At 68.3% G+C, this 57,395-nt stretch carries 52 protein-coding genes and 1 pseudogene (1 of these 53 cut by a window edge); 23 read left to right on the forward strand and 30 right to left on the reverse strand.

Annotated features, from left to right (window positions below; translation table 11 throughout):
- The 8 genes and pseudogenes from AB0411_RS16065 to AB0411_RS16100 all read right to left on the reverse strand — a co-directional run.
- Positions 1–825, reverse strand: the 5' portion of a protein-coding gene (locus tag AB0411_RS16065; protein ID WP_366417910.1) for an acyl-CoA dehydrogenase family protein. Its footprint begins 327 nt before the window's first position; 825 of the gene's 1,152 nt are visible here — the first part of the coding sequence; its start codon is at positions 823–825; its stop codon lies off the left edge, out of view.
- Positions 822–1,295, reverse strand: coding sequence for a YbaK/EbsC family protein (locus tag AB0411_RS16070; RefSeq protein WP_366417911.1), 474 nt, complete (start codon positions 1,293–1,295; stop codon positions 822–824). The genes AB0411_RS16065 and AB0411_RS16070 overlap by 4 nt, the downstream gene beginning before the upstream one ends.
- A complete protein-coding gene (locus tag AB0411_RS16075) occupies positions 1,292–2,881 on the reverse strand; it encodes an amino acid adenylation domain-containing protein (protein ID WP_366417912.1) in 1,590 nt (529 codons plus the stop codon). The genes AB0411_RS16070 and AB0411_RS16075 overlap by 4 nt, the downstream gene beginning before the upstream one ends.
- On the reverse strand, positions 2,862–3,632 hold the full coding sequence (locus tag AB0411_RS16080) for a thioesterase II family protein (RefSeq protein ID WP_366417913.1): 771 nt from the start codon (positions 3,630–3,632) through the stop codon (positions 2,862–2,864). The genes AB0411_RS16075 and AB0411_RS16080 overlap by 20 nt, the downstream gene beginning before the upstream one ends.
- Before the next feature lie 7 nt (positions 3,633–3,639).
- Positions 3,640–3,906, reverse strand: coding sequence for a phosphopantetheine-binding protein (locus AB0411_RS16085; RefSeq protein WP_366417914.1), 267 nt, complete (start codon positions 3,904–3,906; stop codon positions 3,640–3,642).
- Positions 3,907–3,917: 11 nt separating this feature from the next.
- The gene (locus tag AB0411_RS16090) at positions 3,918–4,865 is read right to left on the reverse strand and encodes a chlorinating enzyme (RefSeq protein ID WP_366417915.1); all 948 of its coding nucleotides are present in this window, start codon (positions 4,863–4,865) and stop codon (positions 3,918–3,920) included.
- A gap of 310 nt (positions 4,866–5,175) precedes the next feature.
- Positions 5,176–5,529, reverse strand: a complete 354-nt coding sequence (locus AB0411_RS16095; protein ID WP_366418233.1) for an Lrp/AsnC family transcriptional regulator — start codon at positions 5,527–5,529, stop codon at positions 5,176–5,178.
- A gap of 3 nt (positions 5,530–5,532) precedes the next feature.
- A pseudogene (locus AB0411_RS16100) lies at positions 5,533–5,682 on the reverse strand (AsnC family transcriptional regulator); the annotation flags it as partial.
- A 788-nt stretch (positions 5,683–6,470) separates the two neighbouring features.
- On the opposite strand from AB0411_RS16100, the gene AB0411_RS16105 reads away from it, so the two are divergent.
- The 11 genes from AB0411_RS16105 to AB0411_RS16155 all read left to right on the forward strand — a co-directional run bounded on the left by AB0411_RS16105 (position 6,471) and on the right by AB0411_RS16155 (position 23,033).
- Positions 6,471–7,391, forward strand: coding sequence for a ParB/RepB/Spo0J family partition protein (locus AB0411_RS16105; RefSeq protein WP_366417916.1), 921 nt, complete (start codon positions 6,471–6,473; stop codon positions 7,389–7,391).
- Positions 7,392–7,878: 487 nt separating this feature from the next.
- Positions 7,879–9,717: a carbamoyltransferase family protein gene (locus AB0411_RS16110; protein ID WP_366417917.1), complete on the forward strand. Its 1,839-nt coding sequence runs from the start codon at positions 7,879–7,881 to the stop codon at positions 9,715–9,717.
- Positions 9,718–9,973: 256 nt separating this feature from the next.
- The gene (locus AB0411_RS16115) at positions 9,974–11,512 is read left to right on the forward strand and encodes an NAD(P)-binding domain-containing protein (RefSeq protein WP_437042396.1); all 1,539 of its coding nucleotides are present in this window, start codon (positions 9,974–9,976) and stop codon (positions 11,510–11,512) included.
- A 49-nt stretch (positions 11,513–11,561) separates the two neighbouring features.
- Positions 11,562–12,842, forward strand: a complete 1,281-nt coding sequence (locus tag AB0411_RS16120; protein ID WP_366417918.1) for a cation:proton antiporter — start codon at positions 11,562–11,564, stop codon at positions 12,840–12,842.
- A gap of 120 nt (positions 12,843–12,962) precedes the next feature.
- A complete protein-coding gene (locus AB0411_RS16125) occupies positions 12,963–14,576 on the forward strand; it encodes a hypothetical protein (protein WP_366417919.1) in 1,614 nt (537 codons plus the stop codon).
- Between the two features lie 29 nt (positions 14,577–14,605).
- Positions 14,606–15,841, forward strand: coding sequence for an ATP-grasp domain-containing protein (locus tag AB0411_RS16130; protein WP_366417920.1), 1,236 nt, complete (start codon positions 14,606–14,608; stop codon positions 15,839–15,841).
- Complete coding sequence (locus tag AB0411_RS16135) at positions 15,838–17,022, forward strand: cytochrome P450 (protein WP_366417921.1); 1,185 nt, start codon at positions 15,838–15,840, stop codon at positions 17,020–17,022. Before AB0411_RS16130 ends, AB0411_RS16135 begins: the two co-directional genes overlap by 4 nt.
- A gap of 420 nt (positions 17,023–17,442) precedes the next feature.
- Complete coding sequence (locus tag AB0411_RS16140) at positions 17,443–18,684, forward strand: MFS transporter (protein ID WP_366417922.1); 1,242 nt, start codon at positions 17,443–17,445, stop codon at positions 18,682–18,684.
- Positions 18,685–18,901: 217 nt separating this feature from the next.
- Positions 18,902–19,570, forward strand: coding sequence for a pyroglutamyl-peptidase I (gene pcp / locus AB0411_RS16145; RefSeq protein WP_366418235.1), 669 nt, complete (start codon positions 18,902–18,904; stop codon positions 19,568–19,570).
- A 68-nt stretch (positions 19,571–19,638) separates the two neighbouring features.
- A complete protein-coding gene (locus AB0411_RS16150; protein ID WP_366417923.1) occupies positions 19,639–21,621 on the forward strand; it encodes a GDSL-type esterase/lipase family protein in 1,983 nt (660 codons plus the stop codon).
- Positions 21,622–21,701: 80 nt separating this feature from the next.
- Positions 21,702–23,033: an LLM class flavin-dependent oxidoreductase gene (locus AB0411_RS16155; RefSeq protein WP_366418236.1), complete on the forward strand. Its 1,332-nt coding sequence runs from the start codon at positions 21,702–21,704 to the stop codon at positions 23,031–23,033.
- Positions 23,034–23,075: 42 nt separating this feature from the next.
- Here AB0411_RS16155 and AB0411_RS38120 read toward each other — a convergent pair whose 3' ends face one another.
- The gene (locus AB0411_RS38120) at positions 23,076–23,285 is read right to left on the reverse strand and encodes a hypothetical protein (protein ID WP_437042229.1); all 210 of its coding nucleotides are present in this window, start codon (positions 23,283–23,285) and stop codon (positions 23,076–23,078) included.
- Between the two features lie 545 nt (positions 23,286–23,830).
- On the opposite strand from AB0411_RS38120, the gene AB0411_RS16165 reads away from it, so the two are divergent.
- Together AB0411_RS16165 and AB0411_RS16170 are read left to right on the forward strand one after the other, a co-directional pair.
- On the forward strand, positions 23,831–24,028 hold the full coding sequence (locus AB0411_RS16165) for a hypothetical protein (protein ID WP_366417924.1): 198 nt from the start codon (positions 23,831–23,833) through the stop codon (positions 24,026–24,028).
- A gap of 56 nt (positions 24,029–24,084) precedes the next feature.
- Positions 24,085–24,702, forward strand: coding sequence for a flavin reductase family protein (locus AB0411_RS16170; RefSeq protein WP_366418237.1), 618 nt, complete (start codon positions 24,085–24,087; stop codon positions 24,700–24,702).
- Positions 24,703–24,919: 217 nt separating this feature from the next.
- On the opposite strand, the gene AB0411_RS16175 is transcribed toward AB0411_RS16170, so the two are convergent.
- From AB0411_RS16175 to AB0411_RS16205, 7 genes are all read right to left on the reverse strand, one after another.
- The gene (locus AB0411_RS16175; protein WP_366417925.1) at positions 24,920–25,153 is read right to left on the reverse strand and encodes a DUF2277 domain-containing protein; all 234 of its coding nucleotides are present in this window, start codon (positions 25,151–25,153) and stop codon (positions 24,920–24,922) included.
- Between the two features lie 28 nt (positions 25,154–25,181).
- Positions 25,182–25,931 carry an alpha-ketoglutarate-dependent dioxygenase AlkB family protein gene (locus AB0411_RS16180; protein ID WP_366417926.1) on the reverse strand — a complete coding sequence of 250 codons (750 nt, stop codon included), beginning with the start codon at positions 25,929–25,931 and terminating at the stop codon, positions 25,182–25,184.
- A 30-nt stretch (positions 25,932–25,961) separates the two neighbouring features.
- On the reverse strand, positions 25,962–26,522 hold the full coding sequence (locus AB0411_RS16185; RefSeq protein WP_366417927.1) for a hypothetical protein: 561 nt from the start codon (positions 26,520–26,522) through the stop codon (positions 25,962–25,964).
- Between the two features lie 70 nt (positions 26,523–26,592).
- Entirely contained in the window at positions 26,593–27,129 is a 537-nt protein-coding gene (locus tag AB0411_RS16190; RefSeq protein WP_366417928.1) for a methylated-DNA--[protein]-cysteine S-methyltransferase, read from the reverse strand.
- A gap of 256 nt (positions 27,130–27,385) precedes the next feature.
- On the reverse strand, positions 27,386–28,438 hold the full coding sequence (locus AB0411_RS16195; protein WP_366417929.1) for a PQQ-dependent sugar dehydrogenase: 1,053 nt from the start codon (positions 28,436–28,438) through the stop codon (positions 27,386–27,388).
- Positions 28,439–28,923: 485 nt separating this feature from the next.
- A complete protein-coding gene (locus AB0411_RS16200) occupies positions 28,924–29,670 on the reverse strand; it encodes a hypothetical protein (protein WP_366417930.1) in 747 nt (248 codons plus the stop codon).
- A gap of 666 nt (positions 29,671–30,336) precedes the next feature.
- Complete coding sequence (locus tag AB0411_RS16205) at positions 30,337–30,714, reverse strand: VOC family protein (RefSeq protein WP_366417931.1); 378 nt, start codon at positions 30,712–30,714, stop codon at positions 30,337–30,339.
- Between the two features lie 555 nt (positions 30,715–31,269).
- Between AB0411_RS16205 and AB0411_RS16210 the strand changes: the two genes are divergently transcribed.
- Entirely contained in the window at positions 31,270–31,509 is a 240-nt protein-coding gene (locus tag AB0411_RS16210; RefSeq protein WP_366417932.1) for a DUF6296 family protein, read from the forward strand.
- Between the two features lie 289 nt (positions 31,510–31,798).
- Here AB0411_RS16210 and AB0411_RS16215 read toward each other — a convergent pair whose 3' ends face one another.
- Entirely contained in the window at positions 31,799–32,095 is a 297-nt protein-coding gene (locus tag AB0411_RS16215; protein WP_366417933.1) for a hypothetical protein, read from the reverse strand.
- Positions 32,096–32,658: 563 nt separating this feature from the next.
- On the opposite strand from AB0411_RS16215, the gene AB0411_RS16220 reads away from it, so the two are divergent.
- Positions 32,659–33,420, forward strand: coding sequence for a chitinase (locus AB0411_RS16220; protein ID WP_366417934.1), 762 nt, complete (start codon positions 32,659–32,661; stop codon positions 33,418–33,420).
- Positions 33,421–33,621: 201 nt separating this feature from the next.
- On the opposite strand, the gene AB0411_RS16225 is transcribed toward AB0411_RS16220, so the two are convergent.
- Positions 33,622–34,911, reverse strand: a complete 1,290-nt coding sequence (locus tag AB0411_RS16225) for an ATP-binding protein (protein WP_366417935.1) — start codon at positions 34,909–34,911, stop codon at positions 33,622–33,624.
- A gap of 304 nt (positions 34,912–35,215) precedes the next feature.
- On the opposite strand from AB0411_RS16225, the gene AB0411_RS16230 reads away from it, so the two are divergent.
- The 3 genes from AB0411_RS16230 to AB0411_RS16240 all read left to right on the forward strand — a co-directional run bounded on the left by AB0411_RS16230 (position 35,216) and on the right by AB0411_RS16240 (position 38,576).
- Entirely contained in the window at positions 35,216–35,944 is a 729-nt protein-coding gene (locus tag AB0411_RS16230) for a Mut7-C RNAse domain-containing protein (RefSeq protein WP_366417936.1), read from the forward strand.
- A 940-nt stretch (positions 35,945–36,884) separates the two neighbouring features.
- On the forward strand, positions 36,885–37,751 hold the full coding sequence (locus tag AB0411_RS16235) for a hypothetical protein (RefSeq protein ID WP_366417937.1): 867 nt from the start codon (positions 36,885–36,887) through the stop codon (positions 37,749–37,751).
- 126 nt (positions 37,752–37,877) lie between these two features.
- Positions 37,878–38,576 (forward strand): class F sortase, encoded by a 699-nt coding sequence (locus AB0411_RS16240; protein WP_366417938.1) that lies wholly within the window; start codon positions 37,878–37,880, stop codon positions 38,574–38,576.
- A 215-nt stretch (positions 38,577–38,791) separates the two neighbouring features.
- Here AB0411_RS16240 and AB0411_RS16245 read toward each other — a convergent pair whose 3' ends face one another.
- A complete protein-coding gene (locus tag AB0411_RS16245; RefSeq protein WP_366417939.1) occupies positions 38,792–39,448 on the reverse strand; it encodes a hypothetical protein in 657 nt (218 codons plus the stop codon).
- A gap of 92 nt (positions 39,449–39,540) precedes the next feature.
- Between AB0411_RS16245 and hemC the strand changes: the two genes are divergently transcribed.
- Positions 39,541–40,476 carry a hydroxymethylbilane synthase gene (gene hemC, locus AB0411_RS16250; RefSeq protein WP_366417940.1) on the forward strand — a complete coding sequence of 312 codons (936 nt, stop codon included), beginning with the start codon at positions 39,541–39,543 and terminating at the stop codon, positions 40,474–40,476.
- Between the two features lie 167 nt (positions 40,477–40,643).
- On the opposite strand, the gene AB0411_RS16255 is transcribed toward hemC, so the two are convergent.
- From AB0411_RS16255 to AB0411_RS16275, 5 genes are all read right to left on the reverse strand, one after another.
- Positions 40,644–41,819, reverse strand: a complete 1,176-nt coding sequence (locus AB0411_RS16255) for a hypothetical protein (protein ID WP_366417941.1) — start codon at positions 41,817–41,819, stop codon at positions 40,644–40,646.
- A 66-nt stretch (positions 41,820–41,885) separates the two neighbouring features.
- Entirely contained in the window at positions 41,886–42,644 is a 759-nt protein-coding gene (locus tag AB0411_RS16260) for a dioxygenase (protein WP_366417942.1), read from the reverse strand.
- A gap of 501 nt (positions 42,645–43,145) precedes the next feature.
- On the reverse strand, positions 43,146–45,674 hold the full coding sequence (locus AB0411_RS16265; RefSeq protein WP_366417943.1) for an ATP-binding protein: 2,529 nt from the start codon (positions 45,672–45,674) through the stop codon (positions 43,146–43,148).
- A gap of 364 nt (positions 45,675–46,038) precedes the next feature.
- Positions 46,039–46,434 (reverse strand): nitroreductase/quinone reductase family protein, encoded by a 396-nt coding sequence (locus AB0411_RS16270; RefSeq protein ID WP_366417944.1) that lies wholly within the window; start codon positions 46,432–46,434, stop codon positions 46,039–46,041.
- 60 nt (positions 46,435–46,494) lie between these two features.
- A complete protein-coding gene (locus AB0411_RS16275) occupies positions 46,495–46,908 on the reverse strand; it encodes a hypothetical protein (protein WP_366417945.1) in 414 nt (137 codons plus the stop codon).
- A 388-nt stretch (positions 46,909–47,296) separates the two neighbouring features.
- Here AB0411_RS16275 and AB0411_RS16280 point away from each other — a divergent pair, with 388 nt between their 5' ends.
- On the forward strand, positions 47,297–47,455 hold the full coding sequence (locus AB0411_RS16280) for a hypothetical protein (RefSeq protein WP_260640458.1): 159 nt from the start codon (positions 47,297–47,299) through the stop codon (positions 47,453–47,455).
- A gap of 145 nt (positions 47,456–47,600) precedes the next feature.
- On the opposite strand, the gene AB0411_RS16285 is transcribed toward AB0411_RS16280, so the two are convergent.
- The 5 genes from AB0411_RS16285 to AB0411_RS16305 all read right to left on the reverse strand — a co-directional run bounded on the left by AB0411_RS16285 (position 47,601) and on the right by AB0411_RS16305 (position 51,113).
- Positions 47,601–47,939 (reverse strand): MmcQ/YjbR family DNA-binding protein, encoded by a 339-nt coding sequence (locus tag AB0411_RS16285; RefSeq protein WP_086719002.1) that lies wholly within the window; start codon positions 47,937–47,939, stop codon positions 47,601–47,603.
- Between the two features lie 166 nt (positions 47,940–48,105).
- Positions 48,106–48,603 carry a potassium channel family protein gene (locus AB0411_RS16290; RefSeq protein WP_366417946.1) on the reverse strand — a complete coding sequence of 166 codons (498 nt, stop codon included), beginning with the start codon at positions 48,601–48,603 and terminating at the stop codon, positions 48,106–48,108.
- A gap of 165 nt (positions 48,604–48,768) precedes the next feature.
- A complete protein-coding gene (locus AB0411_RS16295; RefSeq protein WP_366417947.1) occupies positions 48,769–49,737 on the reverse strand; it encodes a trypsin-like serine peptidase in 969 nt (322 codons plus the stop codon).
- A 229-nt stretch (positions 49,738–49,966) separates the two neighbouring features.
- A complete protein-coding gene (locus AB0411_RS16300) occupies positions 49,967–50,386 on the reverse strand; it encodes a RidA family protein (protein WP_366417948.1) in 420 nt (139 codons plus the stop codon).
- Positions 50,387–50,426: 40 nt separating this feature from the next.
- Positions 50,427–51,113: an HD domain-containing protein gene (locus AB0411_RS16305; protein WP_366417949.1), complete on the reverse strand. Its 687-nt coding sequence runs from the start codon at positions 51,111–51,113 to the stop codon at positions 50,427–50,429.
- A 71-nt stretch (positions 51,114–51,184) separates the two neighbouring features.
- On the opposite strand from AB0411_RS16305, the gene AB0411_RS16310 reads away from it, so the two are divergent.
- A complete protein-coding gene (locus AB0411_RS16310; RefSeq protein ID WP_366417950.1) occupies positions 51,185–52,117 on the forward strand; it encodes a GlxA family transcriptional regulator in 933 nt (310 codons plus the stop codon).
- Positions 52,118–52,285: 168 nt separating this feature from the next.
- Here AB0411_RS16310 and AB0411_RS16315 read toward each other — a convergent pair whose 3' ends face one another.
- Entirely contained in the window at positions 52,286–53,020 is a 735-nt protein-coding gene (locus AB0411_RS16315) for an HAD family hydrolase (RefSeq protein ID WP_366417951.1), read from the reverse strand.
- Positions 53,021–53,354: 334 nt separating this feature from the next.
- Here AB0411_RS16315 and AB0411_RS16320 point away from each other — a divergent pair, with 334 nt between their 5' ends.
- Both AB0411_RS16320 and AB0411_RS16325 read left to right on the forward strand, forming a co-directional pair.
- Positions 53,355–55,190, forward strand: coding sequence for a glycoside hydrolase family 15 protein (locus tag AB0411_RS16320; protein ID WP_366417952.1), 1,836 nt, complete (start codon positions 53,355–53,357; stop codon positions 55,188–55,190).
- 318 nt (positions 55,191–55,508) lie between these two features.
- Positions 55,509–57,311, forward strand: coding sequence for a coagulation factor 5/8 type domain-containing protein (locus AB0411_RS16325; protein WP_366417953.1), 1,803 nt, complete (start codon positions 55,509–55,511; stop codon positions 57,309–57,311).
- Positions 57,312–57,395: the final 84 nt, after the last annotated feature.

Here is a 57,395-nt window from a genome sequence, read left to right on the forward strand (position 1 = left end):
CTGGTGTTCGCGTACGAAGTTCTTGAGCAGATCGAGGCAGTGGTGGACTCCACCGACAGCGAGCAGCCCGGCCACCAGCCGTTCGAAGTCCAGAGCGCGGACGAGATGCAGCAGGGCCTTGTCACGTCGGCCCACGAGCTGCTTCGCGGGCACCGCGACATCCGTGAACCGCACCCGGCAGATGTCTGCGCTGTGCCACCCCAGCATCGGCTCTGGTGTGCTGCTGACGCCGGAAGCATGCGCGTCGACCGCCAGCAGGCTCGCTCCTGCCAAGCCCCCGTTGTCCTGCATTTCGCGGGTCGTGGCCAGCGTGATGATGAAGTCGGCCTGGGAGCCGTTGGCGACGTACAGTTTTTCGCCGGTGAGGTGGTAGCCGCCGGCCACGGGGGTCGCACGGGTGCTCAGTCGGCGTAGGTCGGAACCCGCAGTGTCCTCGGTGAGAGCGAGGGCTGCGATCAGTCGTCCATGGCGTGCTGCAGGCAGGTATCTTTCCTGCTGTTCCTGGGTGCCGAACAAGTGTAGGTAGGACACCGCCATATAGGCGTGGACTGCGACGGAGGCGCGTATTCCGCCGTATCCGAGCCTTCCGAGTTCCTCCAGGAATATGGCGCTGCGCAGGAAGTCGGTGCCGTTGTGTTCCAGCGACAGCAGGCCCGATTCGCCCAGTGCCAGCCAGCCGTCCCGCGGAATGCGGTGAGCGCTCTCCCACTCATCGGCGTGCGGGGACACCACGTCATCCAGTAGGCCCCGGACATGTTTGCGGAACCCGGCGTGGTCAGCGGCGAGATAGGCGTCGGGGCCGGGTCCGGGCCGGTTGGTCCTCACTTGACCGAGATCACGGTATGCGGCGGCAGGATGTCGGTGATCTTCATCGGGATCCTGAAGACGGCGCGCGGTGTGCCGGCCGCGGCCCACGTTTCCCCGAATCGCAGGAGGTCTTCGTCGACGAAGAGTGCGAGTTCCTCCTTGTGCCCCATCGGCGGCACCCCGCCGATGGTGTAGCCGGTCACGGTCTTGACGAAGTCGGCGTCGGCTTTGGCGATGTCGGTTCCCAGCGCCGCGGCCACGGCCTTCTCGTTGACCCTGTTGGGACCGCTGGCCAGGACGAGTACCGGCTCCTCCGTGGCCACGGCACGGAACACCAGCGACTTGACGATCTGGGCCTTCTCGCACTGCAGCGCCCGCGCCGCGTCGTCGGCCGTGTGCGTCGACTCCGGGAGTTCGACGACGGTCAGGTCGAGGCCGTGCTGGTGGAGCCACTCCTGGTACTGACGGGCTCGCTTGCTCAGGCTCATGGCGATGACGCTCCGGGAGGGTGATGAAGGGTCAAAAGGGCGGCGCGATCGACCTTGCCGGTTTCCGTGAGAGGCAGCGACCTGCACACGTGCACGGCGGAAGGAATCATGTACTCGGGCAGCCGTGAGGTGAGCGTTTCACGGATCGCCGAAGGCGTGCAATGTGCCGTTGCCGGCACGACGAATGCCACCAGGATCCTTCCGCCGGCCGCGGTCTCAGTCACCGCGACATAACTCTGCTTGACGGTCGGATCCTGGTCGAGGTGGTGGGAGATTTCGCCGAGCTCGATGCGGAAGCCGTTGACCTTCACCTGGTGGTCGAGCCGTCCTTGGAAAACCACATTGCCGTTTTCCAGCAGATGACCACGGTCGCCCGTACGGTAGAGCCGCTCGCGAGTGCCGTCGATGTCGCACACGAGGAACCGGTCCCGCACCGATTCGGGTTGGCCGAGATATCCGGGGGAGAGGCCGGGGCCGGCCAGCCACACTTCGCCGACCTCACCGGGCGCGCACAGCCGCCCGTTGTCGACGACGTACAAGCGGGTGTTCTGAATGGGCAGTCCAATGGGCAATGCCGAACCGGCCGGAGGCAGCTCACGCACCGGGTAGAAAGTGGCGAAGGTGGTGCACTCCGTAGGGCCGTAGACGCTGACGAGCCGGTCGGTACCGTAATGCTCCAGTGCCTTGGCGATATGGGTCACGGAGTGCGCTTCCCCGCCGGTGAGGATGGTCCGGACAGGGGACAGCGTGTCCGGGGCCTCGTCGACCACGGTGTTGAACAAAGCCGTGGTCAGGAAGACCGTCGTGACGTCGTGCTCGGCCAGGACCCTCCGCAGCTCGGAAAGACGTACGAAGGGGGAGGGGTAGAGCACGCAGGTACCTCCGTGCAGCAGCGGTCCCCAGATCTCGAAGGTCGCTGCGTCGAAGGAGATGGGAGCCGCGTGCAGCACCACGCTGTGCTCGTCCAGTCGGGCGTAGCGGGCGCCGAAGACCAGGCGGGCGACACTGCGGTGGCGGATCGGCACGCCTTTGGGGCGACCGGTCGTACCCGATGTGAAGTTGATGTAGGCGAGGTCGTCCGGGCCGGGGTGCGTAGCGGGGTTGCCGTGGATGCCGGTGGAGCTTGTCTCCCCGATGTCCGTCGGAACGACCTGCCGGCCCGGGAACCGGCGTGCGAGCTGCCCGGCCTGGTCAGTGATGATCAGCCGACATCCGGCATCACGGAAGACGGCGCTCAGCCGTTCGTGGGGCCAGGAGGCGTCGACGGGCAGATAAGCGGCCCCGCACTTCAGCACCGCCAGGAGCGCGGCGATCAACTCCGGGGAGCGACCGATGCACACGCCGATGGTGTCACGGGGGCTGGCACCTTCCGCGAGCAAACGTGCGGCCATCGCGTTGGCGAGCCGGTTCAACGACCGGTAGGTGAGCTGCCGGTCGCGGTGAATGAGGGCTACGGCGTCGGCATGGCGTGCGGCGCAGTGTTCGAAGAGGTCTTTGAGACTCCTGTCGCTCGGATACGGCTCGGTCGTTCGATTGATCTTGCGATGAAGTGAGAGCGCCTTCTCATCACAGCTCAGCTGGTCCACCGGACGCTCCCAGTCGTGAGTTGAGGGTGTCGAGCAGCTGCGGGCGATGCGTGAGAGGGAAGAAGTGCCCACCCGCCAGCTCGATCAGCTCGAAGCCGCGGCGGCTGAACCCTCGCCAGCCGTCCATGCTCAGCTCGTCGTCGATCGGGTCCGCACGTCCGTACATCGCCGTGATGGGTACGTCCACCCCGGTGCCGTGCCGGTCGCCCCACAGCTCGGCGAGCCTGATCTCGCTCCGTATTGCGGGCAGGAGCAGCCGCATGAGCCTGTCGTCGTTGAGCAGCTCGGGAGGGGTGCCCCCCATGTGCAGCAATACGTCACGGAAGACGTCGTCCGGCAGATCATGCATATAAGGACGAGCCTGCGGAGCTTCTGGGCTGCGGCATCCGGAGACGAAGAGGCGTCGTGTCCGGCCGGGGTGTTCGGCGCCGGCGTGGTGAGCCACTTCGTACGCCAGCCGGCCGCCGAAGCTGTGACCGTACAGGGCATGAGGGCGCTCAAGGTAGGGAGACAACACAGCGATGATGTCCGTGAGCAGGGGGCCCCAACTTGCGTAGACCACTTCCTTGATACGGGGCCCGCGCCCGGGCAGTCTCACGGCGATCACCTCGACGCTGTCGTGCAGGCCCTCCGCCCAACTCCGGAACACCTCCGGGCTGCCACCCGCGTACGGGAAGCAGATCAGCGTGATGCTCGGGGAGCGGGACGCCTGCTTGCACCTCAGGATCCAGCGGTCGTGGTCAGACTGCACAGCGGGCCTACGAGCCGGCCGGCGCCGGCCGGGACTGGTTGCGTTGGATGACCGAGGCGACGGCGCGGATGCTGCTCTCGGCAAACAGGTCGTCGGGCGGCAGTGCGTCTTCCCCGAAGACCTCCTCGACCCGGTCGATCAGCTTCACCGCGCTCAGTGAAGTGCCTCCGGCCGCGAAGAAGTCGTCCTCGGCCGTGGTCACCTTCAGCCCGAGTTCCTGGCACACACCGATCAGCCAGGTCTCCACCCGCTGGTCGTTCGCGATCTCAGACATGGGCTCTCCTCCTAACGGACCGGGAAGCGGAATCCGTTGACCGTGTGTTCCACGAACGTGTTGTGCCGGTACCTGTCCTTGCCGGAGACCATGACGGTGCCGTACTTGTCGAGACTGGCCGCGCCGCCGAACTCCTGCAGCGCATCGGAATGCGGATACACCTGCACCTGCGTGGGCAGGTAGCGGGCCGCGAAACCAAGGCGCATACGGTCGGTCAGGCCGCTGTGCGGGTGGGAGGCATGCATCAGCGTCGACCAGAAGATGATGAACTGCCCTTGCCGCATGACTTGGGGAACGGCCTTGGATTCGTCAGGGGACCAATTGGGGTCCTTCTGCAGCTGTCGGTAGTCGTATCCGAAGAAGCCCCGCCTGATCCCGTCCTTCTCGACCTTGTTGATGGAATCCGGGTCGTACGTCATGACCTTGGACTCGTCATAGTGCATCGTCCTGTGTGACCCGGGCACGAATTGCAGGCATCCGGTTTCGACACTGGCCTCGGTGAAGGCCGTCCACACCGTGATGGTGCCGCCGAATTCCGAGTCCTCCGGCCACACGATCTGTGGATGCTTGGAGCCGGCCACGTTCGAGAAGTTGTCCGCCTGGTGCCAGTCCGTCCCCTCGTCCCCCGGGTACTTGGGGAAGAACTCGGTGCGCCAGCAGAGCACGTCCGGGCCGAGCAGGCTCGAGACCCGGTCGACGATCTCCGGCCTGGTGATGTGCTCGGCGAGGAAGTCGACGTCCAGGTGCCGGTCGTAGTTGGCCAGGTTGGTGCTGCCTGAGACGGCCTGCTTCTGGCTGTAGACGGAGGTCTTGGTGTTAATCAGCTTGGGCCTGAGCCGCTGCAGGTTCTGTTCCATTTCGCCCTGGTCGTAGAGGTCGAACGGACCGATGTACCCGTTGCGGTGAAACTGCTCGATTTCCGTGGAGTCGAGGGCGAAATCGACGGACTGCTGAGTCATGTGTCTCCTTCTTTTCTGCACCTGCTGCCCACACGTGGGCCCTTGGGAGGGCACGACAGGGCATAGAAGATGCCGGGGAAAGAGGGGTGAGGGGTGAGGGAGAGGGGGGAGGAGTGGGGGAGAGTGCGACGCAGCGCCAGAACGCTCCGCAGCCCTTTCAGGGCCACCGTTTAGGCGAAGACAGAGGTTTCCCCTATGGAGATCTCAGCGGGAAACGATCTCAATGGAACAGCGGCTCCGGCTTTCCGTCAAGCGCCTCCGGTGCTGACCGGAGCGTGCAGGTACCCGTGCGTGGTTGGTATTCCGTGCCTTACGACGGTCCGCTGTTACGGGGAGGGGTGACCGGCCGTGTGGCCTCGATGGCTCTCCTGGTGAGGTGCTCGTAAATGATGTGGGTCCGCACCTCCATCACCTCTTTGTGCCGGGTCAGACGGTCGGCGACGAACGAGTAGAGCTCGTCGGTGCTCGACACCGCCACATGGAGCAGGAAGTCGTCGCTGCCGGTGGTGATGAAGATCCCCATGACTTCGGGGACGGTGTGCACCCAGTCCCGGAACGGCTGAAGGACGGCGCGGGAGGGTGGGTACACGTGGACCGCCACGAGCGCCTGGACGGGGCGGCCCAGCGCGGTCAGATCGAGCTCGGCGGTGAATCGGCGAATCACGCCTCTGCGCCGCAGAGCCCGGAGCCGTTGAAGTGATGTCGAGGGGGCCACCCCGACGGCCGCGGCGAGATCCCGGTTGGTGCGTCGGGCGTCCAACTGCAGGGCCCGAAGAAGTGCGTGATCGAGATCGTCCAATTCCAAGGCACTCTCCATCGCAGTCGCCCGATGGGCCGGCCTCGTGCTCGGGTCGTACGCCGGCGCCGTGTCCTTGATCCTGAGTCACCGCCACTCTTCGGGCAACTGCGTTCTCGCCGGGGCGCCGTGCCAGTGGATTCGGCGGCCCCATGCAGGTGGAGCGTGGCGGGCCTGCGGAAGGTGGAGCGAGAGGTCTCGCCGCGAGCGGACGGCGCCCGCATGCAAATGTTCGGCGGAGCCCGTCGTACGGGGTCGCGCACCGAACCAGTGACGGCGAATATCGACCGTCGCGAAATGCCGTGCCACGGCAGTGGCCGAGGTGCTGGGTGGCCCGTATGTTGCAGGAGCTCGTACCCGGTTGACCCCTCGCGTGCCAGCCGCAACCGCGGCCAAGAAGGGATCGGCACGTGGAGAATGCCGACGGCTGCTGTCGTGCGTTTTGCCGAACCCGATTGTCGTCCCCACCCACCTCGTGATCACCGAGCCGGTAACCCCTTCTCCCATCACCTGTATTCGACCCATGCGTCCGATATAGCCAGCAAATCTTCAGCCTCACGTGTCGTCGACCGGGCACGGTGAGAGTGTGCATTTACCTACGCGAAGGTCGGTTCTTTACTTGTCGTAGATCAACTGATGGTCGGCGAATGACTCGCGGTCGTCGGGTGATTGGTTAGTTTCGAACCATGACCGTGCATGCCAGTGGGACCTGACGCGCACGGCTTTGCAGGTCAGGAAGCATCCGATGTGCTCCGTCCGGCAGCACGGAGCGTGAGCGGCCGGCACGGACCGTTGATGAAGGGGGACTCTTGGACCGCTGGAATCACGACGCATGCGACAGAGATTCAGCTTCATCGGCACAGGACGGCGTACAGGAGAATGTGCAGTCCGTGCCGGTGAGCTCGTTAAAAATCGGCAACTCACTGAGGCAGGGCGGGATAAACGCCGACCATGCCCGGGCGTTGGCCGAATCCGTGGACAGTCTCCCGCCGATTCTGGTGCACCGTCACACCATGCGGGTGATCGACGGACTCCACCGGCTCATGGCGACCGAATTCCTGGGGCGCCAACAGATCGAGGTCCGGTTCTTCGACGGAGACGAGGACGAGGCGTTCGTGGAGGCGGTTCAGGCGAACGTCGCGCACGGTCTGCCGCTGACTCTCGCTGAGCGCACGGCCGCGGCCGCACGGGTCGTGCGGACCCACGCGGAGTGGTCGGACCGCAGGATTGCCGCCGTCGTCGGCCTGTCGCCCAAGACGGTTGGTGCGGTGCGAGCGCGGTCAAGTGAGGAAATTCCTCAGACCATGGCCAGGGTCGGTCGTGATGGCCGGGTCAGGCGGCTGCCGGAGCGGAAGCGCAGGTCCAGCGCGACGGTCGCTGCTGATGGTTGCGGGGCGGCCAACAGTAGTTCGGCCGAGCTTCCCGGTCGGCCCGTGTCGTCCTCGCATCCCGCCCGCCAGCGTGGCGTCACGGTGGGGGATTACCTGGCGAGGTATCAGACCTTGCGTCAAGACCCCTCCTTCCGGTTGACCGAGACGGGCCGCTTCCTGCTCAGGCTGCTCGAGCTCCACTTCGTCCGCGAGCGAGAGTGGGACCGCTTGATCGCCAACGTGCCGCCGCACCAGGCCGACTCGGTTGCCGACTTGGCGAGGGAGTGCGCCAAGGCATGGCTTCACTTCGCCGACAGAGCCGAGCAACAAGGTGCTGCGATGGTCCATCGCGCGGTATGAATCCGTGAAGGCGGCCGGGAGAACGGCGGCAGCCACATGCCGGCAACCGGTCGCCTCCGGAAGATGACGCATCGCTGCGGAGCGGGCAAATCCCGTGATGCATCGTCATGCGAACCACAAATGCCTACGACGGACGATGCTTGACGAGCCCAAACCGCTCTGAGTAGCGTCCGTGTGCAGCAAATGATCAGGCATTACAGATCCCGTTGAACTGGTTCTGACGCCTTCGAGATACGCGTAGTGCGGTAAATGACCGCACCACTCGTATATTCCCAGCTTGGTGACTCGACCACCGAAGCGGGCTCCTCAGCAAACGCATGGGAAGGCTGGTCATGCCAAAGGTCCTCCATAAGATTCCGATCATCGGCAGCCTTCTGAAGAGGCTGTCGATGCGCAAGAAGAAGAAGGACGGCGGCGACGCCACGATGTATCCGCTGTATTGAAGTACCTCGGCCACCATCTCGCCGCATGTAAAGGAATCGGTCAGATGCCCCACTTGGCACTCGGTATTTCCTCCTACTACCACGACAGTGCAGCGGCTCTGGTCGAGGACGGGAAAGTCATCGCGGCCGCTCAGGAGGAGCGATTCAGCCGGCGTCGGCACGACCCGTCGTTTCCTGCTCAGGCCGTGAAGTACTGCCTCCAGGAGAGCGGGGCGAAGCTCGGCGATGTTTCGACGGTCGCCTATTACGAGAACCCGCGGCTGAAGTTCCGCCGGGTTCTGGCGACGTTCGCCACGGCCGTTCCGTATGGCTTCGCTGCCTTCTCAGAGGCGCTGCCGGACTGGCTCTCCTGGAAACGGCGGGCGGATGACAAGGTGCGGCAAGAGCTTGCGGGGCTAGGCCTCGGCCCGGTTCCCGCCCTCTCCTGCCACCGGCATCACGAGTCGCATGCCGCGTCGGCGTTCTTCCCCAGTCCGTACGACTCCGCTGCGGTCCTGTGTGTCGACGGGGTAGGGGAGTGGGCGACCACGACGCTGTGGCACGGGAGGGACCGCAAACTGCGACAGCTCGCCGAGATACGCTTCCCGCACTCGCTGGGTCTGCTGTACTCCGCCTTCACCTACTTCTGTGGGTTCAAGGTGGACTCGGGCGAGTACAAGCTGATGGGTCTGGCGCCGTACGGCAAGCCGCGCTTCGCCGACGTGATCCGGAAGGAACTCATCGACATCAAGCCGGACGGATCCTTCCGGCTGAACATGCGGTACTTCGCGTACCTGCACGGCCAGGTGATGACCGGCCGCCGTTTCGAAGAGCTCTTTCACGGCCCCCGGCGCGGCCCCGAAGGACCGCTCACGGAGCGGGAGTTCGACCTGGCGGCTTCGATCCAGCAGGTCACGGAAGAGGTCGTCGGCCGGCTGGCTCGGACGGTGCGCAGGCTGACCGGGGAGCGTCGGCTGTGCCTCGCGGGTGGCGTTGCCCTGAACTGCGTCGCCAACGGGAAGCTCGCCGAAGAGAAGGTGTTCGACGAGATCTGGGTGCAGCCGGCCGCGGGCGACGCGGGCGGTGCGCTCGGCGCAGCCCTGTCAGCCGCGATGGGACATGGGGCCTCCCGGGCCCACCTCGGTTCGGGACACGACGGGATGTCCGGTGCCCGGCTCGGGCCCGAATATGAGGACGAGGAGATCCGCGGCTACCTCGACGCGAAGGAGCTTCGGTACTCCCGGCCGGAGCCTGACGCACTGGTCCAGGAAGTCGTCGCCGCGCTCGATGGCGGAAAGGTCGTCGGGTGGTTCCAGGGGCGCATGGAGTTCGGGCCGCGGGCCCTGGGCAACCGGTCGATCCTGGGCGATCCGCGGGACCCGGACATGCAGACCAAGATGAACCTCAAGATCAAGTTTCGTGAATCGTTTCGTCCGTTCGCCCCCTCGGTCCTGGCGTCGGATGCCCGAGACTACTTCCGGCTCACACAGGACAGCCCCTACATGCTGTTGGTGGCGGACATCGAGCACAGCAAGCAGGTGGCCAGCAGTCCGTCGGCCGCGCAAACCACCGGCCTCGACCTGCTCCGCATCCAGCGCTCTGTCCTGCCGGCCGTCACGCACGTCGACATGTCGGCACGAGTCCAGACGGTGGCCGAGGAGGACAACCCCGCCTACCACCGCCTGCTGTCCGCCTTCAAAGAACGCACCGGATGCCCGGTGCTGGTCAACACGTCCTTCAACGTCCGGGGCGAACCGATCGTGAACACGCCGGCCGACGCCGTCACCTGCTTCATGCGCACCGACATCGACATGCTCGCGATCGGTGGGTTCCTCCTGCGCAAGGAGGAACAGCCGGCCTGGCACGAGAACGGCGACTGGCGTACCGAAATTCCTCTCGACTGACGGCAGCGAACATCACTGAGGCCTGGGGGTGCGCATATGCGCAGAGGCATCCTGTTCCTTTTCTACTTCCTCGTGCTGACGCCGGTCGGACTCCTGTACCGAATGCTGCAGGATCCACTGCGTCGTGAATTTCGGCCCGATGCGCAAAGTTATCTTATTCGCGTGCGGCACCACTGACCCGTTCATGCGGACGGAAGAGCACGAAGCTATCCACTACTGCATTCCCCGGTGAATGCTCTGATGGTTCGGAGAAGAGATCACGGGACATCTCACGACCGAATACCTCGTAATAGGCGCCGGCCCCGCCGGGCTCCAGATGGCTCATCACCTGCAGCGTGGCGGGCAGGAGTACTTGGTACTCGATGAGGGGTCGGCACCCGGCGGGTTCTTCAGCAGGTACCCCCGGCACCGGCAGATGATCTCCAACAACAAGCGGTACAGCGGAAGTTCCGACCCGGAGTTCAACCTCCGGGTGGACTGGAACTCCTTGCTCAGCGATGACCCCGACCTGCTGTTCACGCGATACAGCGAAAGCTACTTCCCGCAGGCGGACGACTTCGTGCGCTACCTGGCCGACTTTGCGACCAAGCTCCGGCTTCGACTGAAGTCCGGCCGTCGGGTCACGCGCGTCTCCCGCGACCAGGACGGGTTCTCCGTAACCGACGACCACGGTGACACCTACTTGGCGCAACGGGTGATCGTGGCGACCGGGGTGAGCCTTCCGAACGTACCCGACATCCCCGGGATCGAACTCGCCGACCAGTACGCGACGGTGTCGGTCGATCCCGACGACTTCACCGACCAGCGCGTCCTGATCATCGGCAAGGGAAATGCGGCTCTGGAGACGGCCGACAACCTGATCGCGTCCGCGGCGGTCATCCACGTCGCGGGACCGAATCCCCTCAGGCTGGCCTGGCACAGCCATTTCGTCGGGCACCTCCGTGCGGTCAACAACAACTTCCTGGACACCTACCTGCTCAAGGCCCAGAACGCGGTGCTCAACGTAGGAATCGAACGGATCGCAAAGACGGAGGCGGGTTACGAGGTGGACTTCCGGTTCACCCGTGGTGTTCGCCCCATCGCGTACGACCGCGTGATCGCCTGCACCGGATTCCGCTTCGACGCAGGGCCCTTCGATGAAAGCTGCCGCCCGGCTCTCGCGATCAATGACCGCTTCCCGGAGCTGACCGGAGCCTACGAATCGGCCAACGTGGAAGGACTGTATTTCGCCGGAACGCTGACGCAGCAGCTCGACTACCGCAATTCCACCAACGGTTTCATCCACGGATTCCGGTACGGCGTACGGGCCTTGCACCGGACCCTCCAGGAGCGTCATCACGGCGTGCCGTGGCCCCAACAAGAAGTCGTGCCACGCACGGAAGACCTGGCCGCTGCCATTCTCGACAGGATCAACCGATCCTCCGGCCTGTGGCAGCAGTTCGGAATCCTCGCCGACGTCTTGGTCGTTACGGGCTCGGGCCCGGCCCGCTACTACGAGGAGGTACCCGTCCGCCAACTGGGCACCCGGGGATTCGCCGACACGGATGACGTTTTCGCGGTGACGCTGGAGTACGGCCCGACACCGGAGAACAAGGTGCCGTTCGACGGCACCATCCTCCATGCGAGCGAGGGGGCTGACTTCCACCCGGTGATCCGCCACTACCGTGCGGGCGATCTCGTCGCCACCTGCCACCTCGCGAGCGATCTCGAGAACGACTGGCGCAGGCCCGACGCTCATGTCGTTCCGCTCGAAGACTTCCTCAAGAGTTCGGTGGCCGAGCATGCCACGCGATGAGGGTCTGCATGACGACGACCGCGACCACCGACACGGAGGGAGGTAGGTCATGAGTGCGTCCGAAGCCGGACCGGCGTTCTTCCTGGCCGTCGTGGTGATCCTTGCGGCCTGCAGACTCGTCTGCTGGGCGGCGGTGAAGATCGGTCAGCCACCGGTCGTCGGAGAGATGATCGCCGGTGTGCTGCTCGGGCCCTCGCTGCTGGGACTGCTCTGGCCGGGGCTGCAGGGCGCACTGTTTCCCGACGCCATCAGACCGTTGCTCTACGTCGGCGGCCAGATCGGCCTCGTGATCTACATGTTCGGCGCGGGGCACGAGTTCAGCCTGCGCAATGTGCGCGGATCAACCAAAGCGGTCGGCGCGATCTCGCTGGCCGGGAACCTGGTGCCCCTCGGTCTCGGAGTGGGTGTGAGCCTGCTGGGCAACAGCTGGGCCGGCATCCTCAAGCCGGGGGTCTCCCCGTGGGTTTCGACCGCGTTCATCGGCGTCGCCCTGGCGATCACCGCCTTTCCCATGATGGCCAGGATCATCACCGAACGCAGGCTGGCCGGCACGAGGTTCGGGTCACTTGCTCTCGCTTGTGGGGCCCTGGACGACGTTCTCGCATGGATCCTCCTGGCGATCGTCGTGGGCATGAATGCTGGTTCGGCCACTCCTGTGACCCTTGCGGTCGTCGGCGGTGTGCTGTTCGCCCTGCTGCTGTGGCTGGCCGGGAGGCGCTTGTTGGCAAGGGCGCTCGCCACCCCACGGATCGACGAGGACCAGCGGGTGCTGATCACGGGGATGGCGTTGTTCGCCGCGGCGTGGTTCACCGACCGCATCGGAATCTACGCGGTGTTCGGTGCTTTCTGCCTCGGGATGGTCTATCCGCGGAACGAGGCAGCCGACGCGGTGCTCGCGAAGATCATGCCGCTCGGACGCATCGTCTTCCTGCCGCTGTTCTTCGTCTACTCCGGGCTGAACACCCGCTTCGGGTTGCTCGCTGACTGGCGACTGGCCGCCTTCACGTTGGTGTGCGTGGTGGCGTCGGTGGTCGGCAAGTGGGGGGCGTGCTGGGGCACGGCACGGCTGATGGGTGAGAAACAGCCGATCGCGGCACGGATCGGCGTGCTGATCAACGCTCGAGGGCTGATGCAACTCATCGCCCTGAACGTCGGGTTGCAGGCGGGCATTGTCTCGCCCGCCCTGTTCACGGTGCTGGTCATCGTTGCGCTGGTCACCACGACCATGACGGCACCGCTGCTCGCCTGGTTGGACCGCAGGGACAGTCGACGGCAAGCCGGAGAGTTCGCCGATATGGACCTGCCCGTGGACCAGGCGGTCCGCAGCTGAAACCTGCGTAAGCGGGAGCGATCCGCACACGCATGTACCACCTACAGGAAGGCAGATGCGCAATGCCTCATGTGAGACGACCGGACGAAGACGCCGGCCGACCCGGACCTATGGATCGCGATGCCGCTGTCTGACCCTGAGCGGACCGCTGTTGAACTCGCCCTGACCCTCGCCCTGTACCGCTGGCTCATCTCCCCGCTGATCGGCTGGTGTGCCGTGCGGCTGGGCGCTGGGCGCTATCCCGCGGTAGCTCTCAACGGTGCGTATCCGGAGGCACCTCCACGGGCTGCGGAGTCGCTTCAGGCGGGCGCCGTGGTCGCTCTTCTCAGCGTGATGGGGTTCACCGTCGGTTCCGAGCCGACCGGCGATCTGGCGCTGGTGCCGGCCGTCGCGTTGGCCCTCGTCCTGTGGAAGTACCTCACTTTGGACTACGACGCGGCCCGGAGCCTCGATTGGCAACGTGCGGACAGGCTGGCGGTGCTCCTCGCCGGTGTGGCGGCGCTGCGCTGGCCGAGCCTGGCCGTCCTCGCCGTGGTGCTGGTGTGCGGGCGACTGGGTGGGTGGACGCACCACTCGAACGTCTGCCTCCGGATGGTGAAGGCCACCTTCTGCTACTCGCTCGCCGCGGGTGTGATGCCCTGGCTCGGCGTCACACTTCCTGCGACGTCGAATACGACGCTGGCGGTGCTCCTGGGCAGCGTGTACCTCAGCCACTACGTCACGGCTGCCTGGAGCAAAGCGAGATTGGGACCCTTCCCCTGGTCCTGGATGCTGGAGAACCGGACCGATCTTTTGGTGGCCAGTGCGTACTCCTGGGGGTGGGCGCGCTTCGTTCCGGCGTGCAGAGTCGCCCGCATCATCGGCGTTCTGCGTCGCGTCACCGTGCTGCTGAACTCCGGGACCATGCTGGTCGAGCTCGCTGGGCTGCTGGCGTTCGTGAATCTGAAGTTCTTCGTCTTCGCCGTTGCCGGCGCCCTCACGTTCAACTGTGTCGTCGCGTGGACGTCGGGTCTGTTGTTCTGGGAGAACATCGTGATCGGAGCGGTGCTGATAGCCGCGACCTGTTCCGTATCCCAGTCCAGCGATCCGATCCATTTCGGGGTATGGCCGTGGGCTTTCAGTGTGGCTCTCATGGCCCTGGTGCTGGCAGGATGGGCCTGGCGCCCCAACATTCTGGGGTGGTGGGACACACCGCTCTCTGCGAAAGTCCTGTGGACGGTCGAAACCAGCGACGGTGAGGTCTACGGGCTGTACAACGACTTCATGAGCCCGCACGACCGCGAGTACGCTCGGGCCGCCGGAAACGCTTTGGTGCGGGAGCCACTCGTCACCTTTCCGCTCGGCGGCGTCGAGGACGTAGCCATACGCGACCACCTCATCCAGGCCCGACCGGGTGGTGACGATATTGAGCGGACGAAGAGCCTGTACGGCGCGACGCAATGGAATGACGAGCGGGCGGCTAGGCACGTGACGTACATGCGGGACTTGATGACAGCCGTAAACTCCGGTAGACCTAAAAGTCCGTTGCCCAGGTTCCTGCGTTGGCTCAAAGCGCCGGGGGGACATCTCTATTACTGGGGTGATCTCCCCAGGTACAGGAAGTCAAAAGGTAGCGTTTCGAAGGTCACCGCTTGGTACCGTGAAGAAATGTATTCGAGTGAAGAGCGCGAATGGATTCGACTACGCAATCAAGTGCTCTTCGCCGTGGAGATTCCCGTCGCCGGTCGGAACTGAGCCGAGCTCATGCACATCGGAGGAGATCTATGCATGTCGTACTCGTGGGACCGCGGGCAGAGATCGTCCGCGGGCTGCGTGCCGACGGGCACGAGATAACCCTGCTGTACGAGCCGGGGCACCGCGACCGGGCGGTCGGTCTGGCGGACCAGGTGGAGCGCATGTGCGCGGTGGACTCCTATCGCAAGGTGGAGTCGTTGTGGTCGGCCCTTCACCACCTCGAACCGATGGATCCGGTCGGCGCGGTGGTCACCACGACGGAGTGGGCGGTCGTGGCCACAGCGGTACTGGGCCAGCTGATTGGCGCCCGGTCCCTCACCCCCGCCCAGGCGCTCGCATGCCGCGACAAGGGAGTGCAGAAGAAGAAGTGGAATGACGCGGGAGTCCCGACGGCCGCCTGGCACGTGCTCTGCAACGGTCTCGCCTCCGCAGCAGAAGCGGAAACCTGCCTCACGCAGACCGGATTGCAGTTCCCGCTCGTGGTGAAGCCGCTTGCCGAAGGGGCGAGCAAGTCGGTGAAGGTGGTGCGGGACATCGACGAGTTCGTGGCGGCAGCCGGCTCCATCGACGGCGGCCGGGCCATGGTCGAGCAGTTCGTCGAGGGCCGCGAGTGGCATTTCGACGGCGTCATCGACGGCGGAGAGCTGTCCGCCTTCATGGTCTCCAGGTACAGCGAGCCTCTGCTGTGCACGAAATACGGCAAACCCATTCGCTCGATCGCTCTGACACCCGCCTTCAATCGGGAGATCTACGAGGCAGCGGCTGACCTGGCATTACGGGCAGTGCACGCGTTGGGTCTGACGACCGCCGTCTTCCACCTCGAAGCATTCGGTGAGCCCGGGCAGTTCGTGGCCAGCGAACTCGCCTGTCGCCCCGGTGGCGGGATCGTCGGCGTGATGACCGAACGCGTCATAGGAATGGATATCTATGAGGCCAGTGCACGTGTCATAACTGGGGACCCGATACCGCGGTGGGGCGAAGAGACTGAATACACCCACGGGTGGACCATACTTCCTACCGCGCCGGGCAAACTGAATGCGGTTGACCCTCAAGAAATAATGAAATTGCCGGGTGTGGACAGTGTCATCATGCGCCTGGAGAAGGGGAGCCCTATGCGCGATATGGCGGACGCCTCGACCACGGGCGTTGGCTGCGCGGCCGTGAAAGGCATGTCGACACTCGAATGCCAGGGATACATCGACGAAGTGGTGGCCGCCGTGGAAAAGATCCATGAAAGTGCCCCTTTCGAGGCGGTGGAGTCATGAATTCCCCCCTGCACGTCCCGACGACCCGTACGGTTCGCTACGACCCTCTCGACCCCGACACGCTGACATCCCCCTACGCTCTCTATGCCCACCTTCGGGAGACCACCCCCGTCTTCTGGCACGAGCAGATGGAGTCGTGGGTGTTGACCCGCTACCGCGACTGCCGTGAAGTGCTGCGGGACTACCGCCTGTTCGCCCGCGACCGGCGCCGCGTGGGCGAGGATGTGCCGGAGTTCCGCCAGAGCATCCAGTCACTGGATCCGCCGGCCCAGACCTCGCTGCGCGGCCTCTTCATCAACTCGTTGCGGGCACAGGACTTCGACGCCATCGGGCGGCGTTCGCAACACCAGATCGCGGACATCTTCCACCGCCTGTCGGGCCGCGCGGAGTTCAACTGGATGACCGAGGTCGCCGCCCCGGTCTCGCTGACCATCACGGCCGAACTCCTCGGCGTCGACGAGCCCGAACTGGGGCCGTACGTGCAGATCTCGGACGCGCTCGCCCGCCGGATGGATTCCGGCCTGCTGCCCAGTACGGTCGAGGTCGGGGACCAGGCCCGCAAGGACTTCAACGCTCTGGTCGATTCCTGGTTCGAGACCAACGACCGTCCGGGCACCCTGCACGACGTCAGGGAAAACGCAGCCAAGGCGAAGGTCCCCGAGCATTACATCCGCAACACGACCAGCGTGACGTTCAACGCGAGCTTCGGAACCGTGTATGCGACCGCCGGCAACGTGGCGCTCACGCTCCTGCAGCACCCCGAGGCGCTGGAGCAGCTGCGCGACGAAAGCCTGCTGGACACCGGCGTGGACGAGCTGATTCGCTTCGACGGCCCCGCCCAGGGCACGAGCCGGGTGGCGACCAGGCGCACCACGTTCGGCGACACGGTGATCGAACCGGGCCAGACGGTGCTCACGCTCATGGCAGCTGCTAACCGGGACCCCGAGCAGTTCCCGCGGCCGGATGAACTCGTGCTCGACCGCTCTCCCAACCAGCACCTGGGATTCGGCTGGGGCCCGCACGCCTGCCTCGGCACCATGTTCGGCCAGCTGGCCGTGAAGCAACTGGTGATCGGGCTGCTGAACGTGCCCGCACCGCTGAAGCTGGCCGGCACACCCGTACGGCGGCGGACGGCGACGGTACGCAGCCTGGACGTTTTGCCCGTCACGTTCCGTCAATAGCCTACGGCCACCCAAACTTCACGGGCGCGGGATGTGCAGCTGGTGACAGCATGCGAGTTGTCGCCTCCTGGGAACTCCTACGAGTTCCAGGAGATGCGCGGCGTCCGTGAGCAACCGCCGACCGACAAAGAAGGAGGTGCCCCATGAGCTACGACCACTAAGTGAGAAGAATTGGACGGGCCCGGCACCTGCCGGGCCCGATCCATATCTGGAACCATCGGTCGGTTTTTGCTGCCCTACCAGTCAAGCCGGTATTGACGACGGCATACGGTCTGGAAGTTTTCAAGCGGAAGGCACCGCATCCTCCTCGTCAAATGCAGCCCATGTAACGGTCAATACCGTTGTCACACGTGTGAGTTGGCACTGTAGGCTCTTTCGTCTCTCCACCGTGTGTCCGTCCGTATCGAGCAGGATGAGGGAATGATCCTGAAAACCGAAACCACAGCTGAAGAGCCGGCCGAGGCAGTCGGAAGTCCATTCGGGTTGCCGGCGTTCAGGTGGTTCTTCACCGGTCGGCTTGTCTCGCTGCTGGGTAGCGCGATGACTCCCGTGGCGCTGTCCCTCGCGGTGCTCAACGCCTCGAACAGTGCCGGTGACATGGGTGCCGTTCTCACCGCCAACACGATCCCGCTCATCGTCTTCACGTTGGCCGGCGGTGTGGTCGGTGACCGGTTCTCGCGGCGTCTGGTACTCCTCCTCTCGAACCTGGGTGCCGCCCTGACGCAGGCGATCGTCGGGTTCCTGCTGATCTCGGGAAACTACGACCTTGGTTCGCTCATCGTGCTGGAAGCCCTCAACGGCACAATGGCGGCCTTCACGAATCCCGCGCTCCGCGGCATCGTTCCGGATATCGTTCCCAAGCCGCAGATCCAGCGGGCGAATTCCGTACTGGGGTCGGCGAAGAACGCCGCGAAGGTACTGGGGCCGACAGCCGCGGCCACGATCGTGGCCACCGCGGGCGGTGGCTGGGCCATCTCCTTCGATGCCGCCACCTACTTCATCGCGGCGATCTGCATGGCTCGGTTGAAGGTGACCGGTAACACGCCGCCCCGCAAGGCCAGTGTCTTCGTGTCCCTGCGAGAGGGTTGGACCGAATTCAGGTCGCGGACCTGGGTGTGGACGATCGTCGCTTCGTTCGGCGTGGCGAATTACGTGCAGGTCGGTATCTGGACCGTGCTGGGACCGCTGATCGCCAAGGAGCGGATCGGCGAGACCTCCTGGGGGCTCGTGCTCAGCGTCAAGGCGGTCGGCGTGCTGCTCATGGCCGTGCTGATGTACCGCATTACCCTCAAACGCCTGTTGCCCGTGGCGCAGACCTGCGCGGCACTGGTGGGCCTTCCCCTGATCGCACTCGGGCTCGTTGCGAACGTGTACTGGCTTGCCGCGTCCGCTTTCATCGCGGGCCTGAGCCTCGGTTTCTACAGCATCGCCTGGGAGACCACGCTGCAGGAGCAGATCCCGAAGAACATGATTTCGCGCATCTCCTCCTACGACAATCTCGGTTCCTTCATTGCCATCCCGGCGGGACAACTCTCCGCCGCTCCGCTGGCGAGTGTCTTCGGGGCTTCCCGTGTGGCGCTGGTCGGTGGATTCCTGTGGATCCTTCTGACGCTCTGCCCCCTTATGGTCCCCTCGGTACGTGGATTGCGGCACGACGTCTGACGCCGCCGCCCAGTGTGTGTCTCATACACGACTGCTCGCGCCGTACTGCCGCCGAGTTTGCCGAGCCGTATTGATGCGTTCCCCGCATGCCCTGTGGCAGCATGCGGGGAACGCTGTTTCCGCTGTTGCGCGATGTCACACCCTTGTTTCCTCTCCGGATCGGTCGATAAAATCTGACACACTTTCCCCCTAGCCATCGGAGGCTACCGTTTCCCGCATTCTGCTGACCGCAGTCGAACCCTTCGGCCGAAATTCGCTGAATTCCGCATGGGAGGCTTGCCGGCTGGTTGCCGAAGACCCTCCGTCGGGGCTGGAACTAGAAGTCGTCCAACTGCCCTGTGTTTTCGGTGATTCCATAGCAGCCTTGCGCAAGGAAATCCTTCGCACTGACCCTGAACTGGTCGTTGCCACCGGTCAGGGAGGCAGTCGGCCGGACATCACCATCGAACGCGTGGCGATCAACCTCGACGACGCACAGGGGCCGGACAACAAAGGCAACCAGCCCATCGACAGTCCCATCGCCCCTGACGGCCCCGCGGCCTACTTCTCCTCCTTGCCGGTGAAGACTTGCACCACGGCCGTCCTTGAGGCCGGAATACCTGCCTCGCTCTCGCATACGGCCGGCACCTTCCTGTGCAACCACATCGCGTACGGCCTCGCCCACCTCATTGCCACCGAATTTCCGCACCTCCGTGGTGGATTCGTACACGTGCCCTTCACTCCGGCCCAGGCCGCGGACAGAGAAAGAAGGCCGTCGATGGCAAGCGCCACCGCGGCAGAGGCGTTACGAGTCGTGTTGATCACCGCGAGCACCACCGATCGGGACGAAGACGCGGTGACGGGGCGTAGCGGACCCAAATCCTGGCTGTCCCGGCTGCGGAAGTAGCTCCGGCCCGCACATCCAGGAGGGCATGGTCCCGCACACACTCCACTGCGAGCGGAGGGAGACAAGCCGTGCGAATTCTCGTTCTCGGCGATTCATGCAGTGCGGGGATCGGGGCTCCGCAGGCTGTTTACCCGTACGTACTGCACACGCTGCTGGGCACAGCACATCGCATCGAGAACCACGCCGTCCCCGGCTTTACGAGCGCGGATGCGGCCCGGTACTTCCGGCGGACGCTCGCGCGTCGGCGCTGGGACGTGGTGATCCTCTATCTGGGCAACACCGACGGTGCCCAGTCACGTTACAAGGGTGCCTACAGAGCCTGGAAGGACCTCGACCGGTGGGTGCCCGGCCGGCACCGGGCCCGCCCGGTCGTCCGCATCCGGCAGAGGAGCTCAGGTGAGTTCGACGAGAAGGACGAACGCCACTCCTACGCCACCACACCGGAGGATTTCCGGAAGAACCTTGAGACGGTCGCCCGGCTGGCCCGTCGTCGCGGGACGCGCGTCGTCGTGATCAATCCCATCGCTAACACCCGGTTCCCGGCCGCCATGATGGCGAGCAACGCGGCGTTCTACAAAATCGTGGGTTTCGAAGCACGGATGGCCGACCGCCTCACCGGACCGACAGAGCTGTCGCGCCTGCTGATCGAGGCCATACGCGACCACGAAGACGGGCGCTTCGCAGCAGCAGCCGAAAAGTACCGGGAGCTGGCCCGAGGGCAAGACCGTGTCGCACCGATCGCACTGAACAACCTCGCTGTCCTGCTCGACCAGCAAGGAGCCGAGGACGAACCGGCCGCCATACTCACGAAGTTGGCCGAGAACCAGGGCGCGTCCGGTGCCGTCGCCTCCTACAACCTGAGCCATGTGCTGACCCGTAAGAATCAAGAGGAACTCGCGCGCAGCTATGCGCTCCGTGCCGTGGAAGGCGACAGCAACCTCTATCGCATCAAAAGTGAGTACAGGCGAAAGATCACTGCTCTTGCTGCACAGCTCGACATCGAGGTGATCGACCTGGCGGAGCTGTTGTCCCCGGCCGATTTCTTCGACTACTGCCACCCGACCGCAGAAGCACACGAAACCATCGCGGCGGCCCTCGCTGCACGACTGACCTCTGCCGGGGACGGCGGGGCAGAGGAGAGCGACGCCGGATACGTCTGTGCCTACCCCAGTCCGGACGCGTACTTCGACGTGACGCCGACACTGGCCGACCACTTCTCCCTCGACTTCGACGTGCCACCGTCGGAGGTACGGGAAGAGGCACGCAAACTACTGACGAGCGCCCGTGAGCGAGGGCCGGAGGACTTCCTCACCGGAGAACCGCAGTGGCCTGAACCCGCATCGGACCTTCAAGCCAACATCATCAACACGTTCCGCTACGCAGCAGGCCATCCCCTGGTCACCTCGCTGGACGACCTTGAACAATGGCTGCCCGAATACGGCTGGGAGGTCGGAAGATTCCCCGAGTACTACCTCAATCGCATCCTGCACGACTACGCCGTGGCCGCCGAAACACAGCGCGCCACCGGCGGACCAGTAGATGCAGCCATCTGCCGACACCTCAGTTCCGCGGTGCAACGACAGCGGGTGCTTCCCGGCATCCCGTCGGACGTGAAAAGCAGACTGAGGTTCGACACGCCATATGCGAGACGTGTCCTGGAAAAGGCCCACCGCCACCTCTCGTGCAGTGCCTCGCTTTTCGAGGATGGCCGCGCGCTGCGCATCGTCACCGTCCGGAGCTGGTACCTGCGTGAAGCATTCCGCTTCGGGGCGCACTCCCGCTACGGTATGTACTACCCGGCCTGGGACCTGGAGACGCTGATCGAGGGCGCCTGTGTCTCTCACATCATCTCCCGCCACCAGGAAGACGTGGAGACTGCCGGGCTATCGGAATCGCTGCTGGAAAATCTGGTGCGACTGCGTGAAGTGCACGAGAAGTACGCCAAACAGTATGTGCAGGGCGGGGAAATCACCGGGTGCGAGGAGTATCGCTCGGAACTCTCCGGCCTACGGCTCTTGTTCGAGCTTCCGTACCGGACCGAAGTTCGATAAGGACTTCCAGCGGGCACTCTCACATGCCGGGCCTGGACTGTGCCGTCATCATTCGTTGTGAAATTCTCAAGGGGGAGACGGTGACCCGAAAACTGCACCTCAATGCCTTTTTGAGCAGCGTCGGCCATCACGAGTCGGCCTGGCGGTTGCCGGAGAGCGATCCGGTGGCGGACACCGATATCGAGTACTACAAGCACCTGGCCAGAGCGGCCGAGCGGGGCAAGCTCGATTCCTTGTTCCTCGCCGACCATCCCGGCCTGTGGGGCGACATCAGCCGCCGGCCGTCAGCCGCTCTGGAGCCGACGCTGCTGTTGACCGTCATGGCTGGAGTCACCGAGCACATCGGCTTGGTCGCCACCGCTTCGACCACCTACAACGAGCCCTACAACCTGGCCCGCCGATTCGCCTCGCTCGACCACATCAGCGGTGGGCGGGCCGGTTGGAACATCGTGACGACGGCCACCCTCCACGCAGCGCGTAACTTCGGCCTGGACGATCTTCCCCAGCATCGGGATCGATACGCCCGTGCCGACGAGTTCGTGGAAGTGTCCCGGAAGCTCTGGGACAGTTGGCAGGACGACGCAATCCTGGGAGACAAGGAAGCGGGGGTCTGGGGGGACAACAACCGACTCCATCCGCCGGCACACGAAGGCAAGTACTACAAGGTTGCCGGAGCACTGAACGTTCCCCGCAGCCCGCAGGGCCACCCGCTGCTGGTGCAGGCAGGGTCCTCCGAAGACGGGAGGGACTTCGCGGCACGGCACGCGGATGCCGTCTTCACGGTGCAACAGACTCTCGATGAGGCCCAGGCGTTCTACGCCGACCTGAAGAAGCGCGCTGCCCGTTTCGGTCGAGACCCTGAGACCGTCAAGATCTTGCCCGGCATTGTGCCCTCGATCGGCGCGACGCAGGCCGAGGCCGAAGAGCTCGATGCCCGACTGGAACGTTTGATCAAGCCGGAACACGCGATCCGGCAGCTGGCCAACATTCTCCAGGTGCCCCCCGAGGAGCTGTCACTCGACGAGGAACTGCCCGCCGCCCTCACCACCGAACGGCACATCGAGGGCGGGCAGGGGCGCTATGCACTCGTCGTCGGCATGGCCCGCCGAGAGGGCCTGACGGTACGCCAGCTCATCGGGCGACTGGGCGCCGGCCGCGGTCACCGCAGCTTCGCCGGCACTCCGGACCAGGTGGCCGACGCGATCCAACACTGGTTCGAGAACGATGCCGCGGATGGCTTCAACATCATGCCGCCGGTACTCCCCTCCGGACTGACGTCCTTCGTCGAGCACGTGGTGCCGATCCTGCAGGAGCGCGGTCTGTTCCGCACCGAGTACACCGGGCGGACGTTGCGCGACCACTACGGGGTCGCGCGACCTGCGAACCCGTGCGACGGAGGTGAAGTCGGGTGATGTCGGATGGTCGATTTCCTGACGTCCAACTCCCACCGCGCGTCATTCGTCGTGGCCATGGACGTGTGTGAGACGAAGTGCGGCGATGGTGAAAGCCTGAATCGAGTGCCGGCAGGGCAGGCAGGTGCCGGCCCTGATCGGGAACGCGGTGCATACGGCGTTGAGGGTGAACGCCTCTTCGCGCTGCGGGATGTCGGTCTGGAGGACGAGTAGTCCGTAGACGACGGAGGCGAAACCTTTCGGCCGAACCAAGTTGCGTCAGCTTCTCCCGGAGTGTGGAACTGGTGCCGATGATGGACAGCAGTAGCGAGGCTGGGCGGATCAGGACGATCGCGAGGACCACTGCCATGTAGCCGGCCAGCGACAGGCCGCCGAAGAGTGCGGGAACTCCCACACAGTGAGGTGCCTGCCTCGGTGAGGGCGATCGTGTTGTGGAGCTTGCGCTCGATCGCCACGTCGGCGATGAGCCCCTGCCCGGTGAGAGGGCCGTAAAGCGCCCCCTCCACTGATCAGGCCGGTGCACCTGGCCGCTGGCTCGATCTGCGATCCCCATGGCGACCACACCCGCCGGACAGCACGTCGAAGGCGCGTCGGGGATGGACGATATGACGATCGAGGTCCCTTACCCGAGTCAACCACGCCCGCTGGGCAGGGCACAGTCAGCGATTCTCAGTCGAAGATCGCATACAGGTCTCTCATCAGGGTGGCGGGTCCGTCCCGCAGGTCCATCGGCGCCTCCGGGGTGAACCGTGGGGCGGAGCCGACGCGTCCGCACGGAAGCAGAGTGCCTGCTCCGCATGTGTGGCGCGTATGCCCCCGCACTCCTCGACGCGCAGGCGCACACCGCCGAGGAGCTGCCCTGGATCGCCGCCAGCTGCATTCACCGCCGTACGGACGACCCGACGTCCGCCCCCGCGCCCAACCTGCGAGCCATCCTCAACGAACACTGTGGAGCGGTCCCGGAAGACCTCTTCCTGCGGATCGGCAGGGGTTAGGTGGTGCCGTGGATCCGCTGTACGATCCGCGGCCGCCTGTGTGGATACTGATCACCATGCGCATTGACTTCGATCCTGCTGAGATGTCCCGCAACGAGTTCTACAAGCTGCTGACCGCGACGGTCGTGCCGCGGCCGATTGCCTGGGTGTCCACGGTCTCGGCGGGCGGGGTTCAGAACCTCGCACCCCACTCCTTCTTCACGATCGCGAGTGTCGCGCCGCCCGTGGTGCAGTTCAGCTCCGTCGGCCGCAAGGACACCCTGCGCAATGTCGAGGCGACCGGGCAGTTCGTGGTCAACCTTGCGCCGGAGGGGCTCTTCGGGCAGATCAATGACACGGGCACCGACTTTCCGCACGGGGTGAGCGAGTTCGAGGCGGCCGGGATCGACACCGAGCCGAGTCTGCGCGTCAAGCCTCCGCGGGTGGCGGCGTCGCCGGTGGCGCTGGAGTGCGAGGTGCACAGCACGCTGGGCATCGGCGATTCCACCGTCGTGTTCGGGCGCGTGGTGCATGCGGTGGTCGCGCAGGACGTACTGGTCGACGGGCATCCCGAGATCTCCAGGCTGAAGCCCCTGTCGCGGCTGGGGAAGGACGAATGGGGCACGGTTGGTGAGGTGCGGGAGATCTCCCGTATTCGCCACGCGGACTGGCGGGGGCCGGCGGGCGATCGCTAGGAGGCGGAGCGGAGCGCCCGGCGGGAGAGGGTTTTCGCGCACCGTCGGTGCCCGTTTTCGTGCGCGGTCATCGGCCGTGCGAGCACCTAGCTACCGGCTACGGAGAGTGACGTGCGGGGGCCGTCGGTGTCGTCCTGCCCGGGGCCCGGCCGCTGATTCGGCCGGCGGTTCAGCTGGTGGGTGCGGCTGATGGTCCGGCCGATGAAGGAGCGGTGGTTCAGGGGTGGGCGCGCCGGCGGCCGGCGGAGCCGCGGATCTGGAGGCCGTCGAGGAGTTCCTGGGTCGCCGCCGCCACGGCGTCGACGGCCTGGTCGAAGACCTCGCGGTTGTGGGCGGCCGGGGCGCGGAAGCCGGAGACCTTGCGGACGTACTGCAAGGCAGCGGCCCGGATGTCCTCGTCGGTGACCTCGGGGGTGGTGGGCGGACGGAGCGTCTTGATGCTGCGGCACATGAGTCCAGTCTGCCTCGGGACGCGGCGGTTATCCGTCGAGTCCGGTGACCCGCATGGTGATGTTGAGGCGCCCGCCGGCCAGGCCGGACGCGGGGTCGCCGGTGCCCGGTCTGACCTTGGGCACTCCGTGGTACGCGAAGCGGGACGGTCCGCCGAAGACGAAGAGATCACCGGAGGCCAGCTCCACGTCGGTGTACGGCTTGGTGCGCGTCTCCGTATTGCCGAACCGGAAGACGCAGGTGTCCCCGATGCTGAGGGAGATCACCGGCGCGTCGGAACGCTCCTCCTTGTCCTGGTGCATGCCGAGCTTCGCCTGGCCGTCGTAGAAATTGATCAGCGCGGTGTCCGGCGTGTAGTCGTCGCCCGCGGTGGCGTCCTGATACGCCTCGACCAGCGCCCGGCGCCCCAACTCGACCATCCAGTCTGGGAATTCGGCCACCCGGGCGCCGTTCACATCATCGGCCGTGCGGGTGTACGCGTACGGCTGCCAATGCCAGCCGATGCACACGGTCTGCACCGACATCACACCGCCGCGCGGAAGCTTGGTGTGCCGGATCGGGGCCGGGCCGCGCGCCCAGCCGCGGCAGGCGGTGACGAGCTCGCGCTGCTGGGCCGTGCTCAGCCAGCCGGGGACGTGGACGGCTCCGGGGGCGACCTCCCGGCGGCCCGCTCGACGGCCTGTGGGGCTGTGGCTCCGGTCGGCCGAGGTGGGAGGACGGAGGGGCCCGGGATCCATGGGGTCCCCGATGCCCTCGAAGCCGGGGAGTGGCGTGCTCATGTGCTCCTGCCTTGCCTCATCGCTCGCTGATTACAGCGTGCCACGGGGACGAGCCGTCGGACCAAGGGCCGGTAGGGGGTGAGTGACCCAGCCGCGGTCGATGGTCCAGGTGCTGCCGTCCGCTGTGACGCCGCGCATGCCCTGCAGGGTTGCGGCCCCGGCCAGGGCGGGCACGCGGGAGTCGCCGAGAGCCGCGAAACCGTAGGTGCGCCCCGGATCCCATTCGGTGCTGTGCCGCAGCCGGCGGCTCATCTGGGCCCAGCCGAGAGGCGCGGCGGCCACCACCCAGGCGTCGGGCTCGTCGGCTGTGAAGCGGCGGGCCGCCCGGAGCCAGGACGCGGCGGACTCCGGCCAGTCGATCACGGCGAGCACCGGCGGCCGTCCGAGGCCACGCCAGGAATCGATGAAGGCTGCCGCCGCCGAGCGCGATGCGGCGTCCCGGCTGTGGCCGACGACCACCGAGGCGATATGTGTGCCGGGCGCGGTCAACAGGTCCAGCAGGGCGGTGAGTTCGGCTTCGGAGTGCGGGGTGGGGGAGGGGAGGTCGCCGTACGCGGCAGCCTCCTCCGGGGGAATGAGGGGAGAGGGCATGGGGGGAAGACGGCGAGGGGCAGGTCGTGAGGGAGAGGCCATGGGGAGGGGTTCCAGGGGAGCAGGGGCTTCAGATGAGCGTGGGCTGGAGGGCGCCCTCGTGCGTGAGCAGCTCCACCTTGCGGACGACGCCCGCCGCGTAGCCGCGCATCGAGCCGTCCGCGCCGATCACGCGATGGCAAGGGCGCACGATCAGCAGGGGATTCGCGCCGATCGCGGCGCCCAGGGCCCGTACGTCGCTCCGGGGCACGCCCAGGGTCTCGGCGAGTCGCCCGTAGGTGGTCGTGGTGCCGTACGGGACGGCGTCCAGGGCCCGCCAGACGCGCTCCTGGAATTCCGTGCCGGTGGTGCGGAACTCCAGCTCGAAGCAGGAGAGCTCGCCGGCGAAGTAGGCGCGGAGCTGCCGGACGGCCTCGGCGAAGGGGCGGGGGTCGCGACGCCAGTGCGGCTGCACGGTGCCGGCGCCCCGCTGCGGGGGGATGGAGAGGGAGGTCAGGGCAGTGCCACCGGGCGCGGTGGACGATTCTTCGCCGACGAGCAGCAGCTCGCCCAGGGGGCTGTCCAGGGTGGTGTAGCTGGTGGTGGCGGCCGCCGTGGTGGAGGTCATGGTGATGGCACTTCCTCGGTTGTCTGCGCTGCTTTCACTTCCCGAGTCTGCGGGGTCGGCCCCGCCATGGCTGGCGGAAATCGGACGTCGCGGCGGCCGGCGACCTGATCATTCACGGGCCGGCCCGGCCCGGCCCCCAGCCGTGGGACGCCTGACGCCTCCCTCCCGCCCGCCACCGGCGTGTCGCCCCGCCGCGCAGGCAGCGGCCGACACGCCGACCGGGGGTCCTCCAGGACCTACGCCAGGTCGCTGGGAACTACCGCAGGTCGATCTGGAACACCTTGTCGGAGCCTGCTTCACCCTCGCCGTTGTTGTCCGCATTGGTGGTGGTCAGCCACAGGGACCTGGTGCCGGGGACGGATTCGACCGTGCGCAGCCGCCCGTAGTCGTGGGTGTAGTACGCCTTCGGGGTGCCCGTGCTCGTGCCGTCGACCGGGATGCGCCACAGGCGCTCGCCGCGCAGGGCCGCCATGTAGATCGCTCCGTCGGCGTAGGCGACCGCGCTGGGCGAGGCCTCCGCGACGGGCCACTGACGCTTGGGGTTCGTCATCCCGGAGGTCGAGCAGCCCCCTTCGCACCGGGGCCAGCCGTAGTTCTTGCCCGGTTCGACGAGGTTCAGCTCGTCGAACTTGCTGTCACCCAACTCGCCTTCCCACAGGCGGCCTTGGTCGTCCCAGGTGAGGCCCTGCGGGTTGCGGTGGCCGTAGGAGTAGACCAGCGAGTGGAAGGGATTGCCGGGGGCCGGCTTCCCCTCGGGGGTCATCCGCAGGATCTTGCCGTTGAGCGAAGTCCTGTCTTGGGCGAGATCGGGGGTCTGGGCGTCGCCCGTGGTGGCGTAGAGATAGCCGTCGGGGCCGAACTTGATACGCCCACCGTTGTGGTACGTGTTCTTCTTGATGCCGTCGACCACCACTGTGTAGTCGCTGAGGGTGCTGCCGTCGAAGGTCATCCGCGCGATGCGGTTGCCTTCGTCGGCGGTGTGCATCACGTACACGTGATGATCCGTCTTCCAGGACGGCGATACGGCGATGCTCAGCAGGCCGCCCTCGCCGCCCGTGGTGACGACGTTCGGGACCTCGCCGACCTCCCGCTTCGTGCCGCTCCGGGTGAGTGCGGAGACCTTGAACGCATCGCGCTCGGTGAGCAGGGCCGAACCGTCCGGCAGCCAGCTCAGACCCCAGGGAACGGTCCAGCCCGTCGAGATGGTCGCGGGCGGGCCGGGCTCGGACGCCGGATGAACCGGGTTGCCGGCCAGGTGATGCGTACGGGCCGGGCGGCCCATATCCGTCAGCCGACCCGTACGGGTCACGGGACTCGCTCCGGCGGCGTGCGCTGCTCCGGCGACGCGCCCTGCTTCGGCGGCGTGCCCTGCTCCGGTGATGTGAGGGGCCGCGGCGGCGTGCCGGGTTCCGGTGCCATGACTCGTCGGGCCGTGACGCGTGGCGCCATGGCCCGTGCCGGGTGTCGAGGCGAGAAGCCCGACCGCCAGGGCAGCAGCGAGAGCCATGGTCCCCACGGTGCGGTGTGCGGCTCTGGTGCTCATGCGCATGGGTCCTCCAGCGAGGAAGAGGCGACGCGCACTCCCTCCGGCTCCTAGGTGGGCGTGGGGCGTCGCCGAGCTGAGAGGCAAGCTTCCTGCCGTTCGGCCCCGGAAGCCACCGCGCCGAGGTGAGGGCCCGACGAGCTGCCGCCGCCGTGGACGGGGGAGGTCCACGGCGGCGGGCTGTTCGGAGGTCCCGGTCTCGGGGATGAACGGCCCGGCTGGTGGGAGCAATCGGCCGCACCCCCCGACGCTCAGGGGTGGTAGTGCTCGGCGATCGTCGTCGCCACGCCGTCCTCGACGGTGACCCGGACATTGACGGCGTTCGTCCTGGCGGCGTCGTCCAACTGCGATTCGGTGCACGGTGAGGTGCCGTAACCGTTCTCGTCCATGGTGACGTTGCCGTCCGGCGCACCGCATATGGCAGCGGCCCCCAGGGCCTTGGTCTGCGGGCCGATGGAGAAGCGCTGCTCGGCGCCGGAGTCCGGCGCCACGATCATCCTGCCGGGGGTCAGGTACTTGAGGACGCCGTCCCAGGTGCCGCTCACGTCGTCGGTGTCGGGTACCGACCCGGAACCGGCCGTCGCGCCGGCGCTTGCGCCGCCACTGCTCGTGCTGCCGTCGCCCGTCTTGGCGCTGCCGCCGCTCTTCCCGCTGTCGCGACCTGTTGTGCCGTCACCTGTCTTGGCGCTGCCGCCGCCGCTCTTCTGGGATGCCGTCCGGCTCGGCGCCGGCGTGCCCTTGGTGCTCGGTTCGTCCGCTACGTCGCCGAGGGCGTCGGCCTCCTTGGCGATATCCGAGGCATCGGGTTTCGAAGAGACCTTGGGGCTCGCCTTGGTGTCGTCACCGTCGCTGCCACAGGCGGTCAGGGAGAACGCGGCAAGGGCGACCAGCGAAGCGGCGGCGATCCGACGCCCTCGACGTAAGGCGGAGCCGGTGGCGGCGGACGCGGCGGCACTGCGAACCTCTGCGTCGACCTCGGAGCCCTTGTTCCAGGACATGAATCCCCTTTGCGTGCACTCGGCCGCACAGCGTCTCTGCGGGATCGCGCCGTTGCTGCGTTGGCGTGGGTAGGTGCGGTGCTCACGGCCATGGGTGGGGGCATGGCGTGCGTACCGCATTCCGTCAGCGGCACGGGCACCAGGTTGCTCCCGGCCGCTGCCGCTCTGCTAACGCATCACTAACGCAGCCTTCGTGCCCGGCCTAGGCAGCCTCGACGATCTCCGTGACCTCCGAGCGCACGGCCAGCGTCCAGATCTCCAACAGCACCGCATACTCCGCCATGTCCTGAGGCGACCACGCCATTCCGCGACGGGCGCGGACAAAACGCCGGATCGATTCATTGGCTTCGGAAGCAGCAACGGGCGCACCCGCAGGGGCAGAAGGAGTTGGGGACATATGAGCCATGCTAGGGGCAGACACTGACAACGCAGACCCGCGCGCGAGTGCCCGACGCCCGCCGCACGCGCCCCGGGCGCTCCTCCGAGGCCATCTCAACTTCCTGACCAGCAAGGACAGTCGGCCCATCGCGCGCCCCTCACTGCCTGCATGTGTCCATTCCCACACGCTCCGCGATCACTTGGCGTGACGGAGCGGGTCCGCGCGCTCGGCTCCGGACCTGGCGCGGCGGCCGGCAGGTCCACGCCCGCCACCAACGGTCCGGCCCCTCAAGGGAGGAAGAGGCAGAACGGGTGCCCGGCCGGATCAAACAGCACCCGCACATCGTCCTGCGGCTGGAACTCCGCCCGTGACGCACCCGCCGCGACGGCGTACGCCTCGGCCTCCGCCAGGTCATCGACCCGGATGTCGAGATGCAGCATCTTCTGCTGCTCCTCGCACCGTTCGGGCCAGACGGGGGCTCGATATCCCGGCTCGGACTGGAACGCGAGCCCCGTCCCTCCGTCCGGGGCCCTGAGCAGCACCCAGTCCGGTTCGGCGGCCTTCACCTCCCAGCCGAGAAGTCGCTGGTAGAACCCCGCAAGCGCATGGGCATCCGCACAATCCAGCACCACCGTCGCGAGCCCGAACCTAGGCTTCCCCGCCATCATCGCTCCCCTCGACGCGTCGGCATCTGTCCGTACGACCCGACATCCCTGCTCGTGACCTTCCCGGGCGGGCGGACGGGCGAGCGTCGCGCCGTGGCCATGTGGACGCTACCCCGATCGGGTGAGGACGGAAGTCCTTGACCGGAGCGGATGCCGACGGCTGATCCGCGTGGTCACCGCATGGATAAGCGATCACCACGCCGTCCTACCCGGGCGGGACGGCTCGCCCTGCGCGCACCGCCGAGCTCCGCCGGACCCGCCGTTGTCAGTGGTGCCCCCTACGGTGGCTCTCGTCACTATCCGAGCTGCTGGCGCTTCTCGGACCCGCCCCGCTCCCGTGACAGCGCACGGGAGCGGGGCGCACCTCCGCTCGGCCCGACGGGGACGGGCTCGGCATGCGTCCGCTCGCTGAGAAATCAGGCGTTTTCCCCGCCCTCCTCAGGCGCGCCGGACGGCTGTGGGTGACGATGGAATGGCCGAGGTGCAACGGCGCCCGTGCAGCGGTGCCGGGGAGCGACTCCCGGAGCACCCGCAGAGCCGTGTCGGGAGGCCCCGATGGATTACCCGGAATGCTTTGAGCTGGTATTTCAAGCCCCTGCCGTCGAGGACGACGTGGTGATCGTCCACCGTACCGAGCGGGCCGGAGCGGGTGGCTATCCGGTCTACGAGGACGAGTCGGGGATCGTACGCGCGGAGATCAGTGACCGAGGCGAAGTCCGCATGCTGGCCAGCGGAGGGCATCAGATGCTCCAGACGCCGCTGCTGGCGCGACCGCTGACTCCTCGCGACCGCTGACTCCTGGAGGGGGCGAGGGGGCGAGGGGGCGCTTGCGGGGGGCGTATGGGTGAGAGGTCTCACGTTGCGTAAGGGTGCGGTTGCTTTGCGTTCCCGGCTGTGAATACTCCCGGTGAGTGACTATCTGCCGTGTGTCGCTCCGTCGAACGGAAAGCGCAGTCGCAGCCGCACTTCCCTCCCGAATCCGAGATCGCAGCCGGCCTCGGTTGCCGCCCACCGTCTGCCGCCGCGCAAGAGCGGCTGGTGCGGATGCGGACACGCAGCGGGAGGGGCTGCCCCGCCCCGCGACTCAGAGGCCCCGTAGGTGGTTGCGCTTCGGAGGTGTCCTTCGGCCGCCGTCCGGCAGAGGGAGGCGCTGGCGGGCCCTGGTGGGCTCGTCGCCCCCGGTGTCTTCGTCTTTGCTTTCGCCATCCGCGTCGAGCCGGCGGACCTCGTCGTTCCCGGCAGGCTCGGCCTCGGCCTCGGCGTCGGTAGGCGCTGGGGGGTGGGTCATCTGGCCTTCGAGCACGGCCATGGCGCGTTCGAGCGTCTCACCGGTGACCTGTATCCGGATTCTGGCCAGTCGTTCTAACTCGCTACGCGACACCACGTCAGCGTACCTGCCACGAGTTCAAACCTGCGCACGACCCAAGAATCCGTGCGGATCGGGTAGTTGGCGGGCCTTTTGTCCTCAACCCGCGCGGTCCTCGATGGCCCTGTGCTGCACGACCTGGTCGCGAGTGATGGTGGCGACGGTGGTGGCGGTAGCAATGGTGCGGGAGTGCCGTGCATCCGGCGTCGCCGGCGGGAGCGGCGAGCGTCGACGGCTCGATGCATTGGTATGGACATGCGGCACGCGCCGCCTCTAACCTGGCGCTGGTCTAGACCGCAGTGATGGCGGTCGTGGACGCCTCCCTAGTCGCCTTTGCAGTGGTGCAGTTGCCGTCGTGCGTCACCCGTTCGTGCATGTGACCGCTTGATCGTCCCGTTTTCCGTCCCCCGGCACCGTAGGGCGGGGGCGCGGTTGAGGCGTCTCCGGAATGCCTCAACTGGCCTGCCCTCAATGGCTCGTACGGCAGAGCACCCATGCGCAATCCGCCCGTTCGGTCAGTCCCCCCACACGCCGTGGCCCCTCCTGCCCGGAGTCCGGCCGCGCGAAGGAGTCACGCGATGAGATCACGTATTGCCGCGCTGCTGAGTGCCGCCGCCGTGGCCGCGAGCCTGGCCGTCGTCGGACCGACGGTGCCTGCGGCCGCCACGGCGGGCTGCTCCGACTGCGCCGCGGCTCCGGCCGGCGCCGATACCCGGGCCGAGGAGTTCGTCGTCAGCGAGGCGCAGTTCCACCAGATGTTCCCGAACCGGAACGCGTTCTATACCTACAGCGGTCTGACCGCGGCCCTCAGCGCGTATCCGGAATTCGCGAACACCGGGAGCGACACCGTGAAGCGCCAGGAGGCCGCGGCCTTCCTCGCGAACGTGAGTCACGAGACCGGTGGCCTCGTCTACGTGGTGGAGCAGAACACCGCGAACTACCCCCACTACTGCGATGCCGGCCAGCCGTACGGGTGCCCGGCGGGCCAGGCCGCGTACTACGGCCGCGGTCCGATTCAGCTGAGCTGGAACTTCAACTACAAGGCGGCGGGCGACGCGCTCGGCATCGACCTGCTGCACAACCCCTCCCTGGTGGAGCAGGATGCCGCCGTCGCCTGGAAGACCGCCCTTTGGTACTGGAACACGCAGACCGGGCCGGGCACCATGACCCCGCACCAGGCCATGGTCAGCGGCGCCGGATTCGGCGAGACGATCCGCAGCATCAACGGATCGCTGGAGTGCAACGGCGGCAACCCCGGCCAGGTGCAGAGCCGGATCAACAGCTACCAGAGCTTTGTGCAGATCCTGGGCACCACACCCGGCGACCACCTGAGCTGCTGACGAAGCGACGGGCTGCTGACGGGCCGACGGTCGGTGTGCCGGCCAATCGGCACGCCGGCCGTCGACGTCCCGCCGCTGCAGCCCGGAGCTCGCCCTGCGCGCCTGACGGCCGGCTGCTGGCCACCGGCCGTGACGCACGACCACCGGTGGCCGGGCCACCATCTGCCGCACCCCTGGGCGGCACGCCCCTCACGACGCCCCTCAACAGCGTGCGTGGGCCGTGATGTCCGCGCTGAATTCGTCGATCATTTCGGGGGTGACGGTCGGCCGGCACTGGGCGATGGCGGCGAGATAGTCCTCGGTGCTCGCCCCGAGCCGGCCGTGTGCGCCCGCGCCGACGCCGATCGCCTCCAGGTCCCGTTCGAAGGATGCCTGGGCGGCCACCCGGGCGGCATGCTCGATGTCGGCCGGGGTGAACAGTTCACTCGCCGCCACCAGCGCCGCGACATCGACATCGGCCCGGCCGTCCGTGTACCGGGACCAGATCGCCGACCGGGCCGCGGTGTCCGGCGTGCCGATCGGGATCAGGTAGTCGAACCGGCCGGGGCGCAGGAACGCCGGGTCGAGCGAGCGGACGGAGTTGGTCGCGCACACCAGCAGCCGTTCGTCCCGCTCCCGGAAGCCGGGTATGAGCTTGAGCAGCTCATTGGTCACACCGTGCAGGCCGCCCGGCTGCGCCGCCTCGCCGCGGACCGGTGCGATCTCCTCGACCTCGTCGATGAAGACGAGGACCCGCTCCAGCTCCGCGATCCGCGCGAACGCGCTGCGCAGGGCCGCCGCGAGATTGCCCTCGTCGGCCAGGCGGGACGGAAGCAGCTCGACGAACGGCCACCCGAGCCGGGCCGCGATACCCCGGGCGAAAGTGGTCTTGCCGGTCCCCGGCGGACCGAACAGGGCGATCGCCCGCGGTGGCCGGACGCCGTGCCGGGCGGCCCGCTCCGGCTCCGCCAGCGGCAGCACGACACGCCGCTCGATGAGGTCCTTCTCGGCCTCCATGCCGGCCACCTTCGCCCACAGGTCGGTGGGCAGGAACCGTCCGCCGAGGTCTTCGAGGAGGCTGGCCGCGGGGCCATGGTGCGGCTCGACCTTCTCGAAGTAGGCCACGGCGGGCTGCCGCGTATAGCCCGCGTTGAGCAGCCCCTCCCCGAGCAGGTCCTCCTCGGGCAGCACATAGGCGATACGGCTCACCCGCGCGGCGATCAGCCGCCGCTCCAGCTCCACCAGCAGCGCACTCGCCAGCCCCCGGCCACGCCAGGCCGACGAGATGGCGATCCGCATCACCCAGCCCCGCTCACCGGCCACACACGCGAGCGCCGCGCCGATCGGCACACCCTGGTGGACGGCCACCACGGCCGGCTGCCGCGAGGTCAGCGCACTGATGCACTCGGCGAGCGAGAAGACGGACTCCTGCCCGAGCTCCGCCGTGGAGTCGATCAGGTGGACCACTTCGGCGAGATCGTTCTCGCGGTAGTCGTGGATGAGCCAGTTCACCGGTACCGCCCCTCATTGGTGATGTTGGTGATGTGGTGGCAGCGAGGCTAGGGGCGGCGGGGGAGCGGGTCCCGCTCCACCGTGAACAATCCGGGACGCGGAATCGCTACGGTCCGTACGTAGCCAGATCCGCCGCGGCCACGGTCGACGCACGGCGCCGGCGCACCCGAGCGGTCCGGCCGGGCGGTGGTCGACGAGAGCAGGCGGGGGAGCGGCCCGGCGCATCCGCGGGCCCGCTCCCACCTGCTGTGACCGGCGGGAATCCGTTGGCTGGCCGGGCCCGCCCGATGGCATGCTGAGCGGCGTGAACGGTCCTGAGATCCATGTCAGCTTCGCTCCTGAGCTGCACCTTTTCGTCGCCTCGAAGTACACCGCGGCCGGCCCTGCGCCCGTGGTGACCGATGGTTCGTCGACGCTCGGCCATGTCGTCGAGTCGCTCGGTGTCCCGCTCACCGAGGTCGGCAGACTCGTCGCGGACGGGGCCGAGGTCGCCGTCTCCCATGTCCCGGGGGCGGGCGAGAGCATCGAGGTGCAGGCCGTCGAGCGCCCGCAGCGGATCCCCGGCGCGCCCCTGAGGTTCCTGCTCGATGTGCACCTCGGCACCCTGGCGCGCAGGCTCCGGCTGCTCGGCGTCGACGCGGCGTACACGAACGAGGACCCTGGTGACGCGGCGCTGGCCACGCTCTCCGCGAAGGAGCGGCGGGTGTTGCTCTCCCGGGACCGGGGGCTGCTGCGACGCCGGGAGATCTGGGCGGGCGCGTTCGTCTACAGTGACCGGCCCGACGACCAACTCCGCGACGTACTGGGCCGCTTCGCCCCCGCGCTCGCCCCCTGGACGCGTTGCACCGCCTGCAACGGAGGGCTGGCCGACGCCGACAAGAACTCGGTCAGCGAGCACCTGGAGCACGGCACTCAACGCACGTACGACGTCTTCGCGCAGTGCACCGCCTGCGGGCGCGTCTACTGGCGAGGGGCGCACCATGCGCGGCTGGAGGCGATCGTCGAGAAGGCGCTCCGGGACAGCACGGCCTGAGCCCAGGGACCGGCCGACCCGCCGTATTTCACGGGACGGGGGAGACGGCCTGTCGGCTCGGTCCGTCGGTCGTACGAATTCCTTAGTTCGGGTGAGGGCTTGAAATGCCTTTGGAGACCGCTTGAGGCGTGGTTGGAGGTTCATTGGAGCGCCCTTGGATTGCCTTTGGAGTGTTCTTGGAGTGCAATGAGCGACTTTGAGCGACGGCCCGTGTGCGGGGGTCCCGGTGCGCGGCCGGATTCACTCGTGGCCGTGATCGGTCGCCGGTGGTGCGGGGAGGGTGTCTGGTCCGACGTCAGGGCGGTGAACGTGGCGGCGCCGGTCGCGGCGGGGTGCCTCAACCAGACCTGCCAGTAAGGGATTCAGCGCCCGGAAGCGTCGCGCGCAGCGAGCGGGAGCCGTACCTGAATCCCCGCGCCGCCGAACCGCCCCCGATCGTCCCGCCGGGGAGAACCTGGCCGCACCCTCCCGCCGAACGACCCACTGCCGCACAGCCGTTGCGGGAGCCCGGCGATCGTGGTGACGAGCGCCGGAGGCCGCACCGAACGTCGGCCTCGCTCGTGCCGGCCGTGCCGGGCCCGGCCTCGAACACCCGTTGCCGTGCGCCGTCGTGTCGGCGGGTCACCGCGGCCGTCGCGTTCGTCGGCGTGTCGCGGAGAGCCCGGCTCGCCGCGGGGGTTCCGGGCCTGGTCACGGCGCCGTGGAGGGCCCACAAAAGCGCCTCTAGCCCACACGTTGCGCGACACGCCGACGACGCGCGCCATCCAACGGGTGAATCCGCTGGCTTCGGCCACCCGAAGAGCCCATGGCGTCCCTCGAATGCGACGTTCTCCGGTGGTGCGAGGCCGCGATCAGGATGACGGTGATCACGTCGCCACTGCGATCCGATGAGCCGGCAAAGAGTCAGCCTTCGCAGTCGCGCCGAAAGGAACATGTCCCCATGCGCACTGCTCGCACCCTGTTCGCCTCGGCCGCCATTACGGCGGCGCTCGCAATCTCCGCCCCCGCTGCGAACGCAATGATCACGGCGGACATTGCCTCGGACAGCACTACTTCCGTCAGCAACGACGACCACGGCAGGAACGGCAACGGCGACCGCGACCACGGGCGCGGCGGCGACCGTGACCACGGCCGCGGCGGTGACCGTGACCACGGCCGCGGCGGCTACGGTGACCGTGACCACGGCCGTGGCGGCTGGGGCCGTGACAACTGCCGTGACAACGGCCGCGGCGGCTACGGCGACCGTGACCACGGGCGCGGCGGCGACCGTGACAACGGCCGTGGCGGCTACGGTGACCGTGACCACGGCCGCGGCGGCAACGGCTACGGCGACCGTGACCACGGCCGCGGCGGCTGGGGCCGTGACAACTGCGGCGGCGACCGGCGGCCGAGCGGCGGTGTCCACACCGGCGGTGGCGCCATGGCCAAGGTCGTCGTGGCCGACTGGGACCAGGGCAGCGGCTACGGTGACGACCACGACAAGCACGGGCGTGGCGACCGCGACCACGGCCGCGGCGGCGGCGACCGCGACAAGGGCGGCTACGGCGGCCGTGACAAGGGCGGCTACGGCGACCACGACGGCGGCGGCTACGGCGGCCGTGACAAGGGCGGCTACGGCGACCACGACGGTGGCGGCTACGGCGGCGGTGGCGAGCACCGCAGGCCGCACGGTGGCATCCACACCGGCGGTGGCGGCCTGGCGACCGGTGGCGGCATGGCTGCCGGCTCCGTGCTGATGCTCGGTGGTCTCGGTGCCGGTGCGTACATGCTGCGTCGTCGCAACAGCTCGGGCGCTGCGGCGGCCTGATCCGGCTGCCCCATACGGGGGCCGCTGCGCTGTCGCGGCCACCGTTCCTCGTGGACGGTGGCCGCGGCGACTGCATTACCGACGGCCCCTACGTCTCGCCGCCCCGTTCATGAAAGGCACCTGCACATGACCGCCCAGCAGTCGCCCCAGCCGAATGCGAACCCATCCCGGACCGCCTACTCGTCGCGCCCCGTCGGCCGCGGCCTGCTGTGGTCCGCGGGAGCGTTTCTGCTGGGCTCCCTCCTCGTCTACAACTCCGTGGACACCTCTGCGGACCCCAAGCCCCCCACACGCCCCGCAGTGGCGTCCTCCGTCTCACCACACACCTCCGCGGACCCGTCGGTTCCCGATCTGGCCCTGTCGCGTTCCGCCCCGAAGCGGGTGACGATCCCGCAGATCGCCGTGGACGCACCCTTCACCCAGCTGACCATCGGCCCGACCGGGCAGCTCAATGCGCCGCCCGCGGGGGACAGGAACCTCGTCGGCTGGTACAAGGACGGTGCGGCGCCGGGCGAGCGCGGCTCGGCGATCATCGCCGGTCACGTGGACACCAAGACCGGACCTGCGGTGTTCCTGCAACTCGAATCGCTCAAGCCCGGCAACTCGATCAACATCACCCGCGAGGACGGCATCATCGCGACCTTCAGGGTCGACTCCGTCGAGACCTTCAGCAAGGCCCGGTTCCCCAACGACCGTGTCTACGCCGATGCCTCCACCGCGCAGCTCCGCGTGATCACCTGCGGTGGTGCATACGACAGGAAGGTCAAGGACTACGTCGACAACATCGTGGTGTTCGCCCACCTCGCCTCGTACCGACACGTCTGAGACCGTCCGGGACGCCCAGGCCGGGGAGGACTCTCCTCCTGGGCGTCCCGGGTGACACGGGATCCGCAGGACAAGCCCAGGCCGGTGATTCGCCGGCCTGGGCTCTGTCGTGGGTGGGGGTGGGGGCCGGGGACACCGTACTGCCCGGCGCGCCGCGCCGAACCTGCCGACAGTCCTCTCGCCCCGCGCCCTCGCTCTTCACCCTCCCCCGGGACCTACTCCTGAACGTTGCCGTACCAGCGCCATGCGGTGCGGCGGGGACGCCCCGGCAGTTCGGTGCGCCCCGTGGCCCACAGCAGGGTGGGCCACGGATCGGCGGCCTCCTGGACATCGGGGAACAGCCGGGCCAGCACCCGTGCGCACACGTCGGCGGGCGGGTTCCAGGAGAGCCCGAGCCCCTCCGTCAGGTCGTGGGTGTGCACCAGGGTCTCCAGGGTGCCCATGGCGGCGAACCCCTCCGGGTCCGACACCCCGAACACATGGTGGGCCCGCACCTGCGGCGACGCCGTACGCACCATGGCCACCAGCAGGGCGCCGCTCGCCTCCAGCACCTGCAGCAGCCCGGCAGGCCCTGCCGCGCGGTCGGCGTGCACGGCGTTCGCCGGGCCCCCGGGCCGCCGGCTCTGCCATACGAAGGGCACAGCGCCCTCCAACGGCGGCCTTCGCGGGCCCAGTTGCACGGCGTAGGCGAAGAGGTCGTCACTGAGGTGCTCGACGGTCTCCCAGCAGTCCCACTCCAGCGACCCCGCCTTGCCGTCCCACCCGGTGGGGGGCGCCGTCTGCAGTACGGCCACCGCGAGCTGTACGGCGCGGTCGAGATCGTCCGCGGCGACGGCGGACGACGGGCATGTGGCTTCGGCTGATCGGGACATGGGTGGACCGTACCTCGAGTGCCGGAGGAGCGCGGCCGGAACGGGGCCCGCTGGTGTCCGTGGTAGGGATCCTGACGGTCTATCGTGGGCCCATGTCCGCCCCTGAACTCATCCGTATCGTCTCCCGCGACTCGCCGATGGCCCTGGCCCAGGTGGAGCGCGTCCGCGCCGAACTCGGCGCCCTCCATCCCGGTATCGCCACCGAGGTCATCCCGGTCAAGACGACCGGCGACCGCTGGATGGGCGCCCTCTCCCAGGTCGAGGGGAAGGGCGCGTTCACCAAGGAGGTCGACGCCGCGCTCCTGGCCGGTGAGGCGGACCTCGCGGTGCACTGCGTCAAGGACATCCCGGGCGACCGCCCGCTGCCGGCCGGCACCACCTTTGCCGCCTTCCTCGAACGCGATGACGTCCGGGACGCACTGATCCACCCCGGCGGACTCACCCTCGACCAACTTCCCGACGGCACCCGGATCGGCACCTCCTCGGTCCGCCGGATCGCGCAGCTCGCCGCCTCCCATCCGCACCTGCAGTGCGTGCCGATGCGCGGCAACGCCAACCGCCGCATGGAGAAGCTCGCCGCCGGCGAGGCGGACGCGCTGCTGCTGGCCGTCTCCGGTCTGGAGCGCATCGGCCGTACGGACGTGATCACGCAGATCCTGTCGGTGGACGAGATGTGCCCGCCCATCGGCGCGGGTGTGCTGGCGCTCCAGTGCCGGGAGGGTGACACCGACACCATCGATGCGGTCAGCGGCCTCGGCCACCCCCGGACCTTCCAGGAGACCACCGCCGAACGCATGCTGCTGCACGTGCTGCAGGGCCACTGCAACAGCCCGATCGCCGGCTACGCCAGGACCGACCGCCGCGGCGAACTGTCCCTGCGCGCCTGCGTGTTCACCCCCGACGGCAAAACGGTACTCAACGCCCACGAATGGGCCGGCCCGCTCACCCCGGAAACACTCGGCACCTCCGTGGCCGTCGCCCTGCTCCGCCAGGGCGCCCGCGAGCTGATCGACGGCATCGCGCACTGACGTGTGCGTCGCCTAGGCGACCGGCGACTTCGGCCGGCTGCCGGAGGGCGATGCTGGTGGGGTGTCCTGGCCCGGCCGGGGTGGACGGGGAGGTCCTGTCCACCCCGGCCGTGGTCGAGGAGTGCGCGGTGGTGAGGGTGTGCGAGAGGCGGCCGTGGGCCGCCGGCTCAGTCCTTCAGGCGGGTGATCGCCGGTACGAGGTCGCCTTGGGTGGCGATTCCGGCGGCCCAGAGGGTGGTGCTCTTGGGCACCGTGGTGAAGCTGCGTACGACGAGGTCCGGGACGGAAGCCTTGTCCCACTGGTTGGTGTTGCCGTTCCACCGCAGGGCCACGGGTGCGGCGCCCTTGCCGCCGGCCGCCCATAGGGTGCCGTCGCCCGACGTGCCGACGGCGCGCAGGCGGCCGTCCGCCACGTCCGGTGTCTTCGCCGTTGTCCAGGTCCTGCCGTTCCAGTGCACGGCGAGGGGACGTTCCGTGCTGCCCGACGTACTGCCGCCGACCGCCCAGACGTCGTCGGCGGCGAACGCGGTGATCCCGCCGATCCAGTTGTGGGACTCCCGGGGGCCCGGGGCGGTGACGCGCTGCCAGCTGGTGCCGTCCCAGTGCAGCAGCAGTGCGGTCTGCGGCGATGCGGCGTCGGTGGCATAGGCGGCGCCGGCGGCCCAGATGTCGTCCGGAGCGACGGCCGTTACGCTGCTGAGTTCGCCCTTGCCGACGTCGGGCAGGGGCTGCCGGTGCCAGCTCGTGCCGTCCCACGACTGGATGGCCGGGACGCCGTCCTTGACCGACCGGTCCATGGCTCGGCCGACGGTCCAGGCCTTTCCGTCGGACGTCGTGGTCACGGCGTCGGGTACGACCCGGCCGCCCGGATCACGGTCCAGCTGGTGTGCGGTCCATCGGGTGCCGTCCCAGTGGGCCGACGCGCTGCCCACCGCCCAGATGTCGGCGGCCGACCGGACGGCCAGGGCCTGCGGAAAGCTGTTCTCCGGCAGCGTGGATTCCTGGGTCCAGGATGCCCCGTCCCAGCGAAGTGCGACGGCTTCGAGCGCGGTGGCGCTCTTCAGCCGGTAGCCCACGGCCCAGGCCTGCTTGTCGCTCAGCGCAGCAATGGCGGTCAGATCGCCCTTCTTCACGGGCACGGGGGTCGCCTGCCAGCGTGCGGCACGGGACGACGAGGGGGCGGAGGGGGCAGGAACGGCGGTGGCCGCGGCGGCGGTGGGTTCACTGTTCAGGCCGGTCAGGACCAGGGCGCCGGTGGCCGTGGTGGCGGCGACGAGTGCTGCCAGCAGCGGTACCCGGACGGGACGACGCTTCCTGTGCAGCAGGGGGTGGTTCGAGGGCATGGCTCTTCCTTGTCTGGTGGGTGAACGGGCCGGGACATGGCGGCGGTTGCGGGCCGTTCCTGCTCGCTAGACCTTGGTGGTGATCACGAAGTCGAAGGTGCCGGTGTAGCGGCCGTCCCCCGACCCGGTGAGCTTGAGGGTGCAGGCGCGGTTGAGCAGCCGGTCGGCGGCGTTGAGGGCGGCGAAGTCCCTGCCGTACGCCTGGGTGTCGTCGGGGAAGTACAACTGGGTGACGAGCACGGGCCCGCCGGGGGCCTGCACCTGGGTGTGGATGTGCGGTGCCCGTTGGCCCCAACGACCCCAGTAGTCCCGGGGGATGATCGTGCGGAGGAGGTAGGCGCCTCTGCTGTCCGTGTACTGGTGCCCGCGCAGCGAGAACCCCGAGGTGTCGTAGTCGCCGTTCTCGTCGCACTGCCAGAACTCGATGAGCGTTTCGGGCAGCGGCGTGCAGGAGGTGTCGTACACGACTCCGCTGAGGTCGAGCCGCACCCCGCGGGTGGCCGGGGTGATCAGGTCGCCCCGTGCGGGGGAGTCGGGCTTGAACAGCGGGCCTTCGATGGATGCCGGAGTCTCCTGGCCCGAGCAGGCCGGGGTGACGGCGAGCGGGAGGGTAGCGCGGCGGGCCGTCGCGGGCCGGCCCGCCTCCGCCGCCTCGGCCGCAGGGCCTGTCGAGGCGGCCGCGCCCGCCCCGAGGGCCACCGCGGTCACCCCCGCGGAAGTGGACCGGATGAAGGACCTTCGCGAACTTCCCTGCCCGCCGTCTGCCCGTGCCGCGGGCAGCGGGCCGGTTGCAGGCCCCGGGCTGATGTCGTCGTCGTACCGCATCGCATCTCCTTGCCGGAAGGGACTCGTTGACGGGGCACCCGACGGGACGGACCGCGAGGGACGGCCGGGGCAGCGGTGGTGGGCTGAAGTTGACGTGACGGCTGGCGGGCAGCGGTTGGCTTTCCGTGCCGGCGTCCTTTGAGGGGAAGGGCGGGCCGCCCGTCGGGTGCGCTCTCCCGCTCAGCCTCCGATGTCGGGCCGGCGCCCGCATCGGTCGGATGACCGGTGAGCTGTCGGCGTGACGAAACCATGGGTGGTGCGGGGGCACGGGGGGCGAGGGGCAAGGAGGTGCGGTGAAGGGACGCCGGCGCCCTTTCGGTCCTTCGAGCCCCCCGGGATGGCGGCACGGGTTCTGGAGTGGCTCCGGTCCGTGTCCGCGCCGGTCCGTGTCCGCTCTGGTCCGTTCAGGCGTCGGACAGCAGCGGCCGTGGCGGCCCCGGTCCGTCCAGGGGCTGGTGGCACGGGCCGCGACGGCCCCGGTCCGTGTCCGCGCCGGTCCGGTCAGGCGTCGGGCTCGGGGCGGTCTGCTGCCTGGCCGACGAACCGGACGGCGATCTGCGTACGGGACCTGACTCCCCACTTGTCCCTGACCCGGTCCAGATGGCCGGCCACGGTGCTCTTGGAGAGGCCCAGATGCGTGGCGATCTGCTGGTTGGTCATGCCCTCGGCGACCAGCCCGGCGACCGCCGACTCCCGTCCGGTCAGCGGGAGCCGAGGAGGATGCGGGGGGTGCGGGGGTCCCTCGGTCTCGACGCCCCGGCCCGGGCGCGCCGCGCGAGCGCCACTTCGTCCGGCGGAGCTCAGCCGCGTGCCGCGCAGCGCGTACGCGACCAACCGCGTTCCCCGCAGCCGGCGGCCGGCCGCCATCGCCGCACCGACCCCGGCGGGGTGAATCCGCTCCTTGACCCGCGCCACGGCCGCCTCCACCTGCCCCCACCAGTGCGCTTCCGGCTCCGTGTCGATCCGGCGGCGCATCGCTGCGGCCGCCGCGTAGAGCCGTAGCGACCGCTCCGGGTCTCCGCGTTCGGCCGCCACGATGGCCAGCCCTTCGAGCGGGTAGAGGGCATGGAAGCTCTCCCCGGGCGGCGCCATGAGCAGCACCTCGGCGAAGCGCTGCTCGGCGGCGTCCAGATCGCCCTGGGCCAGCCGGATCGCCCCCGTGGTGTGCAGGGCGGCGGTCAACTGGCCCGGTGGCGCTCCTGCTTCCAGCTCCGGCAGGCACTCCTGCATCAGCTGCTCGGCCCGTGCGGTCCCGCCCGTCTGGAGCAGCGCCCAGGCCAGATGGTGCCGGCAGAGCGCGAGGTCGAGTGGACGGCCGAGCGTACGGACCACATCGAGGCACTCGGTGAAGACGGCGACGGCGTCGGCGAACTCGCCCCGGTACAGCCGGGCGGCCGCCAGCGCGTCCAGGGCATTGGCCAGCCTGGCGAGATGCCGCCCCGCACGCCCGACGGCCACGGCCTCTTGGGCGTACGCGAGGGCCGCGGCATGGTCGTCCTGCAGACAGGCCGAGCGCGCGGCCAACGCCAACGCCGCGACACGGTCCTCGTGGTCCGGCATTTGCTGCCACACTCCCGACAGCAGCGAGCGCGCGGCCGTCAACTGCTCCTGCTGGTACTGCAGTCGGGCCAGCGCGACCGCGAGCGGGAAGTGCCGGGCGTCGGCGCACGAGGCGGAGTGGGCGACAGCCGCCGCGAGGTTCTCCTGCTCCTGGTCGAGGGGCCCCTCGACGGTGTCCGGGAACGTCTTCGCCGCGACGGCCCCAGCGGCTCGTCCGGCCAGCCAGTCGAGCGCCCGGTGCCAGGTGTCCTGCAGCTCCCCGGCTGCCGCGAGGCGCGCCATCCCGTAGGCCCGTATGGCACTCAACTGCCGAAAGCGTGCCCTGCCGCGCGGCTCGTCCCCCCGCACCCTCACGACCAGGGACTTGGCCTCCAGCGCGCAGACCACGCGCAACACCTGCTCGGGGCGGACGGGGCTGTGGAGCGCGCGGTTTCCGGCGGGGCCTGTGGGGTGGCATCCGCCTCGCTCCCCGCCTCCGTCCCCCCTTCCGCGCTCGTCCCCCTGGCCGTACCGGCTCCCGCACCGGCTCTCCTCGCCGTACCGGCCCCCGCGCCGGCCTTCCTCGCCGTAACCGTTCCCTTCTTCGTACGGGGCTACCTCCCCGTCCACCCGCCCCACCCCGTCGGCGCAGACCGCGGCAGCTCCCTCCGCGTCGAAGCCGCCCCCGAGAACCGACAGACGCCGGAACACCACCCGTTCCAGCGGATCCAGCAGGCGATGGCTCCAGTCGATCGCGGCCGCCAACTCGCGATGGCGGCCCGGCCCGGTCCTCGGGCCATCGGTCAGCAGGGACAGTTGATCGTCCAGCCCGTGCAGGATGTCCGTGAGGGACAGCGAGCCCGCTCTGCCCGCCGCCAGTTCGATGGCCAGCGGCAGCCCGTCCAGCCGCCGGCAGATCTCCGCCACCGTACGGGCCTCGCCGGGCCCGAGCTCGAACGCCGCGTCGCTCGTCCGGGCGCGTGCCAGAAACAGCCTGACGGCCTCCGATCCCAGCAGGTCGGCGCTGCCCTGGCCCTCGCCCACCGGTGACAGCGACAGTTCGCCGACGCGGAAGACGACCTCGCCGGGGACCCGTAACGTCTCCCGGCTGGTGGCGAGAATCCGCAGGCGGGGGCAGTGGGCGAGCAGCGTCGCGGCCAACCGCGCGCAGGCGTCGGCCAGATGCTCGCAGTTGTCCAGCACGACCAGCACCGTGCGGCTGCCCAGTGCATGCACCAGCGCCTCGACGCCCGCCCGGCCACCACGCTCGCGCACCCCGAGGGCGGCGGCCAGAGCCTGCGGCAGCAGCTCGTCGTCCTGGAGCGAGTCGAGTGCCACCCAGTGGGCGCGCCCCGCGCGAGCGCCCCGGACGGTGCCCGCCAGCTCCAGCGCCAGACGTGTCTTGCCCACGCCGCCCGGGCCCGTCAGCGTCAGGAGCCGCGAGGATCTCAACAGCGTCCGCAACCGCGACAGCTCCCGCTCGCGCCCCACGAACGCATCGAGTGCGGGCGGCAGTCCGCGTCCCGGCAGCTCCGTACGAGGCGGCGCACGATGCTCCGTACGCCGGCGGAAGGCGCGTTGCCGACAGGCACCGGAGCAGTACCGCGCGGGCCGGCCGCCCGGAGCCGCGCCGCCGCCCACGGCCGGTGAGGGCATCGGGAGGGGCGCACCACATGCTTCACATGCCCGCGACATCGCCACACGGCCATCCTGCCCAACAGCCGCCAGTCACACCAACGTTGCCCTGCAACGGCGCCCGCGCGACTGTCCGGCCATGGGGCTATCCGAGGTCTGGCTGACTCACTGGCTGTCCGGCCGACGGCCATGGCTTCCCCGGCTACACGCACCATGCGTCTCAGTCGAGGAGATCGACCCGGATGGTCAGCAGGTTCGTCCCGACGGCTCGGACCACTGCACTGTTGAGCCGCGGCAAGGTCCCCAGTCGCGTCCGGGCGTCGTCCTGCGGGAGCGGATGAGCGGTGCCGGCGTGCCAACGTCCTTTGATCCGGACCCGGACCCGGGAATTCGCCTGGATGTTCCGTACGTACTGCGACTTGTCGCCGTACTCGGAAACGAACCAGAATTCCTTCCCGAGACGGCGTCCGCCGATGGGTGTCCGGCGGGGCAATCCGGACTTTCGTCCGGTCGTCTCCAGGAGGGTTTGTTGCGGCAGCCGAGTGAGGATCGGGTTGCCCACCCGCCGCTGGAACGAGGTGACCGTCCGGAATTTCCTCTCAAGGTAGCGCGACATCCTTGGCCTTTCGGGTCGTTCGTAGCTGGGATTTCGGGAGCTCTGGGACTTCCCCCGGGGTCAGGGCCTTACCGTCCCAGGGTTTTCCTTCTCCCATGGGACGACGACCACCTGGTCGTCGTCCTCATAAATGACCCTGCCCGGGTTGGTGGACTCGATCCGCACGCATGCCACGTCATGCGCGGCGAGCAGTTCCATGTACCCGGCCACCCGCTCGATGAGATGCACGGCGTGGGTCTTGAACCACGCCACCGCTCCCGGGTTGAGCTCGCGATCGTAGACCGTGGGATCGACGTGCGACGGGTTGGTGTAGTGGGCGTCGTACCAGTCGTTGCCGGCGCGCCAGAAGCGGTACTGCTCGTCGGTCAACTTGCCCTGCTGTGCGAGGCCGTTGGCGAGGGCGAAGATGCCGGGGAAGTGCCCTCTCCGGCTGCGCGTCGTCCCCTGGAACCTCACGTACAACGCCTCGTCCACGAAATCTCCTCCAGTCGATGTGCCGAGCGCCACTTCGCCCCGTCCTCCCGACGCTCAGCTCAGCTCGCCTCCGCTCGATTCGGCGGCGATCGGCAGCCGTGTCAGGCTGTCCGGGAGAGGGGCACGGGCGTATGCGGGAGACCGTTGCGCCGGGTCGCGAGCGCGATGCGGACGTTCCCTCATCAACGATCTCGGGCTCTGGGATGATCTTTGCGTGCCTGCCGCGCTCATGACACGATGTCCAGCGCCCGCGCGGGGGAGCGGCGGACGAGTGGGGACGGCCTCCCTTGGGTGCACCGAGTATTCCACTGTGGTGCTCCCTACTTCCCAGAGCGGCGTGAACCTACCGAGCCGCAGTCACAGAACCACTAGGGAACGGGACACCGACATGAGCACCTCCACGCACACCGCCAGCCCCACCCCCATCTATGAAGAGCTCGTCGAGGAGCACGGAGACATCCTCGCCGAAGCGCGTGAGGCCGCCGAGCGTTCCCAGCAGACGGCGTCCCAGGCGCTGGACTGGAGCGACCTGCGTCGCCGGCCCTGAGGCCCGGTGGCTCGCTGATGGCCCTCGCCCCGGCTCGTTGTCCTCGCCCCGGTTCGGCGTCCCTCGGCGGGACCGTGGTGAAGGAGAACGCTTCGGCCGGGGACGGGCACTGCGTACCCTGCGCGCCGCCCCATTCCGTGTCCCTTCACCCGGGAAAAGCGTCGACGAGCCGCGTCGGGGCTGCCTGTTTCCAGGAGTCCACGAGGATGTCCCGCAGCTCGTCCATGTCCTCCAGCTCGGCCAGCCGCACCCGCACCCAGGCGGAGGCGGCTTCGTGCGGCGGCACCCAGAATTTCGCCGGCTCCGCGGCAATCAGCTCTCGCCGCTCGTGAATCGGACATCGCACGGCGAACGACGTCTCGTCGTCGGGGATCGTGATGAACATCTTTCCGGCGACCCGGAACGTGGGCATGTCCCAGGCCACTTTCTCCACCGTTTCCGGCAGCGAAAGGGCGATACGGCGAACGTCGGCTGAATCGATCACGGCCACCAGCTTAGACGCGCAAGGACGGCGCCCTTCTGGGTTCCCTTCGGCCGAGGGTCACCGTTTCCGGGCAGGGATCGCAACCAGCACCGTCCGACACGGCCCGGCCCGGCCCAGTCCGGCCATGCTCAGCCCCGGCCGAGGAGCCAAGGGCCTCACCCCTCGGTCACGAGGGGGAGCGTGAACCTTTGTCCCGGATCAGATTCTCCACGTGGTCGAAGCGCTCGTGCAGTGTGTGCAGCTCCGAGCGCAGCGCCTCCGCGTCCTCGCGGGCATGGCTCCCCACTGCCTTGCCCATGCGGATCACATCCTGCTCCGCGCGGCCGACGAACCAGGTGGCGAGGGCGGCCGTGATGACCCCGAATGCCGTAATGGCGCTGAGCATCAGGAAAGAGGCAATGATGCGGCCCCATAGCGTGACCGGATAGAAGTCCCCGTAGCCCACGGTGGTAGCCGTTTCGATCGACCACCACAAAGCCCTGGGATAGGACGTGATATTGGCGTGCGGCGCACCGGATTCAGCGACCTCTACCAGGGCGGCCCCGCCGAGAAGCACCGCGGTCATGGCGAGGGTGACCCAGAGCGCGGCTTGTGCGTGAAGCCGGCGCCAGGATTCATTACCGAAGAGGCGGTTCAAGACGGACAAGAGAAACGACGGCACCACCGGGCGTCACCTTCCACTGCGGGTCTGGTGGGAAACCAGCCTTGAGCCATCGCTGACATTAACAGGGCACCGGGAAATGCTCGGATATGTCGATGAGCGAGGCTGCGGCAGACGCAAGGGAGGCAGGGAAGGAGAGCGGAAGGGCGCCTCTTGTCCTCGCCCCGCTCATTTCGACGGCGGAGCCGGGCGGGGTGTGGCAGGTGTATCGCCGCGGACGGCGTGCAGATAGAGCGCGAGCGTGTCGGCCGTGAAGTACGAGCTGTAGGAGACGTCGGGGAAGTCGCCTCCGGTGTGATAGCCGCCGATGACGCCGATCAGGGCGTATCCCGTGAAGTCCCGTACCAGGAACGGCCCGCCCGAGGTGCCGCCGATATATCCCGCGCAGGCGATCTCCAGGAAGTCGCCGGGGGCGGCCGGGTCGGTGCTGGTGTAGCGATGCGTGGACGAGGTGCAGTCCAGGGGCTTGGGGTGGGTGGTGTCGCTGTTGCCCGGGTAGCCGATGAGCCGTACCTTCCGGTGGTCGTAGCCGGGGTACGGGAGGAGGTCGAAGCCGCCCGTCACCTCCTCCACCTCGGATCCGTCCTCCCTCGCGGCGAGCCGTACCACCGCGTAGTCCCAGCGGGCCCCCGCGGCCGTCCCGAGGTCGTAGTACCGCTGGTCGAGGTAGATGCGGTCGACGGGATAGATGCCGTGGGGCTTCAGGCCGTCGTGGTACTGCGGCACGAACGACAGGTGCCGTTTCGGGTCGGGGGAGCGCAGGCAGTGGGCGGCGCTGACCACGAGGTCGTGGTGCGGGCTGCGCACGACCGTGCCGCCGCAGAACCGGCCGGTGTTGTTGCCGTCCGTCCAGAAGAAGGTCCCCACCTGGGGGAGGCCGTCGAAGGGGTGGCTCGGCGGACTGGGGTCGGCCGACGGGCGCCGGGCCTGCGAACTCCTGGGGGCGGCGGCCGGTTTCGCTGCCGCCATCCGCTGCGGGGTCCAGTAGGCGTCGGCCGATGCGGCCGGGCGCCCGGGGCCGTCCGCTGGACTTACGGCGTACGCGAGGGATTCCGGCGGGAGAGCGAGCGGCAGGGCGAGGGACAGTCCGAGAAGCAGGAGGGTGAAGCGGCCGCGTGCAGCAATCGGTCTGCTCATGATCCGGGTCCTCCCCAAAGCGGGCACGGCATACGGGACGGGGCACAGAGACGAAGCGAGCGTGCCATCGTCCTACGACAGGCGGACGCAGGGCGAGAGGCCCGGCCGGAATTCCTGCCGGTGGGTGGGAGAGTTCGCGCCGGTGGCCGGAAGCGAGCCGGCCGCGCGGGCGTGGTGGAGCTGTGGTCCCGTTACCGGGCCGGACTCCCGGCCCGATAACGGTGGCCTGTCAGGAGACGTCGGGATAGGCGGCGGTGGCCCGGATTTCGACGAGCAGCCCGGGGCTGGCCAGTCCGCTGACGCCGATCAGTGACCAGGTCGGATAGGGAGGATTGATCAGCTGCGCCTTGGCCTTGGAGAAGCCGGCCAGGTGCCGGTGGATGTCGACGTGGTAGCTGGTCACATCGACGAGCGCGGACAGGTCGAGCCCCTCCAGCCGGAGGATTTCCTCGATGCGCTGGATGGCGATCCTGGTTTGTTCCTCGATGTCGTCGGGGATGGTGCCGTCGGCGCGGCGGCCGATCGTGCCGGCGATGAACAGATGCCCGTGCGAGCGAACCGCGGCGGAGTAGCCGAAGTTCGCGAAGGCGCTGACGGTTTTCCCGAAGACTTCGGAGTCCTGGGGGATCTCGACGGTGTGGATGGCCATGTGCGGTGTTTCCCTTTCGTTGTGGCCGAATGGTGGGGGGTCAGTTGCCCCAGCGGGACGAACGGCAGGAGTGCTCCATCCGGGTCCGGCCGAAGGTCTCGCGTTCGCGGAGGAATTCACCGGGGAGCGCGTAGCGGGGCGCGTTCTTCGGGTTTTTCGCGGCTTGCGCGACAATCGCGTCGGTGAGCGAACGGACCATGTCCAGCCGCGGGTACGCGGCGTGCACGGCATCGGCTTGCTCGTCGGTGAGTGCCTCGACGTGGTCGTTTCCCAGCGGTTCGCCGAAGTCGAGGGTGACGCCTTCGCGGACGAGCAAGCACAGCGTGCCGCGGCGCTCCGCGATGCCAGGCGAGGTGTGCAACGCGATCGCCTGCCACACCTGATCGGCGTCCGAGGTGGACACCCCGTGTTCGACGAGGAACTCGGCTGCGCGATCGGCGCCTTCGACCTCGAACCGCTGACGGTGCGGGCCGTCCGGCGCTACACCGAGGTCGTGCATCACGCACGCGGAGAACAACAGGGCGTCGTCGTAGTCGCGGCCCGCGGACAGGTCGAGGCGGCCCGCCACCAGCCGGGCGAACAGATAACTGCGGACGCTGTGGTTGAACACCGACGGTGTCTCCACCGAGCGGATCAGACCCACCACGGCCTCGGCGAGCGGTGTACGGGGCAGTGCGATGAGGTCGGCCAACGCCTCGGTGGCCGCCTCATGGGGAGCTTCGGTCATGTCTTCAGCGTGCCTGACAGCGCTCTGACCTGGTGATAGGCAATATTGCCGCACATCGCTAAAATATTGCCATGACGGCTCATCGGATTGCGATCCTGGCCCTGGACGGGGTCATGCCCCTTGATCTGGCGATCCCCGCGCAGATCTTCGCCACCCGGCCGGAGACCCCGTACGAGACGACCGTGTGCACCTCCGCCCCGACGGTGCACACCACCGGAGGCTTCACGGTGCACGCCGAGGGGGGCCTCGGGGCGGTACGTGCCGCCGACACCGTGATCGTGCCGGGAACCCAGCCACCCCGCCGGCCGCCGGAAGTCGTACTCGCCGCACTGGCCGAGGCGCACGAGCGGGGCAAGCGGATGGTGTCGATCTGCACGGGCGCCTTCGCGCTGGCCGCGGCCGGCGTGCTGGACGGTCTGCACGCCACCACCCACTGGCAGTACATCGATGACTTCGCACGCGACTTCCCGGCAGTGTCGGTGGATCGCGACGTGCTCTACGTCGACGAGGGAAACGTCCTGACCTCGGCCGGGGTGTGCTGCGGCATCGACCTGTGCCTGCACATCGTGCGCCGCGACCTCGGAGCGGTGGTCGCCAACCGGATCGCTCGCGGCCTGGTCGCCGCCCCGCACCGGGAAGGCGGACAAGCTCAGTACGTGCCCGCCCCCGTCGCGGTGGCCGGCGACGCGTCGCTGTCCGGCACTCGCGAATGGGCACTGCAGCGCCTCAGCGAGCCGGTCACCCTGCGCCAACTCGCCCGGCACGCAGGTATCTCACAGCGCACCCTCATGCGCCGTTTCACCGAGGAGACCGGCACGACCCCCTTGCAGTGGTTGCTCCACGCCCGTCTCGGCCGGGCACGAGAACTCCTGGAGACCACTGATCACCCGGTGGACCGCGTCGCACGGGACTGCGGACTCGGCACAGCCGCCAACCTGCGACTGCACTTCCGACGCGTCCTGGACACCACCCCCACCGCCTACCGGCGCACCTTCGGGAGCTGAAGCCGGTACGACAGACGCACGTCCGCCACAGCCCCCGCCGGGCAGCCCGGCCCACCAGACCCGGCTACCTGCCCATGCCGTTGACGATTACCTCTCGCTTCCCTCGTGCGCACTGCTCCAGCCGTCCAGCGAACCCCACAGGTCGGACGGCAAAGCCGTGTGGGATTACTAGGACAGCCCGGCCAGCCGCAGTACGGCGTCCAGACCGCGCAGCGAGCCGGGGGCGGCACCCGCGGGGAGCACATACGCCCGCAGGCCCGCGCCGACCGCGCCGCCGTCCTTGGCGGGATGGTCGCCCACCATCAGCGTCTCCGACGGGCCCGCCCCCAACTCGCGGCAGGCGTGGTGGAACAGCAGCGGGTCGGGCTTCTCCGTGCCGTGTTCATAGGAGTGCACCCAGGCCGAGAAGTACCCGTCCAGACCATGGTGGGCAAAGGTGGCCCGCAGATCCCAGCCGACATCGCTCACCACCCCGAGGGCCAGGCCGGCGTGGGTGAGGCGGGTCAGGGTGGTGCCGGTGTCCGCATAGGGCACCCACTGCTCGGGGGCCTGCAGTTGTTCATAGAGCGCCCCGGCGCAGGGAGCGAGCTCGGGGACCGAGGCGTACCAGGTGGTGAAGGCATGCCGGTGGGCCCGGGAGGAGACGTCGCGCGCCCGCTGGGCCCGGATGACGTGGGGGTCGGACAGCCCCGCCTCCAGCCCGCTGAGCATGCGGTCCATCGTCGCGTCGTCCACCGGCCGTCCCAGGGCCGACCGGATCCTGTCCGCATACGTTCCCATCTGGAAGAGCGTGCCGGAGAAGTCGAAGAGCACGGCGCGCACGGCGGCCGGGGCCGCGTCGTGCGGGGCGGCTGGTGCGGTGCGGACGGGGCCTTCGGGACCGCAGACAGGGAGGAGACTCATGCGCTCTTCCTACCGCAGGTGAGCCGAGCCGGGGCCGGAGTTGTGGTGAGGGGCGGGGCCGGTACAGCCGGCACAGCCGGGGGAGCGGGCGATGGCGGAGGGAAGCGTGCGGGGCAGCGGCCGGTGCACCCCGACACCCTCCGTGGACGGCGGATACGCACGGTGACGCACGCCGGGCACCAGGCGCTCGGGCGCCCCGGGGCACGTACCGCCCGGTCGCCCTCGGCCTCGCCCCGCCGCCTTACCCGCCCCGCCCTGAGGCAACTCGCCGCCCCCGATCCCGCGGAGGTAATCTGAATCGACTGCTCCCGCAGCCCCGTCCCGGGGAGGTCGTATGGCCGTCGCTGTGAGCCTCCGCCCGAGCAAGGCGGACGCACTCCGCTACACCCCCATCGCCGAGCACGGTCTGATCGGGGACATGCGTACGGCCGCGCTCGTCGGCACCAACGGCACCATCGACTGGTACTGCTGCACACGCTTCGACGCACCCAGCGTCTTCGCGTCGATCCTGGACGCCGACCGGGGCGGTGCCTTCGAGCTGGCCCCGGACGTCCCCGCCCGGACGAAGCAGTTCTACTTTCCCGACACCAACATCCTGATCACCCGGTTCTTCGCGGACCACGGTGTCGGCGAGGTCCAGGACTTCATGCCGATCGTCGACGACTCACGCGAGGCGGACCGCCACCGGCTGATCCGGCGGGTGCTCTGCGTACGGGGGGCGCTGCCCTTCACCGTCCGCGTGGCGCCGCGCTTCGACTACGGGCGCAGCACGCACACGGTGACCATGCGGCAGGGCCAGACCGTGTTCGCCTCCCCGGGCCTCTCCCTGGCGCTGACTTCCAGTGTTCCGGTCGAGGTCGACGGGCCGGACGCCGTCTCGTCGTTCATGCTGGGCGAGGGGGAGTCCGCGGTCTTCGCGCTCGACCGGATCGGCGACGGGGTGGAGCCGCGCGCCTGTCCGCTGGCGGAGGCGGAGGACCTGTTCGGTGCCACGGTGCGGTATTGGCGCACCTGGCTGTCGCACTCGCGCTACCGGGGGCGCTGGCGGGAGATGGTGCACCGCTCCGCGCTCACCCTCAAGCTCCTCACCTACGCCCCGACCGGCGCGATCGTGGCCGCGCCCACGACCAGCCTGCCCGAACGGGTCGGTGGCGAGCGCAACTGGGACTACCGCTATGCGTGGGTGCGGGACTCCGCGTTCTGCATCTACGCACTGCTCAGACTGGGCTTCACCGACGAGGCCAAGGCCTTCGTGCGCTTCCTGTCCGAGAACCTCTGTCTCCACGACGGCCCCCAGGGACCGCTGCAGATCATGTACGGCATCGACGGCCGCAGCGAACTCCCCGAGGAAGAACTCCGCCACCTGGAGGGGCACTTGGGATCCTCGCCCGTCCGGGCCGGCAACGACGCCGTCAACCAGCTCCAACTGGACATCTACGGGGCGCTCATCGACTCCCTCTACCTCTACGACAAATGGGGGGAGCCGCTGTCCAGCGATCACTGGGCCACGGTCGGCACCCTCGTCGACTGGGTCTGCGAGCACTGGGACCAGCCGGACGAGGGCATATGGGAGACCCGCGGCAAGGCCCAGCGCTTCCTGTACTCGCAGCTGATGTGCTGGGTGGCGATCGAGCGCGCGATGCGGATCGCCACCCACCGGGGTCTGCCGGCGGACATGCCCCGTTGGGCGCGGGCCCGCGATGCGATCTACCGGCGGATCATGGAGTGCGGCTGGTCCGACCGGCGGAAGGCGTTCGTCCAGCACGAGGGCGACGACGTCCTCGACGCGTCCGTCCTGATGATGCCGCTGGCCAAGTTCATCTCGCCCACCGACCCGAAATGGCTCTCCACCCTGGACGCGCTGGGCGAGGAGCTGGTGTCCGACTCCCTGGTCTACCGCTATGACCCGCTCCGCAGCCCGGACGGACTGCACGGCGAGGAGGGCACCTTCTCCATCTGCTCGTTCTGGTACGTCGAGGCGCTGTCGCGGGCCGGCCGGGTGGACGAGGCCCGGCTCGCCTTCGAGAAGATGCTCACCTACGGCAATCACCTCGGGCTGTACGCCGAGGAGATCGGCCACACCGGCGAGCAGATCGGCAACTTCCCCCAGGCCTTCACCCATCTCGGCCTCATCAGCGCCGCATTCAACCTGGACCGGGCCTTGGGCTGACGGGTTCCTGCGACCCGCCCGCGCGCCCGCTTCCCCGCGGCCGCGGGGCGGCGCACCGAGCTTGCCGTTCTGACTCGTCCGCCCCGCTTCCCTCGACATGTGCTGAACGCGTGAGCGGGATCGAGGAAAGAGCTCGGGGGTGGGAGGAAACATCGATAACTAGCGTGAACCGACAGATATGTGAGGGTTGGTCAGGACCAAGTTTCGGCATTCCCGGCAGAAGTCTTGACGCACCGTTCACACCTGATGAACATGCATCGGGCAAGAGAGCGCTCCCATGAACATCACTCGTTCACTTCCTGAATCAGGAGAGCTGCTATGCCCACACCCCCCACGCCCTCCACGGACGACACGGCCTCCCGTACGCCCAGGCCCTCACGCCGTGGAGTGCTCGCCGCGATGGCGGCCGCGCTTCCGGCCGTCGGGCTTCCGGTGCTGTCCTCCCGGGCGGCCGCGGCGCCGGCCGCCGCCGCGCTGCCGGGCGGTGGCGACCTCGGACCCAACGTGCTGGTCTTTGACCCCGCCACGCCCGGCATCCAGGGCACGCTCGACGAGATCTTCCGCCGGCAGGAGAAGGCCCAGTTCGGAGACGGGAGGTACCAACTCCTGTTCAAGCCGGGCACCTACAACGGTCTGAACGCCCAACTCGGCTTCTACACCTCCATCGCGGGCCTGGGGCTCTCGCCCGACGACACCGCCATCAACGGTGATGTGACCGTCGACGCCGGCTGGTTCGACGGCAATGCGACACAGAACTTCTGGCGCTCGGCCGAGAACCTCGCGCTCCGTCCCGTCAACGGCACCAACCGGTGGGCCGTGGCCCAGGCGGCACCGTTCCGGCGGATGCACGTCAAGGGCGGGCTCAACCTGGCGCCCGACGGCTACGGCTGGGCCAGCGGCGGCTACCTCGCCGACAGCCGCATCGACGGCACGGTGGGCCCCTACTCCCAGCAGCAGTGGTACACCCGGGACAGCTCGGTGGGCGGCTGGAACAACGCCGTCTGGAACATGGTGTTCTCGGGGGTCGAGGGCGCCCCCGGGCAGAGCTTCCCCAACCCGCCGTACACCACCCTCGACACCACACCGGTCTCCCGCGAAAAGCCCTTCCTGTATCTCGACGGGGCCGAGTACCGGGTCTTCCTGCCCGAGAAGCGCACGAACGCGCGCGGCATCACCTGGGGCAACGGCACACCGCGCGGCGAGTCCCTGCCGCTCGGCGAGTTCTATGTGGCCAAGCCGGGCGTCGACGCGGCGACCCTCAACGCCGCGCTGGCGCAGGGGCTCCACCTGCTGCTCACGCCCGGGGTCTACCACCTCGACCGGGCGATCGAGGTGCGGCGCGCGCACACGGTGGTCCTGGGGCTGGGCTATGCGACCCTCGTTCCGGACAACGGGGCGACGGCCCTGAAGGTCGCCGACGTCGACGGAGTGCGGCTCGCCGGGTTCCTGATCGACGCCGGCCCGGTCAACTCCGCCACGCTGCTGGAGGTCGGCCCCGAGGGCGCCTCCGCGGACCACGCCGAGCACCCGACCACGGTCCAGGACGTGTTCATCCGGATCGGCGGGGCGGGCGTCGGCAAGGCGACCACCAGCATGGTGATCAACAGCAACCACACCATCGTCGATCACACCTGGGTCTGGCGCGCCGACCACGGCGACGGCGTGGGCTGGGACCTCAACCGGGCCGACTACGGGGTCCGCGTCAACGGTGACGACGTCCTGGCGACCGGGCTCTTCGTCGAGCACTTCAACAAGTACGACGTGGAGTGGCGCGGCGAGCGGGGACGCACCGTCTTCTTCCAGAACGAGAAGGCGTACGACGCACCCGATCAGGCCGCGGTGCAGAACGGCAGCACCAAGGGGTACGCCGCGTACAAGGTCGCGGACGGGGTGACCACGCACGAGGGGTGGGGCCTGGGCAGCTACTGCTTCTACAACGTGGATCCCACCATCCGCCAGGACCACGGGTTCGAGGCCCCGGACGAGCCGGGGGTGAAGTTCCACGATCTGCTCGTGGTCTCCCTGGGCGGCAAGGGCCAGTACGAGCACGTGATCAACGGTGTCGGCGCCGCGACCTCGGGGACCTCCACGGTGCCGTCGACGGTGGTGTCGTATCCGTGAGCCGCGGGCCCCGGTCCCGGTCCGTGCACTCCGCGGGCCGACCGGCCGCACCAGGTCGAACCGAGCCGAACCCATGACCTCCGG

The organism is Streptomyces angustmyceticus (assembly GCF_040701845.1).
Taxonomy (GTDB): domain Bacteria; phylum Actinomycetota; class Actinomycetes; order Streptomycetales; family Streptomycetaceae; genus Streptomyces; species Streptomyces angustmyceticus_A.

Excerpts from the sequence above, each read along its gene's own strand:
- AB0411_RS16070 (WP_366417911.1), bottom strand. The coding sequence starts at position 1,295 with ATGAGCCTGAGCAAGCGAGCCCGTCAGTACCAGGAGTGGCTCCACCAG.
- AB0411_RS16085 (WP_366417914.1), bottom strand. The coding sequence starts at position 3,906 with ATGTCTGAGATCGCGAACGACCAGCGGGTGGAGACCTGGCTGATCGGT.
- AB0411_RS16090 (WP_366417915.1), bottom strand. The coding sequence starts at position 4,865 with ATGACTCAGCAGTCCGTCGATTTCGCCCTCGACTCCACGGAAATCGAG.
- AB0411_RS16110 (WP_366417917.1), top strand. The coding sequence starts at position 7,879 with ATGCCCCACTTGGCACTCGGTATTTCCTCCTACTACCACGACAGTGCA.
- AB0411_RS16120 (WP_366417918.1), top strand. The coding sequence starts at position 11,562 with ATGAGTGCGTCCGAAGCCGGACCGGCGTTCTTCCTGGCCGTCGTGGTG.
- AB0411_RS16125 (WP_366417919.1), top strand. The coding sequence starts at position 12,963 with ATGCCGCTGTCTGACCCTGAGCGGACCGCTGTTGAACTCGCCCTGACC.
- AB0411_RS16130 (WP_366417920.1), top strand. The coding sequence starts at position 14,606 with ATGCATGTCGTACTCGTGGGACCGCGGGCAGAGATCGTCCGCGGGCTG.
- AB0411_RS16135 (WP_366417921.1), top strand. The coding sequence starts at position 15,838 with ATGAATTCCCCCCTGCACGTCCCGACGACCCGTACGGTTCGCTACGAC.
- AB0411_RS16140 (WP_366417922.1), top strand. The coding sequence starts at position 17,443 with ATGATCCTGAAAACCGAAACCACAGCTGAAGAGCCGGCCGAGGCAGTC.
- AB0411_RS16165 (WP_366417924.1), top strand. The coding sequence starts at position 23,831 with ATGTGTGGCGCGTATGCCCCCGCACTCCTCGACGCGCAGGCGCACACC.
- AB0411_RS16170 (WP_366418237.1), top strand. The coding sequence starts at position 24,085 with ATGCGCATTGACTTCGATCCTGCTGAGATGTCCCGCAACGAGTTCTAC.
- AB0411_RS16175 (WP_366417925.1), bottom strand. The coding sequence starts at position 25,153 with ATGTGCCGCAGCATCAAGACGCTCCGTCCGCCCACCACCCCCGAGGTC.
- AB0411_RS16180 (WP_366417926.1), bottom strand. The coding sequence starts at position 25,931 with ATGAGCACGCCACTCCCCGGCTTCGAGGGCATCGGGGACCCCATGGAT.
- AB0411_RS16185 (WP_366417927.1), bottom strand. The coding sequence starts at position 26,522 with ATGCCCTCTCCCCTCATTCCCCCGGAGGAGGCTGCCGCGTACGGCGAC.
- AB0411_RS16190 (WP_366417928.1), bottom strand. The coding sequence starts at position 27,129 with ATGACCTCCACCACGGCGGCCGCCACCACCAGCTACACCACCCTGGAC.
- AB0411_RS16200 (WP_366417930.1), bottom strand. The coding sequence starts at position 29,670 with ATGTCCTGGAACAAGGGCTCCGAGGTCGACGCAGAGGTTCGCAGTGCC.
- AB0411_RS16205 (WP_366417931.1), bottom strand. The coding sequence starts at position 30,714 with ATGGCGGGGAAGCCTAGGTTCGGGCTCGCGACGGTGGTGCTGGATTGT.
- AB0411_RS16210 (WP_366417932.1), top strand. The coding sequence starts at position 31,270 with ATGGATTACCCGGAATGCTTTGAGCTGGTATTTCAAGCCCCTGCCGTC.
- AB0411_RS16220 (WP_366417934.1), top strand. The coding sequence starts at position 32,659 with ATGAGATCACGTATTGCCGCGCTGCTGAGTGCCGCCGCCGTGGCCGCG.
- AB0411_RS16235 (WP_366417937.1), top strand. The coding sequence starts at position 36,885 with ATGCGCACTGCTCGCACCCTGTTCGCCTCGGCCGCCATTACGGCGGCG.
- AB0411_RS16240 (WP_366417938.1), top strand. The coding sequence starts at position 37,878 with ATGACCGCCCAGCAGTCGCCCCAGCCGAATGCGAACCCATCCCGGACC.
- AB0411_RS16245 (WP_366417939.1), bottom strand. The coding sequence starts at position 39,448 with ATGTCCCGATCAGCCGAAGCCACATGCCCGTCGTCCGCCGTCGCCGCG.
- hemC (WP_366417940.1), top strand. The coding sequence starts at position 39,541 with ATGTCCGCCCCTGAACTCATCCGTATCGTCTCCCGCGACTCGCCGATG.
- AB0411_RS16255 (WP_366417941.1), bottom strand. The coding sequence starts at position 41,819 with ATGCCCTCGAACCACCCCCTGCTGCACAGGAAGCGTCGTCCCGTCCGG.
- AB0411_RS16260 (WP_366417942.1), bottom strand. The coding sequence starts at position 42,644 with ATGCGGTACGACGACGACATCAGCCCGGGGCCTGCAACCGGCCCGCTG.
- AB0411_RS16270 (WP_366417944.1), bottom strand. The coding sequence starts at position 46,434 with ATGTCGCGCTACCTTGAGAGGAAATTCCGGACGGTCACCTCGTTCCAG.
- AB0411_RS16280 (WP_260640458.1), top strand. The coding sequence starts at position 47,297 with ATGAGCACCTCCACGCACACCGCCAGCCCCACCCCCATCTATGAAGAG.
- AB0411_RS16295 (WP_366417947.1), bottom strand. The coding sequence starts at position 49,737 with ATGAGCAGACCGATTGCTGCACGCGGCCGCTTCACCCTCCTGCTTCTC.
- AB0411_RS16300 (WP_366417948.1), bottom strand. The coding sequence starts at position 50,386 with ATGGCCATCCACACCGTCGAGATCCCCCAGGACTCCGAAGTCTTCGGG.
- AB0411_RS16305 (WP_366417949.1), bottom strand. The coding sequence starts at position 51,113 with ATGACCGAAGCTCCCCATGAGGCGGCCACCGAGGCGTTGGCCGACCTC.
- AB0411_RS16310 (WP_366417950.1), top strand. The coding sequence starts at position 51,185 with ATGACGGCTCATCGGATTGCGATCCTGGCCCTGGACGGGGTCATGCCC.
- AB0411_RS16315 (WP_366417951.1), bottom strand. The coding sequence starts at position 53,020 with ATGAGTCTCCTCCCTGTCTGCGGTCCCGAAGGCCCCGTCCGCACCGCA.
- AB0411_RS16320 (WP_366417952.1), top strand. The coding sequence starts at position 53,355 with ATGGCCGTCGCTGTGAGCCTCCGCCCGAGCAAGGCGGACGCACTCCGC.
- AB0411_RS16325 (WP_366417953.1), top strand. The coding sequence starts at position 55,509 with ATGCCCACACCCCCCACGCCCTCCACGGACGACACGGCCTCCCGTACG.